The sequence below is a fragment of the Streptomyces sp. CC224B genome (assembly GCF_030010595.1).
Lineage (GTDB): Bacteria > Actinomycetota > Actinomycetes > Streptomycetales > Streptomycetaceae > Streptomyces > Streptomyces longispororuber.
Window position 1 is genome coordinate 1 of the sequence record NZ_JASCXL010000056.1, and the last position, 57,671, is coordinate 57,671.

The following is a 57,671-nucleotide window of genomic DNA, read 5'->3' on the forward strand; positions in this document are numbered from 1 at the left end:
CGGGAGGGGACCGCGGCGGCGGCCTGCGTGGCGGCCGGGGCGGTGACGGCGGTGTCGCTCTGGGGCGGGGCGCCGGGGCCGGGCGGGGTGGAGCCGCGGTCGCCGACGGGGCGGACGGACGGCGGGCCAGGACCGGTGCGGGTCCCGGACTTCTCGGCGTACCCGTCCACGGCGGAGGCGGTCCCGCCCGGCAAGGAGCGGATCTCCGCGCGGGCCACGGCGCTGGCCCTGAAGGAGACGCTGCCCTGGGACCTGGAGTCCTCGCAGTACGCGGGCAGGAGCCAGGCGGGGAAGTGGCTGGGGGTGGTGCCGTACGACACCTCCGCCCGGCTGCGGGTCACCGGGCGGGGCACGGACGGCGAGGTCAGGGTCGACTTCCAGGCGCAGTTCTACGCGCAGATGGACGACGGCACGGACGGCTCCCCGCGCGCGGGCCTGGAGAAGTGGTACTCGTGCGCGAGGTTCCCCGAGCGGGACCACGTCCGCCGGTGCGAGGTCGCCCGCCTCGCGGACGGGTCGGTCCTGCTGACGTACGAGAAGCGCTCCGGGGACCGGTCGTCGCGCCACGCCGACCTGCTCCAGGCCGACGGCCACCGGGTGGCCGTCGGCGCGGAGGCCGGGGCGGGCGGTGAACCACCGCTGACCCTGGGCGCGCTGCGGGGCGTGGTCACCAGTCACCGCTGGCGGCTCTTCGTGGACCCGGAGGTCAACGAGCGGGCCAAGGCGCTCAAGCCCTTCCAGGCGCTGGAGGGTTGAGGACCGGGCCGGGACGGGGGTCCGGCCCGACGGGGCGGGGGGTGGCGGGGGCCGACGGCTCACCGGTCGAGGACCGCGAAGCCGTCCAGTTCCACCAGGCACTCCTCGTCCCAGAGACGGGCCGCGCCGATCACCGCCATGGCGGGGTAGTCGCGGCCCGCCAACCGCCGCCAGATCCGCCCGAGTTCGCGGGCGTGGGCGCGGTAGTCGGCGACATCGGTGGCGTAGACGGTGACCCGGGCGAGGTCCGCCGGGGTGCCGCCGGCGGCGCGCAGCGCGGCCAGGAGGTTGCCCAGCGCCCTCTCGAACTGCTCGAGCAGGGTGGCGCCGGTGACCTTGCCGCCGGCGTCCAGCGCGGTCTGCCCGGCGAGGAAGACCAGGCGGTTCCCGGTGGCCACGACGGCGTGGCTGAACCCGGTGGGCGGGGACAGCTCGGCGGGGTTGAGACGATCGAGGCTCACGCGGGCTCCGTCCGGGGGGTGGGGGTGGTCTCGGGGGTGGAGGTGGACTCGGGGGTGGAGGTGGTCTCGGGGGTGGTGGCTGGGGCTGGAGTGAAGTCGGAGGCTTGAGTGAACTCCGATGCTTGAGTGGTGGTTGTGGCTGAAGTGGCGTTCGGGGCACGGGTAGCGGCTTCGTACAGCTCCTTCGCGATCACCGTCCGCTGCACCTCGCTCGCGCCCTCGTACACGCGCGTGGCCCGCACCTCGCGGTAGAGGTGTTCGAGCAGGTGCCCGTGCTGGAGGGCGCGGGCGCCGTGGAGCTGGACCGCGGTGTCCACGACGTACTGCGCGGTCTCCGTGGCGAAGAGCTTGGCCATCGCCACGCGGCCCGCGATGCCCGGCGCGCCCCGGTCGTACGCCGCCGCGGCCGCGTACACCAGGAGCCGGGCCGCCTCGGTGCGCGTGGCCGCCTCCGCGACCTGGTGCGACACCGCCTGGAGGTCCTTGAGCCTGCCGCCGAACGCGGCCCGCTCCGCGGTGTGCGCGAGCGTCGCGTCGAGCGCCGCCTGGGCCATGCCGACCGCGAAGGCGCCGACGCTCGGGCGGAAGCGGTTGAGGGTGGTCATGGCGACGCGGAAGCCCCGGTCGACCTCGCCGAGCAGGTCGGCGGCGGTCACGCGGACGCCGTCGAAGGACAGGGTGCCGATGGGGTGCGGGGCGAGCATCGCGAGCGGGGCGCCGGTCAGCCCCGGGCGGTCGGCGGGGACCAGGAAGGCGGTCACGCCGCGTGCGCCCGCGCCCGGGGCCGTGCGGGCGAAGACGGTGTAGAAGTCGGCCTCGGGGGCGTTGGAGATCCAGGCCTTCTCCCCCGTGAGGCGCCAGGCGCCCGCACCGCCGGGCTCGGCCTCCGCGCGCAGCGCGAGGGCCGCCGCGTCGGAGCCGGCACCCGGCTCGGACAGGGCGAACGCGGCGACGGCGCGGCCCGCCCGGACGGCGGGCAGCCAGCGCTCGCGCTGCGCCGCCGTACCGTACGCGTGCACGGGGTGCGCGCCGAGGCCCTGGAGGGCGAAGGCGGTCTCGGCCTCGGTGCAGACGCGGGCCAGCGACTCGCGGGTCAGGCACAGGTCGAGGGCGCCGGACGTGAACAGGCCGTCAAGCACGCCGTGTTCGCCCAGGGCCTCCACGAGCGGGCGGTTCACCCGGCCGGCCGCGCCCTTCTCGGCAAGGGGCCGCAGGACCGCGGCGGCCAGCTCGCGCAGCCGGTCGCAGCGGGCGACTTGTTCGGGGTCGAGCGTGAATGCCGTCATCGAGCCTCTCCCCTGGCGCGGGGCGCGGACCGCGCCCCGCAGTTCTATCGCGCAGTGTTGACTGTCGTCACCATCACGATACGCTCGTCGGGCGAGCCCATCACTACGCCCGACCGGCAAAGGTGGCGAGGCGCCATGGAGACCCACGGGGCGACCGACGACGAATGCGGCGGCACACCCACCGGCCGGGGCGCCGGAGCGGCCCCCGGCCCCGCCCCCGGAACCACCGGCACCGCCGCCGCTCCCACCACGACCGCCACCACCGACAGCGGCACCACCGACAGGGGCACCACCGACAGCGACACCCGGCACGGCCCCGGCCCCGGCCCCGCCCCGGCCCCCCGCTTCGGCCCCGCCGGAGGGACGCCCACCGGGCACGTCGACACCTTCGCGCGCGACCACCTCCCGCCGCCCGAGGAGTGGCCCGTGCTGCTCCAGGACCTGCCCGAGCTGCGGTACCCGGAGCGGCTCAACTGCGGGGCCGAGCTGCTCGACGCGACCGTGGCGCGGCACGGCCCGGACCGGCCCGCGTTCCGCTCCGCCGACGGCACCGTCTGGACGTACGGCGAGCTGCGCGACCGGGTGGACCGGGTCGCCCACGTCCTGACCGGGGAGCTGGGCGTGGTCCCCGGCAACCGCGTCCTGCTGCGCGGCCCCACCTCGCCCTGGCTGGCCGCGTGCTGGCTGGCCGTGATGAAGGCGGGCGCGGTCGCGGTGACCGTCCTCGACCGGCAGCGGGCGCCGGAGCTGGCGACGATGTGCGGGATCGCGCGGGTCTCACAGGCGCTGTGCGCCGCCGGCGCGGTGGACGACCTGACCAAGGCCGGGGTGCCGGGCCTGCGCGTGACGACGTACGGCGGCGAGGGCCCCGACGACCTGCTCGCCCGCGCGGCGGCCCGGGACGGCGCGCCCTACGAGGCCGTGGACACGGCCGCCGACGACGTCGCCCTGATCGCCTTCACCTCCGGCACCACCGGGCGGCCCAAGGGCTGCATGCACTTCCACCGGGACGTGCTCGCCGTCGCCGACACGTTCGCGCGCCATGTGCTCAAGGCCCGCGCCGACGACGTGTTCGCGGGCAGCCCGCCGCTCGGCTTCACGTTCGGCCTGGGCGGCCTGGTGGTCTTCCCGCTGCGCGTCGGGGCGTCCGCCGTCCTCCTGGAGCAGGCCGGTCCCCGGCAGTTGCTGCCCGCCGTCGCCGAGCACGGCGTCAGCGTGCTGTTCACGGCGCCGACGGCGTACCGCGCGATGCTGGACGCGCTGGCCCGGGCGGACGCTCCCGACGTCGCGTCGCTGCGCCGCTGCGTGTCGGCGGGCGAGAACCTGCCCGCCGCGACCTGGCGGGCCTGGCACGCGCGCACGGGCCTGCGCATCATCAACGGCATCGGCGCCACGGAGCTGCTGCACATCTTCATCTCCGCCGCCGACGACGACATCCGCCCCGGCACGACGGGGAAGCCCGTGCCGGGGTGGCGGGCGCGCGTGGTCGACGCCGCCGGTGCGCCCGTCCCGGACGGGGAGCCGGGGCTGCTCGCGGTGCGCGGACCGGTCGGCTGCCGGTATCTCGCCGACCCCCGGCAGCGGGAGTACGTCCGCGACGGCTGGAACGTCACCGGGGACACGTACGTCCGGGACGCCGACGGCTACTTCCGGTATGTGGCCCGCGCCGACGACATGATCATCTCGGCCGGGTACAACATAGCGGGCCCCGAGGTGGAGGAGGCCCTGCTGCGCCACCCGGACGTGGTGGAGGCGGCGGTCGTGGGCCGCCCCGACGCGCGCCGGGGGCAGGTGGCGGTGGCGTACGTGGTGCCGCGCGCGGGGGCGCCCCGGGACGTGGAGCGGCTGCGGGACTTCGTCAAGGAGGAGCTGGTGCCGTACAAGTGCCCGCGCGAGGTGGTGTTCCTGGACGCGCTGCCGAGGACGGCGACCGGAAAGCTCCAGCGGTTCCGCCTGCGCGAACCGGGGTCGGCGTCCGGGGCCTAGAGTGATCACGTGTCCGAGCAGCACGCCCCCAGGTCCCTGATCGTCACCTTCTACGGCGCGTACGGGCGGGCGGCGCCCGGTCCGGTCGCGGTCGCCGAACTCGTGCGGCTCCTCGCGCCGGTCGGCGTCGACGCCCCGTCCGTGCGCTCCTCGGTGTCCCGCCTGAAGCGGCGCGGCCTCCTGGTGCCCGCGCGCACGGAGAGCGGCGCCGCGGGGTACGCGCTGTCGCCCGACGCGCGCCAGCTCCTCGACGACGGCGACCGGCGCGTCTACCCGGCCGCGGGCGGGCGGCCCGCGCAGGGCTGGGTGCTGGCCGTCTTCTCCGTCCCCGAGGCGGAGCGCAACAAGCGCCACGTGCTGCGCTCGCGGCTCGCGGGGCTCGGCTTCGGCACGGCGGCCCCCGGCGTGTGGATCGCCCCCGCGCACCTCCACGAGGAGACCCGGCACACCCTGGAGCGCCTCGGCCTCACCGCGTACGTCGACCTCTTCCGCGGCGAGCACCTCGGTTTCGCACCCACCGCCGAGGCGGTGGCGCGCTGGTGGGACCTGTCCGCGATCGCCAAGGAGCACGAGGCCTTCCTGGACCGCCACGGCCCCGTCCTGCGCGCCTGGCGGGCGCGCCCCGACACCCCTCCCGAAGAGGCCTACCGGGACTACCTCCTGGCCCTCGACTCCTGGCGCCACCTGCCGTACGTGGACCCGGGCCTGCCCGCCGGACTCCTCCCGGCGGACTGGCCCGGGGCCCGCTCGGCGGAGGTCTTCCAGGGCCTGCACGAGCGCCTGCGGGACGCGGGCGCGGCGTTCGTGGCCGCCGGGTCCGCCCGGGGGTGACCGCGGTCCCGGCGACGGCGCGGCGCCCCGGCCGGTCGGCGGGACCGGCCAGGGCGCCGCGGGGGGCGGGGCCGGGCGGCGGTCCGGGGGTCCGGGCGCCGTCGGCCGGGGCTCAGCAGCGGCCCGGGAAGTCCAGATCCAGCAGCGGGATGCCCAGCAGTTTCACCCCCACCTTCTTGGCGCACTGCTTGTTGCCCGGACCCGGCTCGGCCTCGTCCAGGTCGTCGGCGTCGTCCATGTCGGCCGCGTCGTCCTCCAGCGGGGGGTCGTCGTCGCGGAGCGGCAGGTCGTCGTCCCGGGGCGACAGGTCGTCGTCCAGGTCGGCCACCGGCTTGGGGTCACGCGGAGGCGGTTCGGCCGCCGCGGCGGTGCCGCCGAGAACGGCGGCGCTGAGCGCGATACTGCAGAGCACCGTGGTGATGCGCTTCGTGTGAGTCATGAGCACAAATTAGGCATCCCGGTCAAGCATCCACGACTCGTGGCGCATCACCCGGGTGAATCCCTCCTCCGCTCGGCGTCCGGCGACCGCCTCCGGGGGGCGGGACGGGCCCGGCGAGGGTCAGGCGGGGTTTGGGGGCGTCGGTGCGGCCGGTGCGGGGGCGGCGGCTGCCGGCCCGGTACGGCAGGGGCCAGGGCGCGCCGGGGCCGGTGTAGTCCTGCTCGGCCGCGGCGTGCAGGGTCCAGTGGGGGTCGTACAGGTGCGGGCGGGCCAGGGCGCAGAGGTCGGTGCGGCCCGCGAGCAGCAGGGAGTTCACGTCGTCCCAGGAGGAGATGGCGCCCACCGCGATGACCGGGACCCCGGTCCCGTTGCGGATGCGGTCCGCGTAGGGGGTCTGGTACGAGCGGCCGTAGGCGGGGGCCTCGTCGGACACCACCTGGCCGGTGGAGACGTCGATGGCGTCGGCGCCGTGGGCCGCGAAGGCGCGGGCGACGGCCACCGCGTCGTCGGCCGTCGTCCCCCCTTCGGCCCAGTCCGTGGCGGAGACGCGGACGGTCATGGGCTTCTCCCCCGGCCAGACCTCGCGGACGGCGTCGAAGACCTCCAGGGGGAAGCGGAGGCGGGCCTCCAGGGAGCCGCCGTAGGCGTCCGTGCGGCGGTTGGTGAGCGGGGACAGGAAGCTGGACAGCAGGTAGCCGTGCGCGCAGTGGAGTTCCAGGAGGTCGAAGCCGCAGTCCCGGGCCCGCCGGGCGGCCGCCACGAACTCCTCGCGGATCGCGGGCAGTTCGTCGGCGCGCAGGGCGTGCGGGACCTGGTTGCGCGGGGTGTACGGCAGCGCGGACGGCGCCACGACGGGCCAGTTGCCGTCGGGCAGGGGCTCGTCGATGCCCTCCCACATGAGCCGGGTGGAGCCCTTGCGGCCCGCGTGGCCGAGCTGGACACCGAGGGCCGTGCCGGGCGCCTGGGCGTGCACGAAGTCCGCGATCCGGGCCCAGGCCGCGGCCTGTTCGTCCGTGTAGAGGCCGACGCAGCCGGGGGTGATGCGGCCGCGCTCGCTGACGCACACCATCTCGGTCATCACGAGGCCCGCCCCGCCGAGGGCCCGGGCGCCGAGGTGCACGAGGTGGAAGTCGCCGGGCACGCCGTCCACGGCGGAGTACATGTCCATGGGCGAGACGACGACGCGGTTGCGCAGGGTCAGCCCGCGCAGGGTGAAGGGCGTGAACATGGGCGGCGTGCCCTCGGGGCAGCCGAAGTCCCGCTCCACCGCGGCCGTGAAGCGCGCGTCGCGCAGGCGGAGGTTGTCGTGGGTGACGCGGCGGCTGCGGGTGAGGAGGTTGAACGCGAACTGGCGGGGCCGCTGGTCCAGGTAGAGAGGCAGCTCCTCGAACCACTCCAGGCTGGCGCGGGCCGCCCGCTGGGTGGACTCGACCACCGGGCGGCGCTCGGCCTCGTACGCCGCGAGGGCCTCCGGGATGCCGGGCCGCTCCTGGAGGCAGGCGGCCAGCGCGAGGGCGTCCTCCACGGCGAGCTTGGTGCCGGAGCCGATGGAGAAGTGGGCGGTGTGGGCGGCGTCGCCGAGGAGCACCGTGTTCCCGTGCGACCAGCGGTCGTTGACGACCGTGCGGAAGGTGAGCCAGGCGGAGTTGTTGGAGCGCAGCGGGCGGCCCCGCAGCGCCTCGGAGAAGATCTTCGCGCAGCGGTCGATCGACTCCGCCGTCCCCGTGTCGGCGAAGCCCGCCGCCCGCCAGACCTCCTCGCGCATCTCGACGATGACCGTCGAGTCGCTCGGCGAGAACGGGTAGCCGTGGAGCTGCATCACGCCGTGCGCCGTCTCGGCGATCTCGAAGCGGAACGCGTCGAGGGCGAAGTCGGCGGCGAGCCAGATGTAGCGGCAGCGGTGGCCGGTGACCGTGGGGCGGAAGACGTCGGCGTGCGCCGCGCGCGTACCGCTGTGCACGCCGTCCGCGGCGACCACCAGGTCGTACGCCGCCGCCAGCTCGGCGGCGGGTGGCGCCTGGGTGCGGAAGCGCAGGTCCACGCCGAGGTCGCGGCAGCGCTCGTGCAGGACGGCGAGGAGCACCCGGCGGCCCAGCGCCGCGAAGCCGTGGCCGCCGGAGGTGTGCCGGGTGCCGCGGTGCACGACGTCGATGTCGTCCCAGCGCACGAAGCGCTCGCGCAGCGCGGCGTACACCACCGGGTCGGCGTGCTCGATGCCGCCGAGCGTCTCGTCGGAGAGGACCACGCCGAAGCCGAAGGTGTCGTCCGGGGCGTTCTTCTCCCAGACCGTGACCTCGCGCGCCGGGTCGAGGCGCTTGAGCAGTGCCGCGGCGTACAGGCCGCCGGGGCCGCCGCCGACGACGGCGACGCGGCGGGCGGCCGGGGCGCCGGCGGGGGTGGCGGTGACGGCGGTGTCGGCGGTCACGGTCACCGCCCCCGCCACTTCGGGGTCCGCTTCGCGGTGAACGCGGCGTGGAACTCGGCGTAGTCCTCGCCGTTCATGAGCAGTGCCTGCGTCGCCGCGTCCAGCTCCACGGAGGCCGCGAGCGGCATGTCGAGCTCCGCGGTGAGCAGGGCCTTGGTCTGCGCGTACGCGAGGGCCGGGCCCTCGGCGAGGCGGCGGGCGAGGGCGGCGGCGGCCTCGTCGGCCCCGCCCTCGTCGGTCAGCTCGCTGAGCAGGCCGATCCGTTCGGCCTCGGGGGCGCGCACGGGCTCGCCCAGCATCAGCAGCCGCGTGGCGTGGCCGAGCCCGACCACGCGCGGCAGCAGGTACGCCGCGCCCATGTCGCCCCCGGACAGGCCCACCTTCGTGAACAGGAACGCGAACCGCGCCGAGGGGTCCGCGACCCGGAAGTCCGCGGCGAGCGCGAGCACCGCGCCGGCGCCCGCGGCCACCCCGTGCACGGCGGCGACCACCGGGAAGGGGCACTCGCGCAGGGCCCGCACGACCTGCCCCGTCATGCGGTTGAAGTCGAGGAGCTGGGCGGTGTCCATGGCGAGCGTGGCCCCGATGATCTCGTCCACGTCGCCGCCGGAGCAGAACCCGCGGCCCTCGCCGCCGAGCACGAGGGCCCGCACGGACCGGGTCCGGGACAGCTCGGCGAGCAGGTCGCGCAGGTCGGCGTAGGCGCCGAAGGTGAGCGCGTTCAGCTTGTCGGGGCGGGCGAGCGTGACGGTGGCGACGCCCTCGTCGACGGTGAGGCGCAGGTGTTCCCACGCGGGGGTGGGGGCTGCGGAGCCGGTGAAGGGACTCATGACGTGCGGCCTCCTCGGCGGAGTGCGACGACGTGCGGGGCGTGTTCCTGCCCTCGAAGTTATCACCGTTCTCTGACTGTCGTCACGAGTACGCGATATCACGCCGCCCTCGCGGCCGGGCCGCCCGCCCCGCCCCGGGCAACGGGCGGGCGCACCCCGAGGTCCCGGGCACGGCCCGACGAAGGACCCTGTCGACGTTCCGCTTAGGATTCGTACGGTTGAAAGCAGGACCGACCCGGACCACCTGCTCGCCGAAACGGATCCCGCCCGTGCCCGAATCGCACTCCCCCGCAAGCTGGCGCATCGCGCTGCCCCACACGGTGGCAGCCGTGCCGATCGCGCGCGCCCTGGTCCGGACGGCGCTCACCGACATCGGCTCCACGGCGGACACGGACACGGCCGAGCTGCTCACCGCCGAGCTGGTCGCCAACGCGGTGGAGCACGCGCCCGGGCACGCCCCGATAGAGCTGCTCATCGAGTTGCTGCCGACGCAGTGCCAGGTGGAGGTGCGGGACTCCAACCCGGCGCCGCCCGGCGACCTGTCCGACCCGGAGCCGGGGGGCGCGCCGGACCCGTGGCAGGAGCACGGCCGGGGGCTGCTGCTGATCCGCACGCTCAGCTCGGCGTGCGGGCACCGGCCCACGCCGACCGGCAAGGCCGTGTGGTTCCGCCTTTCGGCCCCGGACCGCCCGGAGGGGCCCCACGGGCCCGAGGGGCCCGCGGAGCCCTAGGGCCGGGCGGCGGCCAGGGTCGCGACCAGGACGGCCTTGATGGTGTGCAGCCGGTTCTCCGCCTCGTCGAAGACGACGGAGTGCTCCGACTCGAAGACCTCGTCGCTGACCTCCAGCCAGTCACGCCCGTGGCGCTCGCCGAGCTGCCGCCCCAGCGCCGTGTCCAGGTCGTGGAACGCGGGCAGGCAGTGCAGGAACTTCACGTCGGCGTTGCCGGTCGCGCGCAGCACCTCCGCCGTGACGGCGTACGGCGACAGGGCGCGGATGCGCTCGTCCCAGACCTCGGCGGGCTCCCCCATGGACAGCCAGACGTCGGTGGCGACGAAGTCGGCGCCCGCGACCCCCTCCGCGACGTCCTCGGTGAGCGTGAGCCGGGCCCCGCTGGCCGCGGCCAGCTCCCGCGCCCGGGCGACCACGGGGCCGGCGGGCCAGTACTCCTCGGGCGCCACGATCCGGACGTCCATGCCGAGCAGGGCGCCGGTGACCAGGTAGGAGTTGCCCATGTTGTAGCGGGCGTCGCCGAGGTAGGCATAAGCGGTCCCGGCGAGGGGCTTGGCGCAGTGCTCGGTCATGGTCAGGACGTCGGCCAGCATCTGCGTGGGGTGCCAGGAGTCGGTCAGGCCGTTGTAGACGGGCACGCCGGCGTGGGCGGCGAGCGCCTCGGCCGTGCCGTGGGCGTCGCCCCGGTACTGGATCGCGTCGAACATCCGGCCGAGCACGCGCGCGGTGTCCTTCGCGGACTCCTTCTGCCCGATGTGCGTGGCCGCGGCGTCCATGTACATCGTGGTGGCGCCCTGGTCGGCGGCGGCCACCTCGAAGGCGCAGCGGGTGCGGGTCGAGGGCTTCTCGAAGACCAGGGCGATGTTCCTGCCGGTCAGCAGCCGCCGCTCGCGCCCCTCCTTCTTGGCGGCCTTCAGCTCCGCGGCGAGGGCGAGCAGACCTCGGAACTCCTCGGCGGTGAAGTCCACCTCCTTGAGGAAGTGGCGGCCGGTGAGGTCGGGGCTGATCGGGCCGTTCGCCATGGGGGCGCTCCTGGGGTGCGAATGCGTGATTCTGGAACTATATACGATCACCCACAAATCTATGCACCCGGCAGGGGCCCCGCAGCCCTGAGCGCCCGGGGAGCCCCCTGCCCCGCGCACCCCACCGGAGGGCCCCGGCAGCCCCGCGCCCGCGGCAGCCCCGGACGGAGGTCAGCCCCCGACGGGGTCCCGCTCCACCGGGCAGCTCATGCAGCGCGGCCCGCCCCGGCCGCGCCCCAGCTCGCTGCCGGGGATCTCTATCACCTCGATGCCCTGCTTGCGCAGGTAGGTGTTGGTCGTCGCGTTCCGCTCGTACGCGACCACGACGCCCGGCTCGACCGCGAGGACGTTGCAGCCGTCGTCCCACTGCTCGCGCTCGGCGGCGTGCACGTCCTGGGTCGCGGTCAGGACGCGGACGCGGTCCAGGCCGAGCGCCGCCGCCACGGCCCGGTGCATGTGCTCCGGCGGGTGGTCGGTGACCTTCAGCTCCCGCTCGTCGACGCCCGGCTCGATCGTGTACGAGCGCAGCATGCCGAGGCCCGCGTACTGCGTGAACGTGTCCCCGTCGACCATCGTCATGACCGTGTCCAGGTGCATGAACGCACGCCGCTTGGGCATGTCGAGCGCCACGATCGTGCGCGCCGACCCGGCGGCGAACAGCTTGTGCGCGAGCATCTCGACGGCCTGCGGCTTGGTGCGCTCGCTCATGCCGATGAGCACGGCGCCGTTGCCGATGACCAGGACGTCACCGCCCTCGATGGTGGACGGGTAGTCGGCCTGCCCCTGCGACCAGACGTGCGAGACCTGGCCGTGGAAGAGCGGGTGGTGCTGGTAGATCGCCTCGAAGTGCACGGTCTCGCGCTGCCGGGCCGGCCAGCGCATCGCGTTGATGGACACGCCGTCGTAGATCCACGCGGAGGTGTCGCGCGTGAACAGGTGGTTGGGCAGCGGACCGAGCAGGAAGTCGTCGAGCTCCATGCAGTGGAACCGCACCGACGTGGGCTCCGGGTGCCGCTCCAGGTACTCCCGCTTGGTCATGCCGCCGACCAGCGCCTCGGCGAGCTCGGCGGACGGCAGCGCCTCGAACGCGGCGCGCAGGTGATCGGTGGCGAGCGGCCCGTACTCCTTCTCGTCGAAGACGCGGTCCAGGACGAGCTTGCGCGCGGCCGGCACCTCCAGCGTCTCGGTGAGCAGGTCACCGAAGAGGTGGACCGTCACCCCCCGGTCGCGCAGCACGTCGGCGAAGCCGTCGTGCTCCTGTCTCGCCCGCCGCACCCACAGGACGTCGTCGAAGAGCAACGCGTCCTTGTTGGTGGGCGTCAGCCGTTTGAGCTCCAGGTCCGGTCGGTGCAGGATGACGCGGCGCAGCCGCCCGGCCTCGGAGTCGACGTGGAATCCCATGCCCCCATCCTCACCTCTCGGGGGCCGCCTGACGCGTCCAGGGCGCGCGGAATCACGTCGTACGGCGGCACGCGGGCACGGCCTCCCGGTGCCGGGCCGGTGTCCCGCCGGGCAGGACGCCCGGGGGGACACCGGTGGTACGGCCGCCGCCACGGCTGCCCGGCGCTCACAGACGCGGATCGACCGGTTCCGATTCCAGCGCGAGCACCGCGAACACCGCCTCGTGCACCCGCCACAGCGGCTCGCCCTCCGCCAGCCGGTCGAGGGCTTCGAGGCCGAGCGCGTACTCCCGGATCGCGAGCGAGCGCTTGTGGCCGAGGAAGCGGCCGCGCAGCTTCTCCAGGTTCTCCGGGCGCGTGTACTCCGGCCCGTAGATGATCCGCAGGTACTCCCGGCCGCGGCACTTGATGCCCGGCTGCACCAGGCGGCCCTTGCCGTCGCGGACCAGCGCGCCGACCGGCTTGACGACCATGCCCTCGCCGCCGCGCCCGGTCATCTCCAGCCACCAGTCGACGCCCGCGCGCACCGACGCCGCGTCACCGGTGTCCACGTACAGGCGGCGCGTGGTGCGCAGCAGGCCCGAGCCGTCGTGCTCCACCATGCGGTCGACCAGGGCCAGTTGCTCGTCGTGCGGCAGCGCGGCGAGGCTGCGGCCCTGGACGGCGAGGAGCTGGAACGGCGCCAGGTGCACGCCGTCGAGCCCGTCCGTCGGCCAGCAGTAGCGACGGTAGGCGTCGGTGAACGCGGCGGCGTCCGCGGCCCGTTCCCGCTGGGTGCCGAGGAGCCCGGCCACGTCGACGCCGCGCGCGGCGGCCGCCTCCAGGGCGTTCAGGGCGTCCGGGAAGACCGCGCCGGACGCGGCGCCCACGGCGGCGTACTGGGTGCGCAGCAGGCCGGTGGCCTTGAGGGACCACGGCATCAGCTCGGCGTCGACGAGCAGCCAGTCGGTGGCCAGCTCCTCCCAGAGCCCGGCGGCGGCGACCGCGTCCCGCACCCGGCCGAGGACCTCCTCGGTGAGCGCCGCGTCGTCCAGGAACGGGCGGCCGGTGCGGGTGTACAGCGAGCCCGTGGGGCCGTCCACACCGAACCGCTCGCGGGCCGCGTCCGCGTCCTTGCAGACCAGGGCGACCGCGCGCGAGCCCATGTGCTTCTCCTCGCACACGACGCGCGCCACGCCGTCCGCCGCGTACTGCGCGAACGCCTCGGCGGGGTGCTCCAGGTAGCCGTCCCGGCCGGACGTCGCCGTGGGCGCCATCGTCGGCGGCAGGTACGGCACCAGGCGCGGGTCGGCGGCGAAGCGGCTCATGACCTCCAGGGCCGCCGCCGCGTTCTCCTCGCGCACGGTGACGCGCCCGGCGTGCCGGGTCTCCACGACCCGGCGGCCGTGCACGTCGCCGAGGTCGAGGGGCCGGCCGTCGTGGCCGCCGGGCGCGTCGGTGCGCAGCGGCTTCGCCGGTTCGTACCAGACCTTCTCGGCCGGTACGTCGACGAGTTCGCGCTCCGGCCAGCGCAGCGCGGTGAGCTTGCCGCCGAAGACGGCGCCGGTGTCCAGGCAGATGGTGTTGTTCAGCCAGGTGGCCGTGGGCACGGGCGTGTGGCCGTACACGACAGCCGCCCTGCCGCGGTACTCCTCGGCCCACGGGTAGCGCACGGGAAGACCGAACTCGTCGGTCTCCCCGGTCGTGTCGCCGTACAGCGCGTGCGAGCGGACCCGGCCCGAGGTGCGGCCGTGGTACCTCTCCGGCAGCCCGGCGTGGCAGACGACCAGTTTGCCGCCGTCGAGGACGTAGTGGCTGACGAGGCCGTCGACGAACTCGCGCACCCGGGCGCGGAACTCCTCGCTCTCGCCCGCCAGTTGCTCGATGGTCTCGGCGAGGCCGTGCGTGTGCTGCACCTTGCGGCCCCTGAGGTGGCGGCCGAGCTTGTTCTCGTGGTTGCCGGGCACGCACAGGGCGGTGCCGCCGGCGACCATGGACATCACGCGGCGCAGCACGCCCGGGGTGTCGGGGCCGCGGTCGACGAGGTCGCCGACGAAGACGGCCGTCCGGCCCTCGGGGTGCGCCCCGTCGACGTACCCGAGCTTGCCGAGCAGCGCCTCCAGCTCGCGCGCGCAGCCGTGGACGTCGCCGATGATGTCGAAGGGGCCGGTGAGGTGGGTCAGGTCGTTGTAGCGCTTCTCGGTGACGACCGTGGCCGCCTCGACCTCCTCGACGCCCCTGAGGACGTGCACCTTGCGGAAGCCCTCGCGCTCCAGGTGGCGCAGGGAGCGCTTGAGCTCGCGTATGTGCCGTTGGACGACGCGGCGCGGCATGTCGGCCCGGTCGGTGCGGGCCGCGTTGCGCGCGGCGCACACCTCCTCGGGCACGTCGAGGACGATGGCGACGGGCAGCACGTCGTGCTTCCTGGCCAGCTCGACGAGTTGCCTGCGGCCGTCCTGCTGCACGCTGGTGGCGTCGACGACGGTGCGGCGGCCCGCCGCGAGCCGCTTGCCCGCGATGTAGTGCAGGACGTCGAAGGCGTCGCGGCTCGCGCTCTGGTCGTTCTCGTCGTCGGCGACCAGGCCGCGGCAGAAGTCCGAGGAGAGCACCTCGGTCGGCTTGAAGTGCCGGCGCGCGAAGGTCGACTTGCCCGACCCCGACGCGCCGATCAGGACGACGAGGGACAGGTCGGTGACGGGCAGGGCACGCGCCCTGGTCTCGGTCCCGGTCATGCGGCCTCCGCCCCCTCGTCACTCCCGCTGTCGCTGTCACTGCTGTTCGTGCTGTTCGTGCTGTTCGTGCTGTTCTTGCCGCTGCTGTCGTTCATGCCGTGGTCCGTGGGCGTGGCGGCCGTGCGCTGGGCGAACACGGCCATCTGCGTGGGCGGCCCCACCTCGGGGTCGTCGGGTCCCACGGGCGCGTACGTGACGTCGTAGCCGTACTGGGCGGCGACGCCGTCGGCCCAGTGGCGGAACTCGGCGCGCGTCCACTCGAAGCGGTGGTCGCTGTGGCGGGAGTGCCCGGCGGGCAGGGACTCCCAGCGGACGTTGTACTCGACGTTCGGCGTGGTCACGAGGACGGTACGGGGCCGCGCCGCGCCGAACACCGCGTACTCGAGGGCGGGCAGCCGCTCCGGGTCGACGTGCTCGACGACCTCGCTGAGCACCGCCGCGTCGTACCCCTTGAGGCGCTTGTCGGTGTACGCGAGGGAGCCCTGGAACAGCTCCACGCGCTCGGCCTGCCGCTCGCCCATGCGCTCCAGGCGCAGCCGCCGCGCGGCGACGGTGAGCGCGCGCATCGACACGTCGACGCCCACCACCTTGGTGAACCGGGTGTCCTTGAGCAGTTCCTGCACCAACTGGCCCTGGCCGCAGCCGAGGTCGAGCACCCGGGCGGCGTCGGCCGCGCGGAGCGCGGCGACGAGGGCCTCGCGCCGCAGCACGGCGAGCGGGGCGGTCCTCTCCTCGGCACCGGTCGCGGCGGCACCGGTACCGGCACCGGCGGCGTCGGTGGCGCCGCCATCGGTCTCGGCGGCGTCGGTCTCGGCCTCGGGCTCGTCCGCCACCGCGTTGTCGATCTCCTCGACGTCCGTGTCGTCGGCGTCGGCGAGCCGGACCAGTTCGAGGCGCTCCATGGCCTGGCGCGTGAGCGACCAGCGGCGCGAGAGGTAGCGGCTGGTGATCAGCTTCTGCTCCGGGTGCGCCGCGAGCCACCCGTCCCCGGCGCGCAGCAGCTTCTCGACCTCGTCGGCCGAGACCCAGTAGTGCTTGGCGTCGTCCAGGACCGGGAGCAGCACGTAGAGGTGGCGCAGCGCCTCGCTCAGCGTGAGGGTGCCCTCCGGCGCCTCCAGGACGAGGCGTACGTAGCGCGAGGCGCCCCAGTCGGGGAAGCGCTCGTCCAGCGGCACCGGCTCGGCGGCGACCGTCCAGCCCAGCGGCGCGAACAGCGCGCGCACCAGGTCCGGTCCACCGCGGGCGGGCAGCGCGGGCACCTCCACGCGCAGCGGCAGCGGCTCTCCGGCCCGCTCGGGCAGGGCCTTGCAGACGCCGCGCAGCGCGCTGGAGAACACGGCGCTGACGGCGACGGCGAGCAGCGAGGAGGCCGCGTAGGGGCGGTCGTTCACGTACTGCGCGAGCGCCGCGTCCGGGGCGCCGCCCTTGCTTCCCTTGCCGCCCTTGGCCCGCCGTACCAGCGCCAAGGGGTCCACCTCCAGGAGCAGCGCCGCCGTGCAGCGCTCGGCGGACGCCTCGGGGTAGAGGACGTGGGCGCGCCCGTAGGAGGTGGAGAACGCCTGCGCTTTGCCTGGATGCTTGTGCAGCAGGAAGCCGAGGTCGGTCGCGGGACGCTCCGGGGTGCCGGTCGTGCTGATCGTCAGGAACACGGTGGGTCTGCCTTGGTGTATGCCTCGAAAGCTGCGGATGGTTGACGGTTCGTACCGGGTGCGCGCGCGTCGTCCCGGTCCGCGGGAGGCGACCTCCGACGGCTGTCGCCTTTCGGCCTTCGGCTGCGGCTTTCGGCTGCGGCTTTCGGCTGTCGGCTGTCGACGGGCGTAGGCGGCGGTACGGACACGCTGCGGGGAGTGCGGCTCCAGGCCCTCCCTCACCCCTCGCCCGCACGCGTGTGCGCCGCCCGCAACCGGTGCGCCGGCGCGGGGCGCTCCCCCTGGCGTGCCCGCACAAACGTACATCGAAGCGGGCGAACGCACTCGGGCATTTCGGCTCCCTCGTTCGGCGTACGCGTCCGGCATCGCCTGTGTGTCGGCCGCCGACTACGCCGAAGGCCCGTTGCCCGTTGCCGCGCGCGGACGCTCGCGCCGGGCAGGGACACGTACGGGTAGAGGCCATCCCTCCGGTGCCCGGGCCCGACGGGTCCACCGAGCGGGAGCTCGCCTGCCTGGCGTCGGACCGGCAGCGCCACGCCGCCGTCAGGTGCTGAGCACGAAGCAACGGCCCTCCGGGGCCCACGTGCCGCATCGTCGCCTGCCAGGTCTCCCGGTCGTCCACGGTGGCGCGCACGTGTGGCGATGTGCGACGCGGCCGGCGGACCGCCGCGGGGCACGGTCCGCCGGTCCGCTCCGCTCAGGAGAGCTGGGACTGCACCCGCGCGGAGATCAGCTCCAGGTGGTCGAGGTCGTCCAGGTCCAGGCACTGGAGGTAGATCCGGCTCGCGCCGGTCTCGGCGTACCGGCCGATCTTGTCGACGACCTCGGCCGGGGAACCGGCCAGGCCGTTGGCCTTGAGCTCGTCCACCTGGCGGCCGATGGCCGCGGCGCGCCGGGCGACCTCCGCGTCGTCCTTGCCGACGCACGCCACCAGGGCGTTGGAGTACACCAGGTCACCGGCGCTCCGCCCGGCCTGCTCGGCGGCCTCGCGGACGCGCGTGAACTGGCGCTCGCTGTCCTCGACGGAGGCGAAGGGGATGTTGAACTCGTCGGCGTAGCGCGCGGCGAGGCGCGGGGTGCGCTTCGCGCCGTGGCCGCCGATGAGGACCGGCACCTTGGCCTGCGCGGGCTTGGGCAGCGCGGGCGAGTCCGTCAGGTGGTAGTACGTCCCGTCGTAGCTGAACCGCTCGCCGACGGGCGTGGCCCACAGGCCCGTCACGATCGCGAGCTGCTCCTCCAGGCGGCCGAACTTCTCCTTCGGGAACGGGATGCCGTACGCCTTGTGCTCCTCCTCGAACCAGCCCGCGCCCAGGCCCAGTTCGACCCGGCCGCCCGACATCTGGTCGACCTGCGCCACCTGGATGGCGAGGACGCCCGGCAGCCGGAAGGTGCCCGCCGTCATCAGCGTGCCGAGCCGGATCCGCCGGGTTTCGCGGGCGAGGCCGGCGAGGGTGATCCAGGCGTCCGTCGGCCCGGGCAGGCCGTCGGCCGAGCCCATGCTCAGGTAGTGGTCGGAGCGGAAGAAGGCGTCGAAGCCCAGGTCCTCGGTGGCCTTGGCGACGGCGAGGAGGGTGTCGTAGGTGGCCCCCTGCTGGGGCTCCGTGAAGATGCGCAGGTCCATGGCCCCATCCTGCACGCTCGAACGCCCGTCAACCTCACCGGTCCCGCCGGTCCCGCCGCGCACCGGTCGGGTGAAAATCCGTCAACCCGACGGCGGCGCGCGCCCGGCGCAGTGACTGCGCAGAGCCGAAGATCGTTGGCTCGGGCGGAGCCGGGCCGCCCGGCACCCGCGCCGGCGGCCGCCGCCGGCGCGTCCGCCGCACCAACTGCCTCGCCCGGCCGGAACGCTCACGTCCGGCGAGGCGCGGGCCGAGGAGGCCGTGATGTCCCAGGAAGCCGTGCCCGAGCAGGCGCACGACCCGCTCACGCCGGAGGAGTCCCTGCCCCGGCAGGAGCGCGTTCAGCCGCCGGCCGGGCCGCGGGGTGCGTCCAAGGGTCTGCTGCAACAGATGGAGGAGCTGATGGCCGCGCTGAACGCGGACCTGTCCCGCCTGGACGCCGACCTCCAGCGCCCGCCCACCGACGAACCCGGCCCCCACCCCCACTGACCCCGCCCCGCAGGCTCCCCCACACCTACCGGTAGTACGTGGCCGCTCGCGCAGTTTCGAAGCGCCCCCCAAGGGGCGCGGGGAACTGCGCGACCAGCCGACGACCACCCGCACCACGAGACGGCGAACAACCAACCACAAAAGGCCCCCCGGGAACCGCGCCCCGCGCAGAGGGCCCCGCACGGAGCGCCCCGCAAGGGGCGCGGGGAACTGCGCGACCAGCCAGCGATCACCCGCACCTCCCAGACGGCGCACGGCCAACCGCATGAGGGCCACCGGGGCGTGCCCCGGAAGCGCGGAGGCATGGGGGCACGGGGGCCGAGCCCCCGTCACCCGCCGAGGACGGTGCCGCCACACCTGTCACAGGCGCCCTCGCCAGCCCGCGCGGCCAGCTTGCGCAGCATCTCCACCACCCGGTCCCGGGACTCGTCGGCCGCGTCGATCGACTCCATGCACTGCCAGTACAGACCCTCGTCCTCGGCGCTCATCGCCACCGAGACGAGGGCGATCCCGGCCTCGGCGAGCAGGGCGCCCAGGCCGAGCAGCGTGTCGTGGGCGTCACCGATCCCCGTCAGGCCCGCCGCCCGTATGTCCTCCGCCTCCGAGCGCGGCGGGTCCAGGAGGCCGCAGCCCCGGCCGCTCAGCTCGCTGAGGCCGAGTGCCTCCCCTCGTAACTCCGGCGGACCCGCGACGGCGAGGCGATGACCTATCGCCTGGGCCAGAGCCTGGGACTGCCACACCTCCGCCACGATGACCGCGGGCTCCTGACTCCGCGCCAAGGCGCGTCTTGTCGCCTCGATGAGCCGCATCGCATCCATGCGCCGTCCCCATTCATCCCGCGCCCACCCGCGGCACGTGCACCCGAACTCCCTTGTTCACTACCCACAGTGAGCCCCTTCGGTGCGAAAAGCCAGAGGAAGCCTGAAATCTGTGGACAAAAATCTGAGTGTGGACAATGCATTCACTACGGAGAGTGACAAGAGGGTGGGTATGCCGGGGTTTCGGACCGCTCAACGCGCGGTGACAGCCGCGGACTTACGAGGCGGATGGGCTCCACGACCCCGCGCGGCGACCGGCGGCCGCGGACCCGGGGGCGTACGCGGGGCGTCCCCGGAACCACGCGCTCCGGGGCCCGGCGCACGCGCGCCGGGCCCGGCCCGGGCCCGCGACGGCGGCAGCGGCAGCGGCGGTGACGGTGACGGTGACGGTGATGACAACGGCGGGCGGAGCGGGGGACCCGCCCCTCACGGCGCGGGGAAGCGCTCCTCGTTCCGGTCGATCTTCGCCGCGAGCGCCGTGAGCGGGTCGATGCCGAGCACCTCGCAGAACTGGAGGAGGTACGCGAGCACGTCGGCGACCTCGTCCGCGACCCGGTGGGCCGATTCGGCGTCCTCCATGACGCGGGCCGACTCCTCCGGGGTCAGCCACTGGAAGATCTCCACGAGTTCGGAGGCCTCCACGCTGAGCGCGGCGGCGAGGTTCTTGGGCGTGTGGTAGGGCTCCCAGTTGCGCGCGGCGGCGAACTCGGCCAGCCTGCGCTGCAGTCCCGCGATGTCGTGATCGGTCACGGGCCCCAGTCAACTACACGCCGGCCTGCTGCACGCTGCCGCACCCCGTGCGGCCCAGGTCGACCACGGTGACGCCGTCGGCCGCCGCCGCCCAGCTCGCGTCGGCGACGGCGCCGATCAGGCGGATGTGGCCGCGCCCGCACGCCCGGGCCGCGAGGTCCGCGAGCGCCCGCTTCTGCCGCTGGTCCAGGCAGCGGTCGAAGCCGTCGGCGAGCACGGTCAGGCTCTGGTACGCCTCCGGGACCTCCGCCACCGGGTCCACCTCCAGGACGCGGGGGCCGGTGAGCAGCACCAGGGCGAGCGCCAGGTAGCGCAGTTCGCCGTCGCCGAGGCGGCCCACGCAGGTCCGCACCCCGTCCCCGCGGTCGAGCACGGCCCGCAGCGCGCCCCGCGCCGTCGGCTCGGCGAGCACGTCGGCGACCGGCCCGGCGCAGCCGGCGCGCAGCGCGGCGACGAGCTGGGCGTGGCGGTGGCCGCACTCGGAGCGGGTGCGCCACAGCACCTGGGCGAGGTTGTCGCAGCCGCTCAGCAGCCGGCTCCCGGCGACGGGCCCGGCGGGCACGGGCTCGCGCATCCGGCCGGGGCGCGGGTCGCAGGAGAACACCGAGCGCAGCGCGACGACGACCTGTTCGGCGGCGGCGAGCACGAGCCGCTGCCCGTCGGTCTTGCCCGCGACGCGCAGCGGAAGCAGCGCGGTGCCGAGCCGGTCGTCGGGCAGCGGCGCCCGGGTGACCGGCGCGGCGCCGGCCGTGTGCCAGGAGGCCTGGACGGCGCGGCGCCCGGGGTCGCGCAGCGCGGTCTCCAGGAGGGTGAGACCGTCGCGGGTCAACCGCTCCCCCGCGATGCGCAGCTCCGGCTCGGCCTGGACGGCGACGTCGAGGCGGACGGGGCCCGCGGGGCCGTCGACGGTGCAGCCGATGCGGAAGCCGCGGCGGGCCTGGCCGTCGGCGCGGGCGCGCTCGGGCACGCAGCGCGCGGGCTGCGGGAACGCGTCGGCGAGCTCCGCGCCCGCGCCGAGCAGCGCGAGGGCCTCGTACGCGCGCAGTGCACTCGTCTTGCCGCTGCCGCTCGGCCCCGCGAACAGGGTGAGCGGGCCGAGCGGGAACACGGCGGCCCGGTGCCCGGCGAAGGCGGAGAGCCGCAGCTCGGTGACGCGCGGCTTGTCCCGGTCTGTCGGATCCTGCGCGAACGTCCGGCGGGAGTGCACAGTCATGCACGGGAAGTTAAGCCGCGGTGGCGCAGGCGAACCGTTTTGCCCCGCCGCCCTTCGCCCGATCGGGCGATCACCGTACAATATGCCTCGTGAGCTGGGCAGTTGGGCTAGCCGCACCGACAGCGTCCCAGGACGCCCGGACCGCACCCGGACCCCGTCCGCACCGGACCCATCCGGACCGGACCCGTCCGGCCAGGACCCACCCGGCCGGGACACCGCTCAGACGGTGGCCGCCTCCACCAGTCCCTGCACCTCGGTGTCGGGCGGCGACAGCAGGAAGACGTTCTTCTCGACGCGGTGCATGCCGCAGCCCAGGCCGAAGACGACGCCGCTGCTGAAGTCCAGCACCCGCTTGGCGGTCTCGGTCTCGGCGCCGCTGAGGTCGAGGAGCACGGGGATCTGCGCCATCAGGTTCTCGGCGACCTCGCGGGCGTCGGAGAAGACGTTGACGCGCGTGACGACGAAGCGCCGCCGGGTCTCGGTCTCGGCGTCGGGCAGCGAGCGGTGGCCCGGCCACGACGGCCATTCGTTGCGACCGCGCAGCGGCACGACCTGCGCGAGCCCTTCCCACTGTTCGTCGGTGGCTTCGTTGCTGGTCACAGAGCAACCCCGTCCTGGCTCGTCCTCAACGTCTGTACCAGGCAATTCTTACGTCACCTCACCCGGTTGGCCCAATTGCGACACGAGGGTGACGACGCGCGCGAAGGCGCTGCCGCCCCCGCGTCCCACCCCGCGCCACGCCTCTCACGACTCCGCTCCCCTCCCCGCGTGCGGGAACCCTTCCGCCCCCGCCCGGGAGCCGTCCCCATCCTCGTGCCCGGCACCGCGCGCGGGAACTCCTCCCTCCCGGCGTCCGACCACCTGCCCGGCGCCGGTTGCCCGTTACCCGCGCCGTCGTCCGAACCCCGGGAGCACTGATGCCGAGTCCGCCACGCCCGCCACGCCCGTCGCGTCCGTCACGCCCGTCGCGTCCGTCGCGTCCGTCGCGTCCGTCCGGCGAGCGGTCCCCGTACGCCGAGCAGTCCCAGGCCCGCGGTGAGGCGTCCGCGGCGCGCGGGTGGCGGCCTCCGCCCGCGCTGCTCGGCTTCCTCGTCCTGCTCGCCGTCGTCTTCGCCGTCTCGTACGAAGTCGGGGACGCGGCGGGGCCGGTGGCGCCCGGCATGCGGTCCTCGGCGCCGGACGGAGACGGGACCGGCGACGGGGACGGCTCCGGCAACGGTCGCGGTTCCGGCGGCGGTCACGGGGGCCACGGCTGATGGGCGCCGGGGCTGCCGCGCCGCCCGGGGTGACGACCACCGACCTGGTCGTGGGCGGCATGACCTGCGCGGCGTGCGTGGGCCGCGTCGAGAAGCGGCTCGGCAGGCTGCCCGGGGTGAGCGCGGCGGTGAACCTCGCCACCGGGCGCGCCCGGGTGACGCACCCCGTGGACACCACCGCCGACGAGCTGGTCGCGGCCGTCGTACAGGCCGGGTACACCGCGGAACTGCCCGCTCCGGCCGAGCCCGTACGGGACGCGGTGACCGGTCCCGTACGGGACGCGGCGGCCGGGCACGAGCCGGACGCGGCGGAGGCCGACGGCGCGCGGGCCGAGCGCACGCGGCTCCTGGTCACGGCGCTGCTCTCGCTGCCGGTGCTGGTCCTGTCGATGGTGCCCGGCTGGCAGTTCCGCAACTGGCAGTGGCTGTGCTTCGCGCTCGCGGCACCGGTGGCGGCGTGGGGCGCGTGGCCCTTCCACCGGCGGGCGCTGCGCGGCCTGCGCCACGGGGCGGCGACCATGGACACGCTGGTGTCGCTGGGCGTCGCGGCCTCCTTCTCCTGGTCGGCGTACGCGCTGTTCCTCGGCGGCGCGGGCGAGCCGGGCATGCGGATGCCGTTCGAGGTGCTGCCGTCCGCCGGGGGCGGGGCCGCGCACGTGTACCTGGAGGCGGCGGTCGGCGTACCGCTGTCGGTGCTCGTCGGGCGGTTCCTGGAGGCGCGGGCGCGCGGCGCCACCGGTGCGGCGGTGCGGTCCCTGGCCGCGCTCGCCGCCAAGGACGTGGCAGTGCGCGGCCCGGACGGCACGGAGCGGCGGGTGCCCGTCGAGGAGCTGCGGGTGGGCCAGGAGTTCACCGTGCGGCCCGGCGAACGCGTCGCCACGGACGGCGTGGTGGTGTCGGGCGCGTCGGCGCTCGACGTGTCCCTGGTCACCGGGGAGAGCGAGCCGGTGGCGGCCGGTGCCGGGCAGGCCGTCGTCGGCGGCTCGGTGAACGCGAGCGGGCTGCTCGTCGTCCGGGCCACGGCGGTGGGCGCGGGGACCCGACTGGCGCGCATCACGCGGATGGTGACGGAGGCCCAGACCGGCAAGGCACGGGCCCAGCGGCTCGCGGACGCGGCGGCGGGCGTGTTCGTGCCGGTGGTCCTGACGCTGGCGGTCACCGTGCTCGGGTTCTGGCTGGGCGCCGGGGCCGAGCCGGAGGCCGCCGTCACCGCGGCCGTGGCCACGCTCGTCGTCGCCTGCCCCTGCGCGCTCGGCCTGGCCACCCCCACCGCGCTGCTCGCCGCCACCGGGCGCGGCGCACGGCTCGGCGTGCTGGTCAGCGGGCCACGGGCGCTGGAGACGCTGCGCCGCGTCGACACCGTGGTCCTGGGCAAGACCGGCACGCTCACCACCGGGGCCATGGCCGTCGCCCGGGTCACCGCTGTGGGCGGCGGCCTCGGCCCGGAGGCCGTGGTGCGGCTCGCGGGGGCGGTGGAGCAGGGCTCGGAGCACCCCCTGGGGCGCGCCGTGGTGGCGTACGCCCGACAGCGCCTGCCCGAGCGGCGGTTGCCGCCGGTGAGCGACTTCCGGGCGGTGACGGGACGGGGCGTCGAGGGAGTCGTGGAGGGCCGCCGGGTGGAGGTGTGCGGGCCCGGTGACGCGCTGCCCGGGGAGCTGGCGGCGGCCCTCGCCGAGGCGGAGGCGGAGGCGCGCACCGCCGTGGTCGTCCGGGTGGACGGCGCCGACGAGGCGGTCCTCGCGGTCGGCGACGTGCTGCGGCCCGGCAGCTACCGCGCCGTGGACCGGCTGCGGCGCCTGGGGGTGCGGCCGGTGCTCGCCACCGGGGACCGCGCGGCGACCGCGCACGCGGTGGCCGCCGAGCTGGGCATCACCGAGGTGCATGCGGGCTGCACGCCCCGGGGGAAGGCCGAACTGGTGGACCGGCTGCGGGCGGAGGGCCGCCGGGTCGCGGTGCTCGGCGACGGCGTGAACGACGCGGCCGCCCTCGCCCGCGCCGACCTGGGCATCGCCCTGGGCTGCGGCACCGACGCGGCCATCGGCGCGGCCGACGTGACCCTGGTGGGCGACGACATCGGCGCGGCCGCGGTGGCCGTCCGCCTGGCCCGGCGCACCCTGGCCACGATCCGCGCCAACCTCGTCTGGGCCTTCGGTTACAACGCGCTCGCCGTGCCGCTGGCCGCCGTCGGCCGCCTCGGCCCGATGACGGCGGCCGTCGCCATGTCCGCGAGCTCGCTGCTCGTGGTCGCGAACAGCCTGCGCCTGCGGACGTGGGAGCCGGTGCCCCGCGCCGCCCGGGCGCGGCGCGGAGGGGGCGGGCGATGAGGAGTTCCCGGTACGCGCGGCTGCGCGGCGTTCTGCCGGCCGTACTCGCCCCGGTCCTGGCCTGCGCCGTCAGCCTGTGCGGGCTCAGCGCCTGGGTGGCGACCGGCGCCGCGGGCGGGCCCGCGCGGATCGCGGTCACGGACGGGCGGGTGTTCCTGCCGTACGGCGGCGTCGCGGAGACCGCCGCGTTCTTCCGGATCGCCAACGCGGGCGACTCCGCCGACGTCCTGCTGTCCGTCCGCTCCCCCGAGGCCGACGACGTGATGCTCAGCCGGACCGTGGAGCACAAGGGCGCGAACGTCGAGTCGATGCGGATGGTGGACTCCGCGCCGGTCCCCGCGGGCAGGCGGATCACCATGGAGCCCGACGGCCTCGACGTGATGCTGCGCCCCCGGCGGCCGCTGTGCCTCGGTGACACGATGCCGTTCGTCCTGCGGTTCCGGCACAGCGGGGAGGTGCGGGTGACGGCGGCGGTGGTACGCCCGGGGAGCTGAACCTCCGCGCGTGCGGTCGTACGTCATCTGCGCGTGAGGCCCGTACGGGGTGCTGGAGCCCCGTACGGGGTGGTGGAGGCCGGTGCAGGCCGGTGCAGGCCGGTGCAGGCCGGTGCAGGCCGGTGCAGGCCGGTGCAGGCCGGTGCAGGCCGGTCAGGAGTCGGGCGTGCGGCCGCGTTGGTTCCCGGGCCCGCGCGTGACCCGCGCCACACGGCGGCCCGGGGGTGGACCGGCGGCCGAACAGGGCGGACCCCTCCGTCGGCGGCGGCGGGCGGATGCAAAGATGAGGCCGCCATGACTGGGGGCCGAAGCTGTCGCGCGGTACGGGCTGCGGTGTTCGCGGCCGCCTGCGTGCTGCTCGCGGCCACCGGCCACGCCCTGATGTCGGCGGCCCCGCTGCCCTGGTGGGCGCTGCCGTCCGCGGGCGCGGTGACGTTCGCGGGGGCCTGGTTCCTCGCCGGGCGCGAGCGCGGCGTCCTGGTGGTCACCTCCGCGTCCGTGGTGGTGCAGGGCGCCCTGCACGCGTGGTTCTCGTTCGCGCAGGCCGCGGCCCGGCCCCCGGCGGCGGGCGGCACCTCTCTCGCCCGGCAGTGGGCACGCCATCTGCTCTGCGGGGCGGGCGGCGTGGCGGACATGTCCGAGGCGGACGCGCTCCGCGTCGTGACCGACGCCGGGCTCGCCGGCCGCCCGCACGGGGCCGCCGGGCACGCCGGGCCCCCGCTGGGCCTGCGCGATGCGGCGCCCTCGGGCCACGGCGGGCACGTCACTACGGCGCACCTGGCCTCCGGCGGGGGCCACGGCGGCGCCGTCGACGGCGTCGCGGGCGGCCTCCCCGACGGCGCCCCGGCCGGCGCGATGTCCGGGGCTGTCGATGCTGTCGACGCCGTGACCGGCGCGGCACACGGGACGCAGGGCCTGCACGGCGGCACGCACGGCGGGCACGTCATGGGCGGCCTGCACGACCTGCACGGCACTTCCGGCGGGGACCTCATGGGCGACCTGCACGCCGGGCACGACATGGGGGGCATGTCGCCGCTCGGCATGCTCGCCGCGCACCTGCTGGCCGCGCTGCTGTGCGGCCTGTGGCTCGCGTACGGCGAACGCGCCGCCTTCCGTATGGGCCGCGCCGTGGCGGGCTGGCTCGCCGCGCCGCTGCGTCTCGTCCTGCCCCTGTCCCTGCCCCTGCCCCCGCACCGGCCGCGCCTGCGCCCGCGCCGCGACCACGGCGCGCGGCGGCTGCGGCGGCTGCTCCTCGTCCACGCCCTCACCAGACGGGGCCCGCCGCCCGGGCTCGCTGTCGGCTGACAGGACCGCCAACGGTTCCCTCGCCGGGACCCCCCGACGGAGGCACCGGCGGAACCGCCAACAGGTGTGCCGACAAGTCCGCTGCCAGGGCTTGCCACCACCAACGGCCCTCACCGCACCACCGTCGCGATGACTGACGTGCTCACTGTCGGCTGACAGCCGGTTTCCCGGCCCGCCACGACGACGCCCGGCGGCGCGCCCCGCGCCGCCCGCCCGGCCCGGCGCACCCCGCGCCGCGCCGCTCCTCGTCGTACGCGCGACCGGGCAGCGGCCCGTGCCGCCCCGCCAGGGGCCCGCAGGGCCGTACGTCACCCGTCACCGGCGGCGTCCGCGCGCACCGTGCGCTCCGGGCGCGGCCGGAACCGAACTCCGGCTTCCGCGAAGGACATCAGGCGATGACCCCTGCTCCGACGACTCCACCTGCCCGAAAACTCCCGCACGGCCACCACCCCCGCCGACCGGCGGACCCGGACGGCGCGCGGCCCGCACCGGACCCGGGCGCGTCCCGGACGCCCACACGCGCGGACACCCGCACCACCCGGGCCACCCCCGCTGCCCCCACCACCTCCGTCGCCCCCGTCACCCGAAGCACCCGAAGCACCCGGAGCACCCGGCGTACCGACACCGCCGACGAACCCGTCACACGGCTCGCGCTCGCCGCGCGCGACGGGGACCCCGAGGCCGTCGACCGGTTCGTACGGGCGCTGCACCGCGACGTACTGCGCTACGTCGCGCACCTGAGCGCCGACCCGCAGGCCGCCGACGACCTGGCCCAGGACACGTTCCTGCGGGCGCTCGGCAGCCTGCACCGGTTCGAGGGGCGGTCGTCGGCGCGGACCTGGCTGCTGTCCATCGCGCGCCGCACGGTCGTGGACAGCCTGCGCCACGCCGCGGCCCGGCCGCGGCTCTCGGACCGCGACGACTGGCAGACCGCCGCGGAGCAGGCGCAGCCGCGCGGCCTGCCCGGGTTCGAGGACGGCATCGCGCTGGCCGATCTCCTCGCCGCGATCCCGGCGGAGCGACGCCAGGCGTTCGTCCTCACACAGGTCCTGCGACAGCCGTACGCGGAGGCGGCCGCGGCCATCGGCTGCCCCGTCGGCACGGTCCGCTCCCGCGTGGCACGCGCGCGGGCCACGCTGATCGAGGCCCTGGCGGCGGCGTAGGCGCGTACGCCCGGGGGTGGCGCCGGAGTGCGCCGCCCCCGGGCGCCCCCGGGGACGCCCTGTCGCGCGCGGCGGGCGCCCTGCCCGTGCGGACGGCCCCCCCGCTAGGCTTCGCCGGGATCATGGAGTACGACATTCCGCGGGAGGCGGCACCGATGCGGGGGCACCCGCCGGACAGAGTGGGCGGGCCGGACGGGCCGCACGAGCCGCACGAGCCGCACGTCCAGGGCGGCGGCGACGAGAGGGACACCGGCCCGGCCCCCGCCCCCACGCCCGTCCCCGTGGCCGTATGGACCGCGATGCGGCACACGCCGCCGCACCGGTTCCTGTTCTCCTCGTGGCCGCCGCGCTGCTGGGCGTACCTGTGCGGCGGCGTCCCGCTCGGTTTCGCGGTGCTCCTGGCGCTGTCGGCGCTCCTCGTCGGCGGGCTCGTGCTGTCCGTCGTCGGCGTCGGCCTCGCCCTGCTGACGGGGGCCGCGCTCGCCGGGCTCCCGCTCGGGCGCCTGGAGCGGCGCCGCCTGCGGCTCGTCGAGCCGGAGCCGCTGCCGGACCCGCACCAACCCGTGCCGGACGCCGGGCTCCGGGCCTGGCTGCGGACCCGGTGCGGGGAGCGGGCGACGTGGCGGGAGCTCGGCTACGCGTGGCTGCTCGCGCTGGTGTTCCCCGCGGTGGGGCTCGGCGTGGCGCTGCTCCTGCTCTTCGCGGGCCTGCTCACCGTGTCGCCCGTCCTGGTCTGGGCACTCGCCCCGGACACGGTGATGATCATCCCTGGGGAGGCGGTCCCCCACCCCCTCGCGGCCCTGCCGTTCACCGCCGTGGGCGTCCTGGTACTCGCCCTGACCGCCTACGCGGCCGGCCTGCTGACCGGCGTACAAGTGCGGACGGCGCACTTCCTGCTGGCGCCCCGCGACGAGCCGCTCACCCGGCACGTCCGCGAGCTCACCCGCTCCCGCGCCCGCCTGGCCGACGCCTTCGAGGCCGAGCGGCGCCGCATCGAACGCGACCTGCACGACGGGGCGCAGCAGCAGTTGGTCGCGCTCACCATGACCCTGGGCTTCGCCGAGATGGAGCTCGGCGACGGCAACCCCGCGGTGGCGCAGCTCCTCGCCCGCGGCCGCGGCGAGGCGCGGCGCGCGCTGGAGCAGCTGCGCGACCTGGTCCGCGGCATCCATCCGCAGGTCCTCACCGACCACGGCCTGGCGGCCGCCGTCACGGAGGTCGCGCTGCGCCACCCCGTGCCCGTCGCCGTCGACATCGACCTGCCGCACCGGCTGCCGGACGCCGTGGAGACCACCGCGTACTTCACGGTGACCGAGGCCCTGGCCAACTCAGCGAAGCACAGCGGTGCCGCCCGGGTGACGGTGACCGGCAGGCTCCAAAACGGACGCCTTACGCTGAGGATCACCGACGACGGCCGCGGCGGCGCCGACCCGGCGCGCGGTACCGGTCTGACCGGCCTGGCCGACCGCCTGGCGATCCTGAGCGGACGGCTGACGGTCGCGAGCCCCGTCGGCGGCCCGACCGAACTGACAGTGGAGGTCCCGTGCTCCGCGTAGTCCTCGCCGAGGACGCCGTACTGCTGCGCGCCGGGCTCGCGGAGCTCCTCGCGCGCGGCGGCCACGAGGTGGTCGCGGCGGTGGGCGACGCCCCCGCCCTGAAGCGTGCCGTGGAGTCCGAGGCGCCGGACATCGTGGTCACCGACGTCCGCATGCCGCCCGGCTTCCGCGACGAGGGACTCAAGGCGGCTCTCGAACTCCGCGCGCGGCACCGGGACTTGCCGGTCCTGGTCCTCTCCCAGTACGTCGCCACGGCGTACGCGACCCAGCTGCTTTCCGGCGGCGGCACGAGCCTGACCGGCCTCGGCTACCTCCTCAAGGACCGGGTGGGCGAGGTGGCGGACTTCCTCGACGCCCTGCGCCGGGTGGCCGCCGGCGAGACGGTCGTCGACCCCGAGGTCGTCCGCGTCCTCCTGGCCCGCCGCACCCGGCCCCTGGCCCGCCTCACGCCCCGCGAGCACGAGGTCCTGGCCCTGATGGCTCAAGGCCTCACCAACCAGGCCGTCGCCCACCGCCTCGCGGTCACCGAGGCCTCGGTGGTCAAGCACGCGAGCAACATCTTCGCCAAGCTCGACCTGGACCCCGCCGAGGGCAACCGCAGGGTCCTGGCGGTCCTGGCCCACCTCCGCGACAGCGCCACGGAGGAACCGCCGCCGCCCGCGCCCTGACCCCGCAAGGCCTGCCCGCTCCTCAATGCGGGGGGCGACGCGCCACGGCAGCAGATCCAGCCACGCCCCGAGCGCGCCCCCGGGACGCCCCACACCACGCCCAACTGCGGGAACCCACAGCCCCGCAGCACGGCCGCGGGCGCCCGTTCCGGCCATCCAGAGGTGGATGATTGATCGCTTCACCGCTCAACGGCTAGCGTCCTCGTGGGCACGCGGTCCGAGGACATGTCTACTCCGCGCGGGCCTTCCGCGTCGTGAAGTGTCTGGGTACCGGGGGGGTACTCGATGGTTCTCATGCTGTACCGCCCGACCGGCCCGGCACCAGCCGCGCCCGCCGTCCCGAAGCCCGGCACCCGCTCCGGCTCCTGTGCCCGCACCGCACTCCGCGCCAGGACGGAAGCGACCTCGATCAGCACGGCCTCGCCCCCGGCGACGCCTGCGCCATGTCGAGGCAGGCGGGCACCCGGGACACCTCGTACGACCTGTAGGGCGTGCACGACCCACACGGCGCGCGACCCACGCCTCTCCTCCGTTCCGTACGGCTCGTCGTAGCGCGACGACGTACACGTCCGACGGCCCGGACGGGACCACCGAACGCCCACCGGGCCGCTTCTGACCACACCCGCACCACACCGCACCTCACCTCACCCCACTCCATCTCGCCGCGCGTGCGCGGAACCACAGTGCAGAGAGGGCGACATGACTTCACCGACCACAGTCATACGGTCAGCCGGGAACCTGGTGGCCGAGCTCTTCACCATCATCGACGCGGCACGCTGGGACGACCTCGGCCTCGTCTTCGCCGAGGACTGCGTCTACGACCGCCCGGGCTACGACCCGCTACGGGGCCTGGCGGAGATCGAGCACTTCTACCGGGTCGAGCGCGTGATCGCCACCGGCCGCCACCAAGTACGCCATGTGGTGAGCGACTTGGAGACGGCCGCGTGCTGGGGCCGGTTCACCGGCACGAGCCGCACCGGCGCTCCGCTCGACGAACAGTTCTCGGACACGTACACCGTCCGCGAGGGCAGAATCATCAGCCGCCGCACCTACTTCTACCGCCCGGCGATCTGACACCACCGACTCCCCCGCCGCAGACCTGAGAGCCGCCCCTGCCACCGGACACTCCGGCAGCGGGGGCGGCTCCGTCATGCCCGTACGAGAACGGCAGCTCAGCACACCCCAGAACAGAATCCCGAACCCCTCAACCCCATAACCGGACAACTGAACAAGCACTGGAGTACTGCTGGCACGCCTTTTCACGTCCGCGCGCCCCTGGGCACAACGGTGCTGGACGCGTGTCGCTCCGCGCGCCCGGGTAGCACTGAGGCAACCAGTCGGCTGGACCGGTCCGGAACATCGCAGAGCCCCGCGCCAAGACGGGGCATGGACCGAGCGCGGCGCGCCGACACAAGTTTTCCGCCCTTGCGCGGCGGATCGAGGCCAAGAGCCACCGCATCGACGCACGGCATGGGCGCCATGGCCGCCATCGCGACAAGCGCAGCCCCTCCCACTCACCGACGCATTGACACATCGGCGCATTGACGCATCGGCGCATTGACACACCTAAGTTCTGCGACAGAAGGAGGTCTGAAAACCGTGGGCGACTCTCCAGCGGCAGGAACCGCCACCGATGACCAAGGCAGTGAACACGCGGTAGGGAAGACGTACAAACCCACGAGGTTCATGCGCCACCCGCTGACCCGGAAGAACCAGAGGGAACTCAAGATCCTCACCGGCGAGCCCCCTTCCATCCTGAGAAAGTGGAAAGAGTGGGAAGAGATGAGCCGGATGGAGAAGAAGCCGCAGGAATGGAGCACAGTAGAGGCGAAATGGAACAGGGTGAAGGGAAAGGCGAAAAAGAAGGCAGAGGGCGATCCGGACCGATGGATCGCCCCTGTCGGTTTCTCCATCAACAAGGTGACCTACGGCACCTTTCCCGCAGGCGACTCGGCGCACGAGCGCGGGTGGACCACCTATATGAACATGGGTGTCCCGCTCATCGAGGAGCGGAGCGACATCCAGCAGCCCCCTCCGGACGTGATCTACGAGAACACGTTCGTCAACCGGACCGACCCGCGTCCGGTCACGTGGACCGCCGGCTTCGAGTTCTCGGTCTCGAACACGATCAGTTGGTCGCTCCAGGGGCAGGTGCAGCTCACGTTCGGGGCGAAGTCCACCGCGTCGCTGCAGCAGCAACTGCAACAGAGCATGGCGATGAACGAGTCCAAGAAGACCACCCTGAAGAACAGCAAGGACAACCAGGGCGTCGACATGGAGACCCAGTCGCAAGCGACCAGCACGACCACGGCCTCGGCCACCGCCACGGGCACCGGAGAGTTGTCGACCCAGTTGATGCTGGGGATCAGCGCCTCCGTCAGCGGCTCGTTCACGACCCAGTTCAAGGGCTCGTTCTCGCTCAGCGGGACGGTGGGCAGCCGGGCGGTCGTCAGGGCCACGCAACGGCGCAAGGTGAGCAAGTTCGACTACGAACTCCCCATCACCTTCGGCGGACTCGTCGCCCTCCACTACGAGGAGCCGGTGGAGTTCGACAGCATCGTCGGCATCGCGGGGGCGGAGAACGCCGAAACGCGCAAGCGGGCACAGACACACGACCCGCACGGAAACACGAAACCCGAGAAGTACTACCAAGTCGTCGCCCGAGCGGTGGACATCCTCGAACTGATCAAGGACGGCAAACAGTACTTCACCCAGAAAGGAGAAGCGGAGATCGTGTCCGTCCTGGCCGGAGAAGCCGAGGTCTTCGAGCTCGAGAAGCTCGAACTCCATGACGGCGTCACCGGCAAGGAGGCCCCGTTCTACAAGAGCTGACCAGACGCCGGCACAAGGAAAGAGGAGAAGCCCATGCCCGACGACAACAGTCCCGGCGGCAGCAACAGCGACAACCGAGGCGATGCGACCACCGTGCCCGGCTTCGGCAACGCCTTCAACGGCGGAAAGGACCGTGCAGGCGACGCCGAAAAATCAACCGAGGACATCAGAGAAGACACCCCAGGTGCCGGGAGCGGCGACTGGGACGAAGACGAGGAGAGCGTATCGGGAGACGTCTCGGCGTATGTGCACAAACTGGAGAGCGGCCGCGACGCGTGGCATCCGCGCCAGACGGCACATGGGGCGCTGGACGTGATGCAAGGGTTCCTGGGCTCGCACTTCAAGAACTTCCAGACGGCCGCCGACAACCAGCGCAAAGCCAGCGAGAACCCCGGGACGACCTCGGACATGGCAGCATCAACGATGAAATCCGCAACCGCGGACGACAGTTACAAGCAAGCATCACACATCAAGGACGAAGACCAGCCGGGCATCAGCGAAGAAGTCCGAAGGAAACTGAAAGGGACGCACGACCGGACCGGAGGCGCCGTCCTGGTCGCCACCGGAATGTCAGGGCACGCGGTGGACGTCGCGGTGGACCCGGCGCACGACAAGGCGTACGTCGTCATGGACAGCGGCACGCTGTACGGGGTGGACCTCAGCACCCACACCAAGCGCCAGTTCATGACGAGCGGCGGCCCCGACGGCAAGCTGGGCACGCCCGGCGGTGTGGCGCTGGACGGGGACGGCAAGGCCTACATCACCGACAGCGCGGGCGGCCGCCTGCTCCGGGTGGACCTGTCCAACGGCCACACCGAGAAGGTCGCCGCGATCACCCAGGCCTGCGGCGTCAGGCTGGACGAGACGGGCACGAAGGCGTACGTCACCACCCTGAACGGAAAGCTGTACCAGGTCGACCTGCGGACGACGAAGACCGAACCGAAGAAGCTCGCCGACGACCTGGGCACGTCCACCACCGCGGTAGCCCTGGACGGCACGGGCAAGGCGTACACCGGCAACAGGGACCAGACAGGAAGCATGCGGGAGGTCGACCTCCAGGCCGACCCGCCCGACAACACGCGCCGGGTGGCCCCCTCGTCCGGCTTCCGCAGCGGCGGCATCGCCGTGGACGGCACGGGCACGATCTACGCCGGAGACCACTGGGTCGACACCCTGTACACCATCGACCTCACCACCGGCAGGGAACGCGTGGCGGTCAAGACCGTCAGCGGCGCCTTCTCCCCCCTCGGCATCACCCTGGACAGCGCCGACGCCGCGCTCTACGTCAGCACCTGGGAGGGCCAGCTCTGGCGCTTCTCCCTGCAGGTCCTCCGGAGCCCAGAGCTGCTCGAGATCACGACGCGGGCATAAGCCGCCACCCCGGGCGAACGGTGCCACACTGGGAACGTGGCACAGCCGGACCCGCACCTCACGTACCAGCTGGAGCAGGTCATCATGAACCTGCTGGAACGACGCGCGCCCACCGCGTCGATCTGCCCGTCGGAGGCCGCGCGCGAGGCCTACGAAGGCGACGACGAAGGCTGGCGAGCCTTGATGGAACCAACCCGCCAGGCAGCCTGGCACCTGGCAGCAGCCGGCAAGGTCGAAGTAACCCAGTCCGGCCACCCCGTCACCGAACCGGAAACCCGAGGCCCCATCCGCATCCGCCGCGCGAACCCTTCGTAGGGGCCCTGCTGACGCGGCGACGGTCACTGCGCCGGCGCGGCGCTGCGATGTTCCTGCGGGCTGATGCCGTACACCCGCTTGAACGCCGAGCTCAGGGCGAACCCGCTGCCGTAACCGACCTGCCGGGCGACGGCGTTCAGCGTGGAGTCGGACTGGCGCAGCAGGTCGGCGGCCAGGGCGAGGCGCCACTCGGTCAGGTAGGTCATCGGCGGCGTGCCGACGGCGTTGCGGAAGCACTCCGCCAGCGTCGCGCGGGACACGCCGACCTGCGCGGCGACCCGGTCCAGCGTCCAGTGCTGGGCCGGGTCCTCGTGGAACAGGCGCAGCGCCTCGCCGGCCACGGGGTGCGCGTGGGCCCGGTACCAGGCCGGGGCCTCGGTCCCGGGCCGGTCGAACCACACCCGCAGCACCGCGATGAGCAGCAGGTCGAGCAGCCGGTCGAGCACGACGCCCTGGGCCGGGCCCTGCTTGGTGACCTCGCGGGCAAGGACCGGGATCAGCGTCGAGTCCCACGAGTCGTCGGACACGACCAGCAGCGGCGGCAGCACGTCGAGCAGGCGCTGGCCGACGGCGCCGACCTCCTCGTACACGCCCAGCAGGATCTGCACCGGACCGTCGGGATTGCTGCCCCAGGTGCGCACCCCCAGCGACATCCGCTCCCGCAGCTCGACGCCGCCGGGCGTCACGCACTGCTGGCCGGGGTGCACGATGACCTGCGGCTCGGTCGCCGGGTCGTCGCTCATCACATAGGGGTCCGGTCCGCGGACGATGGCGACGTCGCCGGGGCCCAGCCGCACCGGCTCGCCGTGGTCGGGCTCGATGCGCGCCTCGCCGCTGAGCATCACGGCCAGGCACAGCGGCGACCGGTCCTGGACCCGGATCGACCAGGGGGGCTCCATCACGATGCGCAGGAGGAAGGCACCGCTGGCCCGCGGCCCCTCCAGCAGCGCTGAGAGTGCGTCCACCCACCCAGAGTAGGCGCACCGGCAGACGACCGGACATGCGTTCCGGCATCTCGGCCATGGAACATCCAGATCGAGGCGCACAGACTGCTGGTATGACAACGAACAAGCACACGACGTTAGTTCTCGGCGGAACCGGCCGCGTCGGCCGCCGGGTGACCAAGAGGCTGACCGAGCGGGGCGTGAACGTGCGGGTCGGCTCCCGCACCGGCGAGCCCCCGTTCGACTGGGAGGACCCCACGACGTGGTCCCGCGCCGTTGCCGGCGTCAAGTCGGCCTACCTGATGTACTACCCCGAGGTCGAGTGGCCTGGCGCCGGCGACGCCATCGGCACCGTGGCCCGCCTCGCGGTCGACGCGGGCGTGGAGCGCCTGGTCCTGCTGTCGGCCCGCAACCAGGACGAGGCCATCCGGTGCGAGCAGGCCGTGACGGGCCTCCCGGTCGAATGGACCATCGTCGCCCCGGCCTCGTTCAACCAGAACTTCGACGAAGGCGTGTTCCTCGAACCGCTGCGCCAGGGCGTCCTCGCCCTGCCCGCGGGCGACAACGCCGACCCGTTCGTGGACGCCGACGACATCGCCGACGTCGTGGTGGCGGCCCTCACCGAGAACCATCACGTGGGCGAGCACTACGAGTTGACGGGCCCCCGGCTGTGGACCTTCGCCGAGGGCGTCGCCGAGATCGCCCGGGCCACCGGCCGCGAACTCCGCTACCAGCCCATCACCCGTGACGAGTTCGCCGACGCCATCGTGGCCGACGGCGCACCGCGCGCGTTCGCGGACCCCCTGGCCACGCTCATCTCCGAGTTCTTCGACGGCCGCAACAGCTCGCTGGCCGACGGCGTCGAACGCGCCCTGAACCGCAAGCCCCGCGACTTCGCCGACTGGGTCGCCGAGATCGCCCCCACCGGCGTGTGGAACGCCGCCTGACCAGCGGCTCCGGGGCTGCCATCCGCCGGTGACGCGGGGCGGGCCTTGCGGTGGCGTTGCGGGGGCACCCGCACGGTGCTGGTGTGGAACTCACCCAGCTCTGGACGTCATTCGCCCGGCAGGCCGACACCCGCCCCGACGCGACGGCCCTCGTCACGAGGGACCGGCACATCTCCTACGGCGAACTGGCCGGCCTCGTGGCCGACGCCTCACTGCGCCTGGCCCGCCTCGACACAGGGGGCGGCGAACCGATCGGCGTGCCCGCCACGAAGACACCCCGCACCATCGCACTGGTGCTGGCGTGCCTGCGGGCGGGCCTGCCGGTGGTGCTCCCCTCCGCCACACTGCCCGCCACCACCCTGCGACGCCTCCTGGCCCGGGCCGGGTGCCGCCACGTCATCGGTGCCGATGACACCGGCCCCGCCCGGGTCGCCCCCGCGGTCACCCCCGCCACACCCGTCGGCCCCGACGACGTCGCCTTCGTGCTCACGACGTCGGGGTCGACGGGCCTTCCCAAACTGGTGCCGCTGACCGCGGGAGCCGTCGAGCGCTTCGCCGACTGGGCCGCCGCGCGCTTCGACCTCGGCCCCGGGGCCTCGGTGCTCAGCTATGCCCCGCTCAACTTCGACCTCTGCTTCCTCGACGTGTGGGCCACGCTCCACCACGGCGGCCAGGTCGTCCTCGTCGACCCGGACGCCGCCACCAACGGCCGCCACCTGCTCGACGCCATCGACGACAACGCCGTCACCGTCGTGCAGGCCGTGCCCATGGCCCACCAGTTGCTGGTCGAGGCCGCGGGCACCTTGGCCCGGCAGCTCACGTCGGTCCGCCACACCCTGTTCACCGGCGATCACATGCCCGCCCGGTGCCTGGCCCGACTGCCCGCGGTGTTCCCCGGCAGCCGCTTCTACAACGTCTACGGCTGCACCGAGACCAACGACAGCTTCCTGCACGAGGTGGACCGCGACGCGCTGCCGACCGACGGCGTCCCGCTCGGCACACCGCTGCCCGGCGTCGAGGCGGTCGTCCTCGACGAGGACGGCGCCGTCGTCACGGGCCCGGGGCAGGGCGAGCTGGTCGTCGCCACGCCGTTCCAGTCCGCGGGCTACCTCGGCGCCGACCCGACGGTGCCCGGCCCGTTCGTGGCCGCCCCCGCGGGCCGCCCGCCGGGCACCGCGGCCCGCTTCTACCGCACCGGTGACCGCGTACGCCGCGACCACGCCGGAGTCCTGCACCTCGAAGGACGCAGCGACTTCCACGTCAAGGTGCGCGGCACGCGGGTCAACACCGCCGCGGTGGAGCAGGTGCTGCTCGACCACGCCGAGGTCGCCGAGGCCACGGTCCTCGCCGTGCCCGACCTCGTCGCGGGCCGCCTGCTGCACGCGGTCCTGCGCCGGGCGCCGGGCGCGAGCGTCACCACGCTGGGCCTGCGCCGGCACTGCGCACAGCACCTGCCCACGGCGGCCATCCCCTCGATCTTCCGCCTGTCCGAGACCCCCTTGCCGCGCACGTCCACCGGCAAGGTCGACCGCCGGCTCCTCAGCCGGGCCCTGAGGTCCCCTCGTTCCGAGGAGACCTCCGAACGAAAGGAACAGCAGCGATGACGGCTTCCATCAAGAACTTCCTGATCCAGGAGTTCATGCCCGACGTCCAGGCGACGGAGCTCGCCACCGACTACGACCTGCTCACCAACGGTGTGGTCGACAGCCTCGGACTGCTCAAGCTCATCGCCTGGATCGAGACCGAGTTCGCCGTCACCGTCGACGACGCGGCCCTCGACCCGGACAACTTCCGCACCGTCGACGCCATCGACGCCTTCGTGGCGCGGGCGTCGGTCCCGGCCGAGGCGAGCTGACCCATGCACGACGCGTACGCCGCCCTGCTGGCCGGCCGTCCGGCCGACACCGCGACATGGTCATCGTTCTGGGACGAACTGAGCGCCGACACGCTGGAACCCGGTGAACCGGCGCAGCTCATGGCGGCCCTCTGCCAGGACACGGTCGCCCCCGAGACACTTACCTGCCTGGTGCGGTCGCTGCACGTACGCCGGACCGGGCCCGTCCGCGCCTTTCCCGGCGCGGTCAACGTGGTCGGCACGGGCGGCGGCGCATCGACGTTCAACGTCTCCACCGCCGCCGCGTTCGTCGCCGCCGCCCTCGGGACGCGGGTCATCAAGACCGGGTCGCGGGCCTACTCCAGCACATACGGCTCCATCGACCTGCTCGACCGCCTCGGCATCCCGCTCACCAAGACGTACGACGAGACGGCCGCGTCGCTGGCCCGCCACGGCATCGCCTTCGCCGGATACTTCGTGTACCCCGTCGAACTGACCGTGCTGGCCCGGCGCATCCTGCCGCTGCCCATGCGGCCCTACGGCCGACTGCTCAACACGCTGGGCCCCTTCCTGCCCGCGCTGCCCGGCACACGCCAGCTCACCGGCCTGTCGAGCCGCCGGCTCCTGCCACTGGCCCGCCGACTGGCGGAGACGGTCGACGACCGCGAGGTCTGGCTGTGCACCAACGACATCGGAGTCGACGAACTGATCAGCTTCGCCAACAACGCCGTGCACCGCGGCACCGGCAGGCCCGCCCTCCACCTCGGCCGCCGCGTCCTGAACACGGCCGCGGGCACCCTCGCGGACCTGGAACGGGTCCCCGAACCCACGCGGGTAGTCGACCACTTCCTCGACGCGGTGTCCGGGCGGCTGAGCGAGGTGGCCACCGAGACCGTCGCCCTCAACGCCGCCGCCCTGACGATCGCGGCCGGACAGGAGACGCGGTGGCGTCCCGCCATGGCCGCGGCGACGGCGGCGATGCGCGACGGCACGGTACGCGACCTCGTCAACACCGTGCGAGCCGGTGCGCCGGCACTCGCACCGCCGGTGGGCGAGGCGGTGGCCCATGGCTGACATGTTTCCGCGCCCGCCAGGTCTCGCCGTGTTCCTCAACGCCGGAGACCCGCCGTTCGACGTGCTCGACGACGTCGCCGACATGCTGGACGACCACGAGGTCGACGTCCTGGAGCTGGGTGTGCCGTTCCCCGACTCGATCAGTGACGGGCCGGTGATCCGCCGCTCCGCCGACCGGGCGCTCGCGGCCGGTACCGAGCTCGAAGACGCCCTCGCCTTCGTCGAGCGCGCCCGCGGCCGGCACCGCCACCTGCGCGTGGTCGTCCTCGCCGACTGGGCGCACACGGTCCGCCCCCGTTCGACGGCGCGGGTCGTCACGGCCATCGCCGCGTCAGGGGCGGCCGGGGCGCTGCTGCACGGGGCACCGCCCCGGGCCCGCCCGGAGTTCTACGACCGGGCCGGCGCCGCCGGGCTGCCCGTCGTCACCACGTGCTACGCCACCTCGTCCCCCGACGTCGTGGCCGAGGCGGGGGTCCACGCCTCGGCCTATGTGTACCTGGTGACGCACTACGGTCCCAGCGGCACCGGCCCTCCCCCGGACCCCGCGGCGCTCCGCGCCCCCGTCGACGCCCTGCGGGCCCTGACCGACGCGCCGATCGCCGCCGGCTTCGGGGTGCGTACGGCGGCCGACGTCGCCCGGGTGCACGCGGCCGGTGCCGACGCCGCTGTCGTCGGCAGCGCTGTCGTCGCCCGTGCCGAGGCGTCGTCGGCCAGGGGCGGCGACGTCGTCGCCGGCCTCGCCTCCCTCGTCACCGAGCTTCGACCCCACCACCGTCGCCGGTCCCCGCGACCGGTTGCCCACCTCTGAGAGGAGCCCTCCCATGATCGTGCGTGAGCTGGACAACGTGACCACCGTCGACTGGGGCAACGGACTCAGCCGCCGCTTCCTGCTGGAGTCCGACGGCCTCGGCTACTCCGTCACCGACACCACGGTGCGGGCCGGTACGAAGTCACTGCTCGAGTACCGCCACCACCTGGAGGCCTGCTACTGCATCGAGGGGACCGGCGAGGTCGTCGCCCTCGACGGCACCTCGCATCGCATCACCCCGGGCACGCTCTACGCGCTCGACGAGCACGACGCCCACTACCTCGTCGCCGACCCGGACGCCGACCTGCGCCTCGTGTGCGTGTTCTCGCCCGCCCTCAGGGGCGACGAGCGACACAGCCTCGACGCCGCCGGCACCTCCGCCTACTGAGGACGCGGCCATGCGCACCTGGAACGACGACCAACTCGCCCTGCGCGAGGGCATGGAGCGGTGGTGCCGCGATCTCGCCGCCCCTGAGGACGGGGCAGGGACCGGGTTCCCGTGGGACGCGTGGAAGCTGATCCGCTCGTCGGGGGTACTCGGCCTGCCGTTCGACCCCGCCCGGGGCGGGGCGGGCCTCGACCTGCTCACCACCATGTTCGTGCTCGAGGCGCTGGGCGAGGGGTGCCGCGACGGAGGGCTGAGCTTCTCCGTCGCCACCACCCTGTGCAGTACGGGTGTACCGCTTGAGCACTTCGGGACCGACCAGCAGAAGGACCGGTACCTGCCCCGGTTGTGCTCGGGCGAGCTCATCGGCGCCCACGCCATCAGCGAGCCCGACACGGGCTCGGACGCCCTGAGCATGCGGACGACAGCGGTCCGGGACGGCGACCACTTCGTGCTCAACGGCAGCAAGAGCTTCGTGACCAACGGCCCCGTGGCCGACGTGGTCGTCGTCTACGCCCGCACCCGGCCCGAGGGCGGGCCGCTCGGCATCACCGCCCTCCTGGTCGACACGGACACCCCCGGCTTCTCCACGGGCCGGCCCCTCAGGAAGATGGGGCTGCACTCCTCCCCGATGAGCGAGCTGTACTTCGACGACTGCCGGGTGCCTGCCGACCGGGCCGTCGGCGGCGTCGGGCGGGGGTATCTGCTCCTTGAGCACGTCATGAAGTGGGAGATCCTCTGCTCCTTCATCATCAACGTGGGGGAGATGCAGCACCGCTTCGAACGGTGCCGTGCGTACGCCCGCACCCGTACGCAGTTCGGCAGGCCGATCGGCTCGTACCAGGCGGTCTCCCACAAGCTGGTCGACATGCGCATCCGGCTCGAGACGGCGCGCCGGTGGCTCTACGACACCGCCGAGCGCCTCGTCGCCGGCCAGGACGTCACCATGGACGTGGCCATCGGCAAGCTGCTGACCAGTGAGGCGAACGTGGCCTCGGGGCTCGCGGCCATCCAGGTCTTCGGCGGCAACGGCTACATGTCGGAGTACGGCCTCGACCGCGACCTGGCCAACGCCGTGGGCAGCACCCTCTACTCGGGCACGACGGAGATCCAGTACAACCGGATCTCCTCACTCCTGGGGCTGTGACCATGCTGCTCAAGGTGTGCGGCGCCACCAGCCGCGACGACGTCGCCCTGCTCGACGCCGCGGGCGTGGACCTGATCGGCCTGTGGCACGGGGTCCCGGGCGGCCCCGCCGACCTGCCTCTCGACCGCTTCGCCGCCCTGGCGGGGGCCTGCCGCACCGCCGGGGCGGACGCGGCACGGCCGGTGGCGGAGCCGATGCTGGTCACGTTCCTGCGGGACCCGGCCGCCATCCTCGACGCCGCCCGCACCGCCGACGTGCGGTGGCTGCAACTGCACGGCTACCAGCCCCCGGGCGTGGTGGCGGCGCTCAAGCGGGAAAGGCCGGACGCCACCGTGGTCAAGGTCCTCCACGTCACCGGCGACGCCTGCGTCGAGCGCCTCCTGCTGCCCTCGTACGAGCGGGCGGGGACCGACGTGTTCCTGTTCGACGCCACGAGCGCCGAGGGGCGCGTCGGCAGCACCGGCCGGTCCCTCGACCCCGACGTGGTGCTCGGCCTGGCCGAGGCGACCGGGCAGCCGTTCCTCGTCGCCGGGGGCATCTCGGCGGCCAACCGCTCGCGCTACGAGAAGGTGGCCGCCCACCCCCGCTTCACCGGGGTCGACGTGGACACGGCGGCACGGGACGCGACGGGAGCGTTCCGCGCGGACAGTGTCCGCAGCATCCGGCAGCACTGGCGTGCCGCCGCCGACACGGAGGAGGTCGCCTGATGGCGCCACCGTTCATCGACGCCCTGCTGGGCTCCCACCGCCCCGTGATCATGGAGCTGAAGCCCCGCTCGGCCGAGGGCGAGGACCTGTTCCGCGGCCGGTCGCCGACCGAGATCGTGGCCCTCTACGAGGCCGTCGGCGCCCCCTGCCTGTCGGTCGTCACGGGCCGCTGGTTCGGGGGCCACCTCGGCCTGCTGGCCGAGGTGGCCGCGCGCACCGAAGTGCCGGTCCTGCAGAAGGACTTCATCACCGGCCCCGACCAGATCCGCGCGGCCCGTGACCTCGGCGCGTCCGCGGTGCTGCTCACGGCCGCCCTGCTGCCGCGGGTCGCGCTGGCCCGGCTGGCCGAGCACGCCCTCGCGCTCGGCCTCACCCCGTTCATCGAGGTGGCCGACCCCTCGGAGGTCGACGCCCTCCCGTCGTGCGAAGGGTGCGTGGTGGCCGTCAACAACAAGGACATCCGCACCCGCGAGCGCGGGGACGCCGACCTGGACCGCAGCCGCCGACTGCTGCCGGCCGTACGGCGCAGCGGATCGCCGTGCCCCGTCAGCGCCGGCGGCATCGACGACCCGCTGGTGGCCGCCCGGCTGCTCACCGCCGGGTACGCGGGACTGCTGGTGGGGACCCGCCTGCTGCGCGACGATCGCCTGGAGTCGTGGTGCGCGGAGCTGGACGAGACGCTTCGCGCGGCGCCCGCGCCACGCCGATCGGGCTGAGCGGCAGCTCGTCCCAGTCATCGGCGAGGGGAACGCCCAGCTCGTCGGCGGCGGCGCTCACCCGGGTGGCCAGGTCGTTGGCCTCCACATACCGCCGCACCGCGACCAGGGCACGGGAGACCCGCAGCGGCCGCTCCTGGTCGTACGGGTCGAGCTCCATGGCCAGTTCGAGCTGGTCCATCGCATCGTCCATGTCACCCGCCTCAAGAGCGGACGTCAGCACGATGTCGAGCAGGCTGAGCACCCGTCGGCGGACGGCCTCACGGCGCTGGGTGATGCGGTCGTCGTAGAGGTCGTCGGGCAGCAGTGGCCCGGTACAGGCGGCAAGGGCGACCCGCGCCCGGGAGACCCGCTCGCCGTCCTGCATGGCGGTGACGGCCCGTGCCAGGTCCTCGAACACGTGCAGGTCGACCTTGCACGAGGACAGGGACAGCATCTGTCCCGTGCGGATGACGAGCGAGCCGTAGGTGGCACGGGTGCGGGCCAGGACGTTCTTCAGGCGGCGCTGGCCGACGCCCTGCATCTCGCCCGGCCACAGCGCCTCGACCACGGTCTCGACGCGCACGGACCCGCCGGCCAGCACGAGGTGCTTCACCAATTGGCTGGCCCGGCCGGTCCCGTGCAGGACGGCATGGCCCTGGCGGACCTCGAACCCGCCCAGGACCCGCACCTCGTAGCAGCCGCCGGCGCCGGAGGCGTCGGTCACGACCGACGGGGGCAACCGGACCGCCGACCGCAGTACGCCGACCACGTGACGCTCACGGCGGTCGAGCAGATCGGGGTGGCCCAGTCCGGCCGCCCGGTCCAGGGCGACCAGCAGGCGCTGGTCGGCGACGTCGGTGCGGCCTGCGGCGTGGTGGACGTAACCCGTCAGCAGGTCGGCCTTCCAGCGCAGGCAGGGCGCTATCTCGCCGTTCTCCAGCATGCGTTCCAGGACGTCGGCGGCCTCGGGCTCGCCCCGGCGTGCGCCGATGAACGCCTCGGTCAGCGCCACGGACCCCGGGGCCTCGATGCGGTGCTCGCGGGCGGCGGCGAGCAGCCGGGCCGAGGGCGCGTCGGCCCCGACCGCGGCGCAGGCGTCGGCGGCCTCGCACAGGAACCGCAAGCCGCCGCCCTCGTGGATCATCTGGCCGAGGTGGGCCTCGGCCCGGGCCAGGTGTTCGAGCACCCCGGACATGTCGTGGTCGTTGGCCGCCACGATCAGCCGGGTCCAGGCGGCGTGGCCCGTCACCCAGTCGATGCGCAGCAGTTCGGCGAGCCGCATGGCGTCGTCGAGGATGGCGAGCGACCGCTCGGCCTCGCCGCTGAGCGCGAGCAGCCGGGCCTCCATGACCAGGCACAGCATGCGGTCGAGCTGCGTGTCGCTGGTGGCGCCGAGCCGGCGCAGCAGCACCGCGCCCTCGCCGGTCTTGCCCAGGGCGGACAGGACCTGGGTGGCGAGGGAGCGCTGGACCGCGGCGACGCGGGCGGGCTCGCCCAGCTCCCCCCAGGTGATGGCGGCCTGGCGCAGGGCGTTCTCGGCCCGGCGCAGGCTCGACTCGTCGGGCCGGTCGGCCAGGGCCGCGCCCAGGGCTTCGAGCAGGCCGGCCTGGGCGCGGGTGCCTTCGGCCGTCGCGTCGAGCAGCCGCTCCACTTCGGCGAGCACGTCGGGGTCGCGCAGCCGCGCCCGCTGGACCAGCCATTCGCTCTCGACCTCGATGGCGAGGTCGTGCTCGGTGTTCCGTTCGCGTACGACGCGCAGGGCGCGGCCGATGACCTCGCGCTCCTCGGCGAGCTGGCCGAGGTTGCGGTGGGTGCGGGCCAGGTGCAGCAGCACTTGGGGCGCGGCCTCGGCTGCGGGTCCGAGGCGGACCATCAGGTGGATGAACTCGGTCGGGCAGAGCTGGTTGACGCGCGAGGTGGGCAGCTCGGCGATGAGCGTGGCCGCCTGCTCGGCCTCGCCGCTGTCGACCAGCAGGCCGGCCGCGGCCAGCTCGGCGCCCTGGGCCACCAGCAGCGGGGCGGCCTTCTGGACGATGGCCGGGTCGAGTGGTGCGAGCGCGGCGAGCAGCTCCTTGGACTCGGCGCACAGCCGCGCCCAGCCGTCGGCGCCGACGGCGAACGGGATGCCCGCGCAGATGAGGCGCCGCAGCAGCCCCGGTTCGCCGAGGCCCTCGACGAGGCTGTCGTTGACCAGCGGGAATGCGGCGACCTGCGTGAGCAGGTAGCGGTCTGCCGGGTCGAGGTCGGCGGCGTAGTGGTCCATGAGCTGGCGGATCAGGCCGGGGTGCCGGAGCAGCCCCATGGCGGCCGTCATGCGGTCGGACTCCCGGGCGAGGCGGCGCAGGATCACGATCAGCAGCGCCACCCAGCCCCCTGACAGGTCGTGCAGGGTGGTGGCGAGCCGCCTGCCGTCCTCGTCGCCGATCTCGATCCGGGCCAGGGCCGTGGCTTCCTCCTGGGTGAGGCGCAGGTCCTGGGTGTTGAAGCGCTCGGCGGTGCCCCGGAACTCCATGGCCGCGAGCGGTGCGGGCAGCAGGCGGCTGCTGACCAGGATGCGCGCGGACGGCATGCCGTCCTGTGCCAGGTCGGCCAGCCAGGCCGCCGCCTCGTCGGTGAGCGCCTCGGCGTTGTCAACCACCAGGAGTCCTGGCCCCGTTGACGTGCTCAACAGCTCGGCGGCGCGCGCGGTGGCGCCGGTGACCGGGGTGCGCGGCCGGCCGGTGCGCCGCTCGGCCGCGTCCAGGACGGCGGACGCCAACTCGTCGGCGGTGACCGGGTGGCCGCGCGGCAGGCGCACCTCGAGGCCGTCACCGGCGCGGGCGCGGACCTGGCCGATCAGAACGGTCTTGCCGAAACCTCCGCCCGCCTCGATGAGGACCGAGTGCCGTGCGTTGAGTATGTCCCCTATAAGGCGCTGACGTGGAACCAAAGGCACTAGAGCCATGTGAGGCTCTCCCCCTCTTATGCCAAATGCCAGGTCGAACCGGCCGCATGCCTGGCTGAACCGGTCCCCCCAGCAGCAGCACAGTCGTGCCGGTTCAGGCCAACTGTACGCGCTGTCGGCTCAACTGAGCGTTTGGTCCTGCGAATCGCGTTTGGTCCTGGATCGGCCTGCGCGCCCGTTCGGGCGGCTTTCCTGGTGAGGGGGCGGGCCATGAGGCATGTGTGCCGGGTGATGCTCCGCTCGCCGGCCCGGCGGCGCGGAGCGACGGTCAACCTAGTGACGCGTCAGGGGTGTTGGTTCGTCATCGGCCGGGGAGCCGTGTGCGCACGCGGAGGGCTGGGCGCCTTGCCCCTCGGCCGGGCGGACCAGGCGTCGCAGCAGCCCGCCGAGGTGGTCGAGGACGCCGTCCTCGTGCGCGCCGCGGCGGGTTCGGCCAGTGGACGAACGACCGCGGGCCGGGGCGCCTTGGGATGACACAGAGCGGATCGGAACGGAACGACCCGCTCGTGTCGTGCCGTGGAGGCATCGGCGCCCCGGCCCCTTCCTGTCCGGTAGCGGCTGGTGGCTGCCGGCGCCGGCTACCGGCGCCGGCATGGGCTCCGCTCCGTCAGAGTCGCTCGGCCCCGGCGCGGGAGAGCCGCGGGCCGGTGTCACGGCCGCGTCCGGGCGCCGCCCGCTGCCAGGACGTGACGTGGCGGCGCCGGGCATCGCTGAGCTGCTCGTCGACCGCCTGGCGGACGACGTCGTGGCGGAACTCGTAGTTCGCGGGCCGGTCGGGGTGCTGGGAGACCGCGGCGGTGACCTCGGCGAGGATCCCGGCCCGCAACAGCGCCTCCAGCGCGTCGAGGGCCGCCAGCACGTCCAGACCGGCGGCGCCCGCCATCGTGTCGAAGCCGACGGACGAGCCGGTGACCGCCGCGACCTGGAGCAGCCGGGTGGCGTCCTGGCCGACGGCGGCCTGCTTGGCGGCCACCAGCCGGGTGACGGCGGGCGGTACCGCGCCGGAACCGGCCCGGTGCCGCAGCAGCTCCAGGAGCATGAACGGGTTTCCGCCACTGCGGGCGTACACCCGGCGGACCGGGTCGGCGGCCGGGGCGTCGGCACCGGCACCGCCTGCCAGCTTGTGTACGAGTGCCCGGGTGGCGGCGAGGTCGAGGCCGCCGAGGGCCACCTCGGTCGCGTCACCGGCGTGCTCGAACGGGAGCATCGCCTCGTCCAGGCCGGCCCGCCGGGCGGGCGTCGGCAGGTCGTCCCTCGCCGCGGCGACGAGGCACAGCCGGGTGTCGGCGGTGGCGCGCATCAGGTGCCGAAGCAGCGCCACGGTCTGCGGGTCGGCCCAGTGGGCGTCGTCGATCAGGACGGCACAGGGCTCACTCGCCGCCGCGAGCAGCAGCTCCGTCAGCGCCGCGAACAGGGCGGGCTGCTCGGGCAGTTCACCGGGCGGGCACGGCCCCCCGAGCGAGGGGAGCAGCAGCCGCAGCGCGTCCCGGGCGGCGGGACCGACGGCGTCGAGCGGGTCGTCGGGCGAGGCGGCGACGAAACTGTCCAGCGCCTCCACCAGGGGCTGGTACGGGACGGTCGAGCCCTCGTCGCACCGGCCGACCAGCAGCAGGCCGCCCCCGGCGGCCATCGCCGCCCCGGCCTCCCGCAGCAGGCGCGTCTTGCCGATCCCCGACTCGCCCGTGATCAGCACGAACTGCCGGCGGCCGCGTACGGCCCGGTCCCAGGCGCAGGCCAGCGTCGCCCGCTCGCGCCGGCGTCCCACGAACGGCACCGGCCGGTGCCGGACGGCGGCGCCACCGCCAGGCGCGGATGACGCCGACGACGGGCCGAGCAGCGCCAGGTAGGCGGCCTCGGTCTCGGGCGACGGGTCCACGCCCAGGTGCTCGGCGAGGTACCGGCGCAGCCGCTGGTACACCCGCAGAGCCTCGCCCCGGTTACCCATGGCGCCGCGCACCGCCATCAGGCAGCGGTGGACGCTCTCGCGCTCGGGAGCCCGGGCCGCCGCCTCCTCGGCGAGGAGGGCGGCCCGCCCGCGGTCCCCGGCCTCAAGCGCCGCCCGGCCGGCGATCTCCAGGGCGGTGACCAGGTACTCGGCCAGGCGCCGGCGCTGCTCGGCGACCCAGTCGCCCTCGTACTCGGACAGGAACGGGAACCGCAGCCGGTCCGCGGCCCGGGTGGCGAGCCGGGCGGCGGCGACCACGTCACCGGCGTCGAGCGCCTCTTGGGCCGCGGCCACCGCACGGGGCGCGTCCTGCACGTCGATCCGCACGCCGTCGCCCAGCGTGAGCACATAACGCCCACCCAGTTTGACCAGCGGATTCGTCGGCTCCTCCCGCAGCGGCCCCACGAACGCCCGCAGCCGGCTGACCAGCGTGCGCAGAGCCGACGCCCAGGTGGGCGGGAGGTCCCCCGGCCAGATGACGTCGGCCAGCTCGTCCCGCGTCACCCCCTCGGGACCGGCGAGCACAAGGCGTGCGAACGCCACCCGGGCCTGTGCGCTCTGGAGGTGCTGCACGGCGCCCCCGCACCGCACGGCCATCGGCCCCAGTATCTCGATCTCGACGTCCATGAAAATCCCCCTGGTAGTGCGTGTGGGAGACAGGGTCCGGCGCGGCGGTACCAGCGGAGTGCCGGAGCGGGTCCCTGGTCCGGGGGACCGTGCTGGTACCGCCGTGGTCCGCCGGGGCCGGGGACACCACCGGGCCCGGAGGCCCGCGCACCGGGCGGGTCGGCACGCCCCGCCGGGCCGGCCGCGGCCCGGGGGCTTGCGAAGCGCTTGCACCGGCCTTCGTACGGTCCGGCCAAGAGCGTTTCACGATGACCAGGAGTGAGCCATGCAGCTTCCCACGCTTCAGGTGTCCGTCGACCGTCTGATGGCCGTGAGTCAGGTCAAGGCCTTCGACCCGGACACGCCACTGACCACGTCCGGGGTCGACTCGCTCGACCTCATGGAGTGGGTCTACGACATGCAGCAGCGCTACCCGGACCTCGGGGTGGACGAGTCGGTCGTCGAACTCGTCGACGACACCGTCACCTTCCGGGGGATCCACCGGCAGCTGCTGGCCGCCCGCAACGCCGTCCCGGTCGCCTCCGCGGCCGGCGACGAGTGACCGCGGGGCCACGGATGTCGGGCATCGGCATCATCGGATGGGGCAGGTACCTGCCCGAAGGGCGGCTCACCAACGCCGAACTGGCCGACCGGTTCGGCGTCGACGAGGACTGGATCGTGCAGCGCACCGGCATCCGGGAGCGGCGGGTCGTCGGGCCGGGCGAGACCACCGCCTCGCTGGCCGTCGAGGCCGGCCAGCGGGCCCTTGAGCGCGCCGGGTTGCGGCCCGACCAGATCTCGCACCTCATCCTCGCCTCGGGCACGCCCGAGCAGCCGTCACCGGCCACGTGCGCGTTCGTCCAGAGGGAACTGGGCACCACGGGCGGCGCCCACGACGTGAACGCCGAGTGCGCCAGCTTCGCGTACGGCTTCGTGGTCGCGGCCGGGCTCATGGCGATCGACCCGCGCCCGATCCTGCTGATCGGGACCGACACCCACTCGCTCGTCGTCAACCCCGAGGACCGGGACCTGGGCGTGCTGATCGGCGACGGTGCCGGGGCGGTCGTCCTGGCTCCCCACGACCGGAGCTGGTTGCGCGGGTGGGACATGGGGTGCGACGGCACCAAGGTCGACAGCCTCAGGATCCCGGCCGGTGGCAGCAGGCTCCCGGCGAGCGAGGCGACGCTCCGCGACAAGCAGCACTACGCGCAGATCAAGGGCAACGAGATCTACCTGAACGCCGTCCGGTTCACCGTGGGCTCGGTGAGCCGGACCCTGAAGGCGGCGGACCTCACGCCCGAAGACATCGACCACCTGCTGCCGCACCAGGCCAATATGCGCATCATCGACTCGATCCTGCAGCGCAGCCGGGTGCCCCGGGACCGCTTGCTCACCAACATCGAGTACTACGGCAACACGGGCGCGGCGTCGATGCCGATCGTCCTCGCCGAAGCCCTCGACGCCGGGCGCGTCCAGCGCGGCGACCGCATTCTGTTCGCGGCGTTCGGCGCCGGCATGGTGTGGCTCACCGCGCTGATCGAGTGGGGCGCCGGCGAGCCGGTGGGGTGGGCCGCATGACCGGCTCCGCCACGGGCGTCCGCTCGCCGGCGGCGCGGCGTCCCGGGACACCGGTCGCCCTGGTGACCGGCGCGTCCGGGGGCTTCGGCGCCGCCGTCGCGGCCGAGCTGGACCGGGTCGGGTTCCGCGTCGCCCTCCACTACAACAGCGCCGCGGACGGCGCCCGCGACGTCAGCGGACGCCTCACGAACGACTCGATCGTCGTCCAGGCCGACGTGGGGAGCTGGGAGGCCGTCGGCGCCCTGCACCGCCAGGTCGTCGAGGAGCTCGGCGAGGTCGACGTCCTCGTCAGCAACGCGGCCGTCCGCAGGGACGCCCTGATGATGGGCCAGTCGCCCGAGGTGTGGAGCGAGGTCATCCGGACCAACCTGCTCGGCACCTTCCACGTGTGCCGCGCCGTGCTGCCGTCCATGGTCAAGCGGCGGTGGGGACGGATCATCAACGTGGTGTCGCCGTCGGCCCTGGTCGCCACGCCCGGCCAGACGGCGTACGCCGCCTCCAAGTCCGGGGTGATCGCGCTCACCCGCACCCTGGCCACCGAGTGCGGGCGGCGCGGAGTGACGGTGAACGCCATCTCGCCCGGGTTCATGGAGACGCGGATGACAGCGAACGCCACCGACAAGTTCCGCCAGAACCTTGCCGCCAACCTGCCGGTGCCCCGCCTGACCACCCCCGAGGAGGTCGCACCCGCCATCGGGGTCTTCCTGGACAACGACTACGTGACCGGGCAGGTGCTCAGCGTCGACGGTGGGATCTCCCTCACCTGAGGCCCCTGTGACGCCATGGGAGGACGGTATGACGGCCACCCGCGCCGCGGCCCGGCTGCTGTGCTGGGCGGGCCAGGACCCGGCAGGCGAACGCGCCGCCCGCGTCGGGGTGGCTGACGCGATACGCGCCGGGGCCCGCCCGCCCCGCCCGGTCCCGGGGCTCCTGCGCGGGGCGGTGGTCACGACGGCGGCCCAGGCCCTCGACGACCTCGCGGCCGCCCCGGTGCGCCGGGTCCCACCCGGCGGGCCCCGGCCGGTCGCCCTGCTGCTGCCCGGCCAGGGATCCCAGCACCACGGGATGGCGACCGGCCTGTACCGCGACAACCTCGTGTTCCGGGCGGCCGTCGACCGGGTCCTGCAGGCGTGGGGCGCCGAGGGCGAGGCGATCCGCGCCGACTGGCTCGGCAGCCGCGCCGACGCGGGCCTCCCGATCGACGACGCACGCCGCGCCCAGCCCCTGCTGTTCGCCGTCGACTACGGGCTCGGCCGGCTGCTCCTGAGCTGGGGCATCACACCGGCCGAGGTGCTGGGGCACAGCGCGGGCGAGGTCGTGGCGGCCACGTTGGCCGGGATGTTCACCGTCACCGAGGCCGTCGCACTGGTACGCGGCCGGGTGCGCGCCGCCGCCACGGTCCCGCCCGGCGGGATGCTCGCCGTCTCGGCGTCCGTGGACGAACTCGGCCCGTACCTGTCCGGACAGGTCGCGGTGGCGGCCGTGAACGCCGCGCGGCGGACGATGCTGGCCGGGCCGAGCGCCGAGCTGGCCGCTGTGGCGGCCCGCCTCGCTCGCGACGGGGTGCGGCTGCGGCCGGTGGCGGCCACCGCCCCGTTCCACAGCCCGGCGATGGAGCCGGCCGTCGCGGCGGCCGAGTCGGCGTTCGACGCGAGACCCCGGCCGGCCCGGTTTCCGGTCCGCTCCGGCTACACCGGGCGGCCGCTCACGGTGCGGCACGCGAGTTCCGCGCGGTTCTGGGCCCGCCAGATGGCCGACGCGGTCCACTTCGGGCCCGCACTGACCGCGCTGCTCGACGGCGGTGACCGGCTGCTCGTCGAGTGCGGTCCCGGCCGCGTCCTGTCCTCCCTCGCCCTGCGGCAGCACGCGGTCAGCACCGGGGGAAGCGCGGTGCTGACCATGCTGGGCACCCGGTCCGACCGCCGTGCGACTCTCCACGTTGCCGCGGCCCTGTGGTGCGAGGGCCACGACCTCGTGCTGGACGACTCGCCGTCAGCGGCAGCGGAGTCGCCGCGCCGGTGATCGACCGCGGGCCCGTGGAACGGGTCGGCGGGGAGGCCCGCGGTGCGAGGCGGACGCCGGGACCGCCCGGGCCACTTCGAGGCCCCGCCCCAACTCCGGCAGCAGACTCCGCGCACCCCCTCCACGGGTCGCGCGCGTGCCCAGAAGATCCGGCCATGCCACCGCGGCCGGAGCGCGGGCGCGCGGGACGGACTTGCGCTCCGCTTGCGACGGCGGGCGTACCAACGAGGCATGCATACCGAGTTCTCACGCCGGAAGGTCCTGTCAGGTCTGGTCGTCGGAGCGGGCACCGCGGTCCTGGGGTGGAACCCCAGCACCCGGGCATGGGCCACCGCTCCCGGTTCGACGTCAGGCATCCAGCAGGTACCCGACCTCGACGGCACGCTCCTCCTTCCCGCCGACCCGTCGGCGTACTCCGAGGACTTCGGCCGCCTGTTCACTCGGCGGCCCCGGGCCGTCCTGACCCCCGGCTCGGTGAGCGACATCCAGAAGGTCGTCCGCTACGCCCGCGACAACCGGATCCCGGTGGCCGTCAACGGCCAGAGCGGCACCGGTGCCGATGACCGCGAGTCGCACTCCCACCACGGGCAGGCCCTGGTCGACGGCGGCATCGCCATCGACGCCAAGCCGCTCGGCTCGATCCACGGCATCTCGCGGGGCATCGCTGACGTCGACGCGGGCGTCACCTGGTCGGCGCTGGCGCTGCGGGCGCTGGAGTCCGGCCGGACGCCGCCCGTCAACAACGACTTCGCCCACCTGTCGATCGGCGGCACGCTGAGCGTCGGCGGTCTCGGCGGCACCAGCCAGCGCTACGGCGCGCAGGCCGACCAGGTGGAGTGGCTCCAGGTGGTCACGGGCACCGGTGAACTGGTCAGATGCTCCCGGGACAACCACCGCGCGCTGTTCGAAGCCGTCCTCGTCGGTGGCGGGCAGTACGGCGTCATCGTGCGGGCCGGCGTCAAGCTGATCCCGGCGAAGACCACCGCCCGCTCGCTGGAGTTCACCTACACCGACCGGGCGGCCTTCCTGCGCGACTCGATGGCCGTCATGCGGGCCGGCGTGGTGGACGACCAGAACGGCTACGCCGAGCCCAAGCCCGGCGGCGGCTGGTCCTACCGGCTGGCACTCGGCCTCTTCCACTCGGCGCCCGACCAGCCCGACGTCGCCGCCGTGCGGGCCGTGCTCTCCCCCGAGGCGACCGCGGGGCCGACGGCCGACCTGTCGTTCCGCGACTGGCTGCTGCGGTTCGACCCGGACTGGGCGGCCCTCAAGGCCGCCGGGTTCTGGGCCGCCAGGAAGCCGTGGCTGATGATGTTCGTCGGTCCCGAGAACACCCCGGCCTACCTCGACACCGTGCTCGGAGAGCTGACGGCCACCCAGATGGGTGCCGGTCCGGTACGGATCTCGCCGATGGACGCCCGGTCGCTCACCCGGCCCAACTTCGTGCTGCCCCGCCGCCGGACGCACGAGTTCTTCGAGGTCAGCCTCATCCGGTTCCCGGCCCCGAACCACCCGGACGTCCAGGGGCTGCTCTCGCAGAACCGCCGCTTCTACGACCGGGCCGTCCGGCTCGGAGCCAAGCGCTACCTCGTCGGCGCGGTGCCCTCGATGACCCGCGGCGACTGGCGGGCCCACTACGGGTCGCGCTGGACCGAGCTGCGCGCCCTGAAGCGCCACTACGACCCGGCCACGATCCTCACGCCGGGACAGGGCATCTTCGGCTGACCCGCCGACAGCCCACCCCGCCCCTCCACCAAGGAGACCCTGCCATGCCCGCACAACGCCCGGAAGACATCTCCGGCCTCATCGCCGAGGCCTTCAACGCCAACGACCCGCAGGCCATGCTCGACCTGTACGAGCCCGACGGCATCCTCGTCACGCCGCCGGACGGCGCGCAGAAGGTGGGGCTCGACGCCGTCGCCGAGGCCCTCCAGCCGATGTTCGCGGCCATCTCGGCGGCGGCCATCACGATGACCAGCGTCCTGCGGAGCGGCGACATCGCCATGACGCACGCCGACTGGCACCTCGTGGGGAAGAACGAGGACGGCGAGCCGGTCGACCTCACCGGCAAGGGCACCGTGGTGTCCCGCCGGCAGCCGGACGGCACGTGGCGGATCGTCTTCGACGACCCGGTCGGGGCCTGACGGTTCCGCGGGGCCTGAAGGAGACGACATGCCACAGCGGTTCAGCGTCCGCGTACAGACGCGGGGCTACGAACTCGATCAGCAGGGCCACCTCAACCAGGCGGTGTACATGCAGTACGCGGAGCACGCCCGCTGGCGGTTCCTGCACGCCGCCGGCCTCACCCCGGACGTCCTGGGCGCGGCCGGCATCGGACCGGTGCTGCTCAAGGCCACCGTCCGGTTCCAGCGCGAGCTGCGGGCCGGTGACGAGGTCGACGTGGGCTGCGCCATCAACGGGGGGCGGGGCAAGCTCGTCGAACTCACGCAGCCCTTCCACACCCCCGAGGGAGTGCCGGTGGCCCGGATCGAGGGCGTGATCGGCGTGCTCGACCTGGCCACGCGCCGCCTGCTCCCGGACCCGCGCGCCCTCCTGCACAAGCTGGCCCCGCGGCCCGACGTGCTCGGCCCCAACCCCTGAGCGAGCCCGGGTGAGGCCCGACGTCCCGACGCCGGGAACGGCTCTCGGTGCACGCCCCGCGATGCGCGGGCGCCCGCGACCATTCCCGGCGCCGGGCCGCCGACCGGGCGGCCCCGCCGGAAGCGGCGCGCGGGCGACGGCGCCCAGCGGGTCCCGGCCGCCCGGCCCGCGACGTCATCGCCCCCCCGGCCCGCGACACCGCCGTCACCGGCACCCGGCCCCCGGCACCCGGCACGAAAGGAACGCAGCATGAGACACCTACAGACCGGCACGCTGCTGGCCGCGACCCTCTCCACCGGGCTGATGGCCGGACTGTTCGCGGCCTTCTCCTACGCGGTCATGCCCGGCCTGGCCCGGTCGTCCGACCGCACGCTCATCGAGACGATGCAGACCATCAACATGGCCATTCTCAACCCGGTCTTCGTCCTCCCCTTCATCGGTTCGCTTCCCCTCCTCGGCCTGGCCGTCGTGCTGGCCCGCAGAGGAGAGGGCCGGCCCGCGCTGTCCTGGCTGACCGCCGCACTCGTCCTGTACGGCGTGGCGTTCCTGGTCACCCTCGTCGGCAACGCCCCGTTGAACGTGCAACTCGCCGACGCGGGCGACCCGGACGACATCAAGGACCTGGCGGCGGTCCGCGCGGACTTCGAGACCAAGTGGGTGATCTGGAACGCCGTCCGCGCCCTCCTGCACACCGCCGCGTTCGCCTGCCTGCTCTGGTCCCTCATCGTGTACGGAGCCCACCGCCTCCAGGAGACAGGCAACACATCGGCGCGGCCGCCCGCCCCGATGTCCATGACCATCTGATCCGCCCTCCGACGCCGGGGGGCGACGAACCGTCTTCGCATCAACACGGAAATCAGGACGGGTCCCCGTACTGGAGACCGCGACCGTTGGTGCCGATGTAGACGCGGCCATAGGTATCGGGATCGCCGGTCACGACGCCCTGGCTGCCGATGGCGCCCCACTGGTGGGCCTTGTCGTTGACGCGGGTCCAGGTGGCGCCCTTGTCGGTGGAGCGGAAGACGACGGTGACGCCCTTGACCGTGCCGATCAGGTACAGCGTCTGGTACGCGGCGCGCGGCGCGGCCTTGCCGAACCCGACCGCCGAGGCGGACGTCACCGAGGTGAGCCGGGTGAAGGTGCCGCCACCGTCCGTGGAGTGGAGCAGGCCCTTGCCGCCGCCCGCGATCCACAGGTCGCCGGCCCGGCCCGGGAGGGCCTTGAGGCGGCCGTCGGCGGGCAGGCCCGTCGCGCGGGCGGTGAAGGTCGCGCCGCCGTCGGTGCTGGCGTAGAGGGTGCCGCCGGTCAGGGAGTAGAAGGCGCGGGCGGTGGAGCGGTCGGCGACGACCTCTGCCCCCGTGCCGAGCCCCCGTACCTTCATCCAGGTCGCTCCCTTGTCCGTCGAGCGGTACGGGGGCTGCCCGGACTGGGTCCACACCAGCGTGGAGCCGTCCGCCGCGAGGGCGATACGGCCGCTGTGGGCATCGGCCACCGGTTCGGCGGCGAAGCCGCGCCAGGTGACGCCGCCGTCGGTGGAGTAGGCGCCGTCCTGCTTACCCGTGCCGACCCGCGCCATCACCGACGGCTTCGACGCGGCGTAGTCGATGTCGGTGCTGTTGCTCATCAGCGGGTTCTTCATCCGCCCGGACGGCACCCGCGTCAGGTCGGTGTGGCGGAATCCGCCCTGGTCGCCCATGGCTGTCAGGACGGTCGCTCCGCCGGGCGGGGCGATGGCGTCGAGGATCGCCGTCTCCTCAAGTCCCTTGGCCCCCACGCTCCAGTGGCTCGTTCCGGCGTCGGCGTCCTCGCTCCGCCAGATCCCGTTGCCGGTGCCGTACAGCACGTGCCCGGAGTCGAACGGGTCGATCGCGAGGGCCGTCATCCAGTGACCGGTGTGGGTGCCGACGTAGGGCGCGCCGGATGCGTCCCGTACGGACTTTCCGGAGAGGGCCTTCCAGGTCGCACCGCCGTCCGTGGTGCGGTAGATCTCGTCCTCGGGGTACCAGCGGCCCAGCGTCGTGACCATCACCGTGGACGGCTTGCGCGGGTCGACCGCGAGCCCCGAGAAGCCGTACGAGCCCTGCGAGGGGGATATGTCCTTCCAACCCCCGCCGCTCGGCGTGTACTTCCGGACCGAGCCGCCGGTGACGCCGTTGGGCCCGAGGTTGTCGGTGTACGTCACATACAGCGTGCCGTCGCCCGTGACGACACCGTGCTGCGGCAGCTGGCCGGTCGGCTGCCCGGCGACCGGCTGCCAGGTGGCACCACCGTCGGTCGACCGGTAGAGGGATCTGGACCTGTCGGCGACACCGACGTACACGGTGCCGCTGCCCTTCGGCCCGTACGTCACGAACGAAATACCAGCACCGCTGCCCGCCCCGTCCTTGACCGGGAAGGACTCGACCTGCCGCCAGGTCGCGCCATAGTCGGTGGACCGCCACAGCCCGTTCTTACGGGAGCCGAGGAGCAGGTTTGAGTGGTCCGACGGGTCGACGACGAGGCGTTCGCCTGCGCCACGGCCGTCCTCGTTGCCGCCGAGCTTGAAGGGCAGCTCGGTGCGCTTGAAGGTGCGGCCGCGGTCGGTGGAGCGGAGGATCGCGCCGTTGCCCGCCCAGTCGTTGGTGTACGTGCCCGCGCCGAGGTAGAGCCGGTCGGGGTCGACGGGGTCGGTGGCGAGGGAGTCGATGCCGAGCAGGTTCCAGTCCTTCTCGCCGAGCCAGTCGGTGAGCGG

At 74.1% G+C, this 57,671-nt stretch carries 50 protein-coding genes (1 of these 50 running past the window's edge); 33 read left to right on the forward strand and 17 right to left on the reverse strand.

The features are described 5' to 3' along the window. Window positions 1-756 (forward strand): hypothetical protein (locus QK440_RS22225; RefSeq protein WP_282794926.1); only part of this gene is annotated, 756 nt, incomplete at its 5' end. A 59-nt stretch (window positions 757-815) separates the two neighbouring features. On the opposite strand, the gene QK440_RS22230 is transcribed toward QK440_RS22225, so the two are convergent. Both QK440_RS22230 and QK440_RS22235 read right to left on the reverse strand, forming a co-directional pair. Further along, complete coding sequence (locus QK440_RS22230; protein WP_282794927.1) at window positions 816-1,217, reverse strand: RidA family protein; 402 nt, start codon at window positions 1,215-1,217, stop codon at window positions 816-818. After that, complete coding sequence (locus QK440_RS22235; RefSeq protein WP_282794928.1) at window positions 1,214-2,503, reverse strand: acyl-CoA dehydrogenase family protein; 1,290 nt, start codon at window positions 2,501-2,503, stop codon at window positions 1,214-1,216. The genes QK440_RS22230 and QK440_RS22235 overlap by 4 nt, the downstream gene beginning before the upstream one ends. 135 nt (window positions 2,504-2,638) lie before the next feature. Here QK440_RS22235 and QK440_RS22240 point away from each other — a divergent pair, with 135 nt between their 5' ends. Further along, window positions 2,639-4,489: an AMP-binding protein gene (locus tag QK440_RS22240; RefSeq protein ID WP_282794929.1), complete on the forward strand. Its 1,851-nt coding sequence runs from the start codon at window positions 2,639-2,641 to the stop codon at window positions 4,487-4,489. 9 nt (window positions 4,490-4,498) lie between these two features. Further along, window positions 4,499-5,320, forward strand: a complete 822-nt coding sequence (locus QK440_RS22245; protein WP_282794930.1) for a PaaX family transcriptional regulator C-terminal domain-containing protein — start codon at window positions 4,499-4,501, stop codon at window positions 5,318-5,320. A 112-nt stretch (window positions 5,321-5,432) separates the two neighbouring features. Here QK440_RS22245 and QK440_RS22250 read toward each other — a convergent pair whose 3' ends face one another. The 3 genes from QK440_RS22250 to QK440_RS22260 are packed head-to-tail and all read right to left on the reverse strand — an operon-like array spanning window position 5,433 to window position 9,014. Continuing rightward, entirely contained in the window at window positions 5,433-5,759 is a 327-nt protein-coding gene (locus QK440_RS22250) for a hypothetical protein (RefSeq protein ID WP_282794931.1), read from the reverse strand. Window positions 5,760-5,781: 22 nt separating this feature from the next. Beyond that, the gene (locus QK440_RS22255) at window positions 5,782-8,184 is read right to left on the reverse strand and encodes a bifunctional salicylyl-CoA 5-hydroxylase/oxidoreductase (protein WP_282794932.1); all 2,403 of its coding nucleotides are present in this window, start codon (window positions 8,182-8,184) and stop codon (window positions 5,782-5,784) included. A gap of 2 nt (window positions 8,185-8,186) precedes the next feature. Continuing rightward, complete coding sequence (locus QK440_RS22260; RefSeq protein ID WP_282794933.1) at window positions 8,187-9,014, reverse strand: enoyl-CoA hydratase family protein; 828 nt, start codon at window positions 9,012-9,014, stop codon at window positions 8,187-8,189. Between the two features lie 260 nt (window positions 9,015-9,274). Here QK440_RS22260 and QK440_RS22265 point away from each other — a divergent pair, with 260 nt between their 5' ends. Continuing rightward, window positions 9,275-9,745: an ATP-binding protein gene (locus tag QK440_RS22265; RefSeq protein WP_282794973.1), complete on the forward strand. Its 471-nt coding sequence runs from the start codon at window positions 9,275-9,277 to the stop codon at window positions 9,743-9,745. Here the strand turns inward: QK440_RS22265 and argF are convergent. The 5 genes from argF to QK440_RS22290 form a co-directional block, all read right to left on the reverse strand. Further along, the gene (gene argF, locus QK440_RS22270) at window positions 9,742-10,767 is read right to left on the reverse strand and encodes an ornithine carbamoyltransferase (RefSeq protein ID WP_282794934.1); all 1,026 of its coding nucleotides are present in this window, start codon (window positions 10,765-10,767) and stop codon (window positions 9,742-9,744) included. The two genes, QK440_RS22265 and argF, sit on opposite strands and share 4 nt — an antisense overlap. A gap of 171 nt (window positions 10,768-10,938) precedes the next feature. Then, window positions 10,939-12,168, reverse strand: coding sequence for an arginine deiminase (locus QK440_RS22275; protein WP_282794935.1), 1,230 nt, complete (start codon window positions 12,166-12,168; stop codon window positions 10,939-10,941). A 166-nt stretch (window positions 12,169-12,334) separates the two neighbouring features. Further along, window positions 12,335-14,878 carry a polynucleotide kinase-phosphatase gene (locus tag QK440_RS22280; RefSeq protein ID WP_282794936.1) on the reverse strand — a complete coding sequence of 848 codons (2,544 nt, stop codon included), beginning with the start codon at window positions 14,876-14,878 and terminating at the stop codon, window positions 12,335-12,337. Then, window positions 14,875-16,527, reverse strand: coding sequence for a 3' terminal RNA ribose 2'-O-methyltransferase Hen1 (locus QK440_RS22285; protein WP_282794937.1), 1,653 nt, complete (start codon window positions 16,525-16,527; stop codon window positions 14,875-14,877). The genes QK440_RS22280 and QK440_RS22285 overlap by 4 nt, the downstream gene beginning before the upstream one ends. 697 nt (window positions 16,528-17,224) lie before the next feature. Beyond that, window positions 17,225-18,148: an LLM class F420-dependent oxidoreductase gene (locus QK440_RS22290; protein ID WP_282794938.1), complete on the reverse strand. Its 924-nt coding sequence runs from the start codon at window positions 18,146-18,148 to the stop codon at window positions 17,225-17,227. A gap of 262 nt (window positions 18,149-18,410) precedes the next feature. Here QK440_RS22290 and QK440_RS22295 point away from each other — a divergent pair, with 262 nt between their 5' ends. Next, window positions 18,411-18,635 carry a hypothetical protein gene (locus QK440_RS22295; protein WP_282794939.1) on the forward strand — a complete coding sequence of 75 codons (225 nt, stop codon included), beginning with the start codon at window positions 18,411-18,413 and terminating at the stop codon, window positions 18,633-18,635. 329 nt (window positions 18,636-18,964) lie between these two features. Here QK440_RS22295 and QK440_RS22300 read toward each other — a convergent pair whose 3' ends face one another. The 4 genes from QK440_RS22300 to QK440_RS22315 all read right to left on the reverse strand — a co-directional run bounded on the left by QK440_RS22300 (window position 18,965) and on the right by QK440_RS22315 (window position 22,016). Further along, entirely contained in the window at window positions 18,965-19,453 is a 489-nt protein-coding gene (locus QK440_RS22300; protein WP_282794940.1) for a DUF6099 family protein, read from the reverse strand. Between the two features lie 426 nt (window positions 19,454-19,879). Beyond that, complete coding sequence (locus QK440_RS22305) at window positions 19,880-20,203, reverse strand: nucleotide pyrophosphohydrolase (RefSeq protein WP_190135900.1); 324 nt, start codon at window positions 20,201-20,203, stop codon at window positions 19,880-19,882. Between the two features lie 13 nt (window positions 20,204-20,216). After that, entirely contained in the window at window positions 20,217-21,416 is a 1,200-nt protein-coding gene (locus tag QK440_RS22310; RefSeq protein WP_282794941.1) for an ATP-binding protein, read from the reverse strand. Window positions 21,417-21,635: 219 nt separating this feature from the next. Continuing rightward, window positions 21,636-22,016, reverse strand: a complete 381-nt coding sequence (locus tag QK440_RS22315) for a cell division protein SepF (protein WP_030682464.1) — start codon at window positions 22,014-22,016, stop codon at window positions 21,636-21,638. Window positions 22,017-22,492: 476 nt separating this feature from the next. On the opposite strand from QK440_RS22315, the gene QK440_RS41435 reads away from it, so the two are divergent. The 11 genes from QK440_RS41435 (at window position 22,493) to QK440_RS22370 (ending at window position 34,700) form a co-directional block, all read left to right on the forward strand. After that, window positions 22,493-22,672: a hypothetical protein gene (locus QK440_RS41435; protein WP_349239310.1), complete on the forward strand. Its 180-nt coding sequence runs from the start codon at window positions 22,493-22,495 to the stop codon at window positions 22,670-22,672. After that, on the forward strand, window positions 22,672-24,996 hold the full coding sequence (locus QK440_RS22325) for a cation-translocating P-type ATPase (RefSeq protein WP_282794943.1): 2,325 nt from the start codon (window positions 22,672-22,674) through the stop codon (window positions 24,994-24,996). Before QK440_RS41435 ends, QK440_RS22325 begins: the two co-directional genes overlap by 1 nt. Then, window positions 24,993-25,490, forward strand: coding sequence for a copper chaperone PCu(A)C (locus QK440_RS22330; RefSeq protein WP_282794944.1), 498 nt, complete (start codon window positions 24,993-24,995; stop codon window positions 25,488-25,490). The genes QK440_RS22325 and QK440_RS22330 overlap by 4 nt, the downstream gene beginning before the upstream one ends. Window positions 25,491-25,784: 294 nt before the next feature. Then, on the forward strand, window positions 25,785-26,795 hold the full coding sequence (locus QK440_RS41440; protein WP_349239309.1) for a hypothetical protein: 1,011 nt from the start codon (window positions 25,785-25,787) through the stop codon (window positions 26,793-26,795). 395 nt (window positions 26,796-27,190) lie between these two features. Beyond that, the gene (locus QK440_RS22340) at window positions 27,191-27,958 is read left to right on the forward strand and encodes a sigma-70 family RNA polymerase sigma factor (RefSeq protein WP_282794945.1); all 768 of its coding nucleotides are present in this window, start codon (window positions 27,191-27,193) and stop codon (window positions 27,956-27,958) included. Window positions 27,959-28,257: 299 nt separating this feature from the next. Next, the gene (locus tag QK440_RS22345; RefSeq protein ID WP_282794974.1) at window positions 28,258-29,514 is read left to right on the forward strand and encodes a sensor domain-containing protein; all 1,257 of its coding nucleotides are present in this window, start codon (window positions 28,258-28,260) and stop codon (window positions 29,512-29,514) included. After that, window positions 29,502-30,182: a response regulator transcription factor gene (locus tag QK440_RS22350; RefSeq protein WP_282794946.1), complete on the forward strand. Its 681-nt coding sequence runs from the start codon at window positions 29,502-29,504 to the stop codon at window positions 30,180-30,182. The genes QK440_RS22345 and QK440_RS22350 overlap by 13 nt, the downstream gene beginning before the upstream one ends. Window positions 30,183-30,881: 699 nt before the next feature. Further along, window positions 30,882-31,256 carry a nuclear transport factor 2 family protein gene (locus tag QK440_RS22355; RefSeq protein ID WP_282794947.1) on the forward strand — a complete coding sequence of 125 codons (375 nt, stop codon included), beginning with the start codon at window positions 30,882-30,884 and terminating at the stop codon, window positions 31,254-31,256. A 525-nt stretch (window positions 31,257-31,781) separates the two neighbouring features. Then, a complete protein-coding gene (locus tag QK440_RS22360; protein ID WP_282794948.1) occupies window positions 31,782-33,014 on the forward strand; it encodes a gluconolaconase in 1,233 nt (410 codons plus the stop codon). 33 nt (window positions 33,015-33,047) lie between these two features. Next, window positions 33,048-34,385: a YncE family protein gene (locus QK440_RS22365; protein WP_282794949.1), complete on the forward strand. Its 1,338-nt coding sequence runs from the start codon at window positions 33,048-33,050 to the stop codon at window positions 34,383-34,385. Window positions 34,386-34,421: 36 nt separating this feature from the next. Further along, a complete protein-coding gene (locus tag QK440_RS22370; protein ID WP_282794950.1) occupies window positions 34,422-34,700 on the forward strand; it encodes a DUF3253 domain-containing protein in 279 nt (92 codons plus the stop codon). Window positions 34,701-34,723: 23 nt separating this feature from the next. Here the strand turns inward: QK440_RS22370 and QK440_RS22375 are convergent, their stop codons facing one another. Next, window positions 34,724-35,665, reverse strand: a complete 942-nt coding sequence (locus QK440_RS22375) for an AraC family transcriptional regulator (protein ID WP_282794951.1) — start codon at window positions 35,663-35,665, stop codon at window positions 34,724-34,726. Between the two features lie 92 nt (window positions 35,666-35,757). On the opposite strand from QK440_RS22375, the gene QK440_RS22380 reads away from it, so the two are divergent. The 9 genes from QK440_RS22380 (at window position 35,758) to QK440_RS22420 (ending at window position 43,262) form a co-directional block, all read left to right on the forward strand. Next, entirely contained in the window at window positions 35,758-36,591 is an 834-nt protein-coding gene (locus QK440_RS22380; protein WP_282794952.1) for an NmrA family transcriptional regulator, read from the forward strand. Between the two features lie 83 nt (window positions 36,592-36,674). Next, window positions 36,675-38,195, forward strand: a complete 1,521-nt coding sequence (locus QK440_RS22385; protein WP_282794953.1) for an AMP-binding protein — start codon at window positions 36,675-36,677, stop codon at window positions 38,193-38,195. Next, a complete protein-coding gene (locus QK440_RS22390) occupies window positions 38,192-38,446 on the forward strand; it encodes a phosphopantetheine-binding protein (protein ID WP_282794954.1) in 255 nt (84 codons plus the stop codon). Before QK440_RS22385 ends, QK440_RS22390 begins: the two co-directional genes overlap by 4 nt. A gap of 3 nt (window positions 38,447-38,449) precedes the next feature. Continuing rightward, window positions 38,450-39,499, forward strand: a complete 1,050-nt coding sequence (locus QK440_RS22395) for a hypothetical protein (protein ID WP_282794955.1) — start codon at window positions 38,450-38,452, stop codon at window positions 39,497-39,499. Then, window positions 39,492-40,307 (forward strand): tryptophan synthase subunit alpha, encoded by an 816-nt coding sequence (trpA, locus tag QK440_RS22400; protein WP_282794956.1) that lies wholly within the window; start codon window positions 39,492-39,494, stop codon window positions 40,305-40,307. Before QK440_RS22395 ends, trpA begins: the two co-directional genes overlap by 8 nt. Before the next feature lie 13 nt (window positions 40,308-40,320). Then, complete coding sequence (locus QK440_RS22405; protein ID WP_282794957.1) at window positions 40,321-40,695, forward strand: ectoine synthase; 375 nt, start codon at window positions 40,321-40,323, stop codon at window positions 40,693-40,695. A 10-nt stretch (window positions 40,696-40,705) separates the two neighbouring features. Beyond that, the gene (locus QK440_RS22410; protein ID WP_282794958.1) at window positions 40,706-41,839 is read left to right on the forward strand and encodes an acyl-CoA dehydrogenase family protein; all 1,134 of its coding nucleotides are present in this window, start codon (window positions 40,706-40,708) and stop codon (window positions 41,837-41,839) included. Between the two features lie 2 nt (window positions 41,840-41,841). Then, the gene (locus QK440_RS22415; protein ID WP_282794975.1) at window positions 41,842-42,546 is read left to right on the forward strand and encodes an N-(5'-phosphoribosyl)anthranilate isomerase; all 705 of its coding nucleotides are present in this window, start codon (window positions 41,842-41,844) and stop codon (window positions 42,544-42,546) included. Next, window positions 42,546-43,262: an indole-3-glycerol-phosphate synthase gene (locus QK440_RS22420; protein WP_282794959.1), complete on the forward strand. Its 717-nt coding sequence runs from the start codon at window positions 42,546-42,548 to the stop codon at window positions 43,260-43,262. Before QK440_RS22415 ends, QK440_RS22420 begins: the two co-directional genes overlap by 1 nt. Before the next feature lie 3,533 nt (window positions 43,263-46,795). On the opposite strand, the gene QK440_RS22425 is transcribed toward QK440_RS22420, so the two are convergent. Next, entirely contained in the window at window positions 46,796-48,760 is a 1,965-nt protein-coding gene (locus tag QK440_RS22425; protein WP_282794960.1) for an AAA family ATPase, read from the reverse strand. A gap of 265 nt (window positions 48,761-49,025) precedes the next feature. On the opposite strand from QK440_RS22425, the gene QK440_RS22430 reads away from it, so the two are divergent. The 8 genes from QK440_RS22430 (at window position 49,026) to QK440_RS22465 (ending at window position 55,744) form a co-directional block, all read left to right on the forward strand. Beyond that, window positions 49,026-49,301: a phosphopantetheine-binding protein gene (locus QK440_RS22430; protein WP_282794961.1), complete on the forward strand. Its 276-nt coding sequence runs from the start codon at window positions 49,026-49,028 to the stop codon at window positions 49,299-49,301. Between the two features lie 14 nt (window positions 49,302-49,315). Then, window positions 49,316-50,317, forward strand: coding sequence for a ketoacyl-ACP synthase III (locus QK440_RS22435; protein WP_282794962.1), 1,002 nt, complete (start codon window positions 49,316-49,318; stop codon window positions 50,315-50,317). After that, window positions 50,314-51,084 carry a 3-oxoacyl-ACP reductase family protein gene (locus QK440_RS22440; RefSeq protein ID WP_282794963.1) on the forward strand — a complete coding sequence of 257 codons (771 nt, stop codon included), beginning with the start codon at window positions 50,314-50,316 and terminating at the stop codon, window positions 51,082-51,084. The genes QK440_RS22435 and QK440_RS22440 overlap by 4 nt, the downstream gene beginning before the upstream one ends. Before the next feature lie 28 nt (window positions 51,085-51,112). Then, a complete protein-coding gene (locus QK440_RS22445; RefSeq protein WP_282794964.1) occupies window positions 51,113-52,339 on the forward strand; it encodes an acyltransferase domain-containing protein in 1,227 nt (408 codons plus the stop codon). Between the two features lie 231 nt (window positions 52,340-52,570). Next, complete coding sequence (locus QK440_RS22450) at window positions 52,571-54,064, forward strand: FAD-binding protein (protein ID WP_282794965.1); 1,494 nt, start codon at window positions 52,571-52,573, stop codon at window positions 54,062-54,064. Between the two features lie 44 nt (window positions 54,065-54,108). Continuing rightward, window positions 54,109-54,483, forward strand: coding sequence for an SgcJ/EcaC family oxidoreductase (locus QK440_RS22455; RefSeq protein WP_282794966.1), 375 nt, complete (start codon window positions 54,109-54,111; stop codon window positions 54,481-54,483). Between the two features lie 28 nt (window positions 54,484-54,511). After that, entirely contained in the window at window positions 54,512-54,940 is a 429-nt protein-coding gene (locus QK440_RS22460) for an acyl-CoA thioesterase (protein ID WP_282794967.1), read from the forward strand. 249 nt (window positions 54,941-55,189) lie between these two features. Further along, entirely contained in the window at window positions 55,190-55,744 is a 555-nt protein-coding gene (locus QK440_RS22465) for an anthrone oxygenase family protein (protein WP_282794968.1), read from the forward strand. Between the two features lie 52 nt (window positions 55,745-55,796). Here QK440_RS22465 and QK440_RS22470 read toward each other — a convergent pair whose 3' ends face one another. After that, window positions 55,797-57,671, reverse strand: partial view of a carbohydrate-binding protein gene (locus QK440_RS22470; RefSeq protein ID WP_282794969.1) — the 3' portion only. Its footprint extends 312 nt past the window's final position; only the last 1,875 of its 2,187 coding nucleotides appear in the window; its start codon lies beyond the right edge, outside the window — the gene reads right to left on this strand; it ends in the stop codon at window positions 55,797-55,799.

Coding starts and splice junctions, on each gene's coding strand:
- QK440_RS22445 (WP_282794964.1), top strand. CDS start 51,113: ATGACGGCCACCCGCGCCGCGGCCCGGCTGCTGTGCTGGGCGGGCCAG.
- QK440_RS22460 (WP_282794967.1), top strand. CDS start 54,512: ATGCCACAGCGGTTCAGCGTCCGCGTACAGACGCGGGGCTACGAACTC.
- argF (WP_282794934.1), bottom strand. CDS start 10,767: ATGGCGAACGGCCCGATCAGCCCCGACCTCACCGGCCGCCACTTCCTC.
- QK440_RS22290 (WP_282794938.1), bottom strand. CDS start 18,148: ATGGACCTGCGCATCTTCACGGAGCCCCAGCAGGGGGCCACCTACGAC.
- QK440_RS22260 (WP_282794933.1), bottom strand. CDS start 9,014: ATGAGTCCCTTCACCGGCTCCGCAGCCCCCACCCCCGCGTGGGAACAC.
- QK440_RS22410 (WP_282794958.1), top strand. CDS start 40,706: ATGCGCACCTGGAACGACGACCAACTCGCCCTGCGCGAGGGCATGGAG.
- QK440_RS22420 (WP_282794959.1), top strand. CDS start 42,546: ATGGCGCCACCGTTCATCGACGCCCTGCTGGGCTCCCACCGCCCCGTG.
- QK440_RS22415 (WP_282794975.1), top strand. CDS start 41,842: ATGCTGCTCAAGGTGTGCGGCGCCACCAGCCGCGACGACGTCGCCCTG.
- QK440_RS22465 (WP_282794968.1), top strand. CDS start 55,190: ATGAGACACCTACAGACCGGCACGCTGCTGGCCGCGACCCTCTCCACC.
- QK440_RS22365 (WP_282794949.1), top strand. CDS start 33,048: ATGCCCGACGACAACAGTCCCGGCGGCAGCAACAGCGACAACCGAGGC.
- QK440_RS22280 (WP_282794936.1), bottom strand. CDS start 14,878: ATGACCGGGACCGAGACCAGGGCGCGTGCCCTGCCCGTCACCGACCTG.
- QK440_RS22355 (WP_282794947.1), top strand. CDS start 30,882: ATGACTTCACCGACCACAGTCATACGGTCAGCCGGGAACCTGGTGGCC.
- trpA (WP_282794956.1), top strand. CDS start 39,492: ATGGCTGACATGTTTCCGCGCCCGCCAGGTCTCGCCGTGTTCCTCAAC.
- QK440_RS22435 (WP_282794962.1), top strand. CDS start 49,316: ATGTCGGGCATCGGCATCATCGGATGGGGCAGGTACCTGCCCGAAGGG.
- QK440_RS41440 (WP_349239309.1), top strand. CDS start 25,785: ATGACTGGGGGCCGAAGCTGTCGCGCGGTACGGGCTGCGGTGTTCGCG.
- QK440_RS22330 (WP_282794944.1), top strand. CDS start 24,993: ATGAGGAGTTCCCGGTACGCGCGGCTGCGCGGCGTTCTGCCGGCCGTA.
- QK440_RS22340 (WP_282794945.1), top strand. CDS start 27,191: ATGACCCCTGCTCCGACGACTCCACCTGCCCGAAAACTCCCGCACGGC.
- QK440_RS22325 (WP_282794943.1), top strand. CDS start 22,672: ATGGGCGCCGGGGCTGCCGCGCCGCCCGGGGTGACGACCACCGACCTG.
- QK440_RS22450 (WP_282794965.1), top strand. CDS start 52,571: ATGCATACCGAGTTCTCACGCCGGAAGGTCCTGTCAGGTCTGGTCGTC.
- QK440_RS22310 (WP_282794941.1), bottom strand. CDS start 21,416: ATGACTGTGCACTCCCGCCGGACGTTCGCGCAGGATCCGACAGACCGG.
- QK440_RS22405 (WP_282794957.1), top strand. CDS start 40,321: ATGATCGTGCGTGAGCTGGACAACGTGACCACCGTCGACTGGGGCAAC.
- QK440_RS22380 (WP_282794952.1), top strand. CDS start 35,758: ATGACAACGAACAAGCACACGACGTTAGTTCTCGGCGGAACCGGCCGC.
- QK440_RS22275 (WP_282794935.1), bottom strand. CDS start 12,168: ATGGGATTCCACGTCGACTCCGAGGCCGGGCGGCTGCGCCGCGTCATC.
- QK440_RS22425 (WP_282794960.1), bottom strand. CDS start 48,760: ATGGACGTCGAGATCGAGATACTGGGGCCGATGGCCGTGCGGTGCGGG.
- QK440_RS22250 (WP_282794931.1), bottom strand. CDS start 5,759: ATGACTCACACGAAGCGCATCACCACGGTGCTCTGCAGTATCGCGCTC.
- QK440_RS22345 (WP_282794974.1), top strand. CDS start 28,258: ATGCGGCACACGCCGCCGCACCGGTTCCTGTTCTCCTCGTGGCCGCCG.
- QK440_RS22455 (WP_282794966.1), top strand. CDS start 54,109: ATGCCCGCACAACGCCCGGAAGACATCTCCGGCCTCATCGCCGAGGCC.
- QK440_RS22440 (WP_282794963.1), top strand. CDS start 50,314: ATGACCGGCTCCGCCACGGGCGTCCGCTCGCCGGCGGCGCGGCGTCCC.
- QK440_RS22395 (WP_282794955.1), top strand. CDS start 38,450: ATGCACGACGCGTACGCCGCCCTGCTGGCCGGCCGTCCGGCCGACACC.
- QK440_RS22240 (WP_282794929.1), top strand. CDS start 2,639: ATGGAGACCCACGGGGCGACCGACGACGAATGCGGCGGCACACCCACC.
- QK440_RS22235 (WP_282794928.1), bottom strand. CDS start 2,503: ATGACGGCATTCACGCTCGACCCCGAACAAGTCGCCCGCTGCGACCGG.
- QK440_RS22430 (WP_282794961.1), top strand. CDS start 49,026: ATGCAGCTTCCCACGCTTCAGGTGTCCGTCGACCGTCTGATGGCCGTG.
- QK440_RS22295 (WP_282794939.1), top strand. CDS start 18,411: ATGTCCCAGGAAGCCGTGCCCGAGCAGGCGCACGACCCGCTCACGCCG.
- QK440_RS22300 (WP_282794940.1), bottom strand. CDS start 19,453: ATGGATGCGATGCGGCTCATCGAGGCGACAAGACGCGCCTTGGCGCGG.
- QK440_RS22390 (WP_282794954.1), top strand. CDS start 38,192: ATGACGGCTTCCATCAAGAACTTCCTGATCCAGGAGTTCATGCCCGAC.